This is a genomic window from Paenibacillus sp. OAE614 (assembly GCF_040546645.1).
Classification (GTDB): Bacteria; Bacillota; Bacilli; order Paenibacillales; family Paenibacillaceae; genus Paenibacillus_AQ; species Paenibacillus_AQ favisporus.
The window spans coordinates 5,372,669-5,430,339 of record NZ_JBEPOD010000001.1 but is presented as its reverse complement, the minus strand read 5'-3'; the positions used below and the strand labels follow the sequence as shown (position 1 = coordinate 5,430,339).

At 55.0% G+C, this 57,671-nt stretch carries 50 protein-coding genes and 1 pseudogene (2 of these 51 running past the window's edge); 34 read left to right on the top strand and 17 right to left on the bottom strand.

The features are described from left to right. Positions 1-596, bottom strand: partial view of an FAD-dependent oxidoreductase gene (locus ABIE48_RS25040; RefSeq protein WP_192717452.1) — the 5' end (the start) only. 820 nt of this gene lie to the left of the window's left edge; the window shows 596 of its 1,416 coding nt (coding positions 1-596); it begins with the start codon at positions 594-596; the stop codon falls past the left edge of the window. Between the two features lie 362 nt (positions 597-958). On the opposite strand from ABIE48_RS25040, the gene ABIE48_RS25035 reads away from it, so the two are divergent. From ABIE48_RS25035 to ABIE48_RS25025, 3 genes are all read left to right on the top strand, one after another. Beyond that, positions 959-2,563: an extracellular solute-binding protein gene (locus tag ABIE48_RS25035; protein WP_354520705.1), complete on the top strand. Its 1,605-nt coding sequence runs from the start codon at positions 959-961 to the stop codon at positions 2,561-2,563. Positions 2,564-2,633: 70 nt separating this feature from the next. Continuing rightward, positions 2,634-3,599, top strand: coding sequence for an ABC transporter permease (locus tag ABIE48_RS25030; RefSeq protein ID WP_192717450.1), 966 nt, complete (start codon positions 2,634-2,636; stop codon positions 3,597-3,599). Positions 3,600-3,611: 12 nt separating this feature from the next. Beyond that, positions 3,612-4,538: a carbohydrate ABC transporter permease gene (locus ABIE48_RS25025; RefSeq protein WP_192717449.1), complete on the top strand. Its 927-nt coding sequence runs from the start codon at positions 3,612-3,614 to the stop codon at positions 4,536-4,538. 133 nt (positions 4,539-4,671) lie between these two features. Here ABIE48_RS25025 and ABIE48_RS25020 read toward each other — a convergent pair whose 3' ends face one another. Further along, positions 4,672-5,592, bottom strand: coding sequence for a LysR family transcriptional regulator (locus ABIE48_RS25020; RefSeq protein ID WP_145029656.1), 921 nt, complete (start codon positions 5,590-5,592; stop codon positions 4,672-4,674). A 175-nt stretch (positions 5,593-5,767) separates the two neighbouring features. On the opposite strand from ABIE48_RS25020, the gene ABIE48_RS25015 reads away from it, so the two are divergent. Then, entirely contained in the window at positions 5,768-6,406 is a 639-nt protein-coding gene (locus ABIE48_RS25015) for an HD domain-containing protein (protein WP_145029747.1), read from the top strand. 351 nt (positions 6,407-6,757) lie between these two features. Beyond that, positions 6,758-6,958 carry a hypothetical protein gene (locus ABIE48_RS25010; protein WP_354519856.1) on the top strand — a complete coding sequence of 67 codons (201 nt, stop codon included), beginning with the start codon at positions 6,758-6,760 and terminating at the stop codon, positions 6,956-6,958. A gap of 47 nt (positions 6,959-7,005) precedes the next feature. Here ABIE48_RS25010 and ABIE48_RS25005 read toward each other — a convergent pair whose 3' ends face one another. After that, a complete protein-coding gene (locus ABIE48_RS25005) occupies positions 7,006-8,142 on the bottom strand; it encodes a S1C family serine protease (RefSeq protein ID WP_192717447.1) in 1,137 nt (378 codons plus the stop codon). Between the two features lie 12 nt (positions 8,143-8,154). After that, positions 8,155-9,333 (bottom strand): FxLYD domain-containing protein, encoded by a 1,179-nt coding sequence (locus ABIE48_RS25000; protein WP_192717446.1) that lies wholly within the window; start codon positions 9,331-9,333, stop codon positions 8,155-8,157. 464 nt (positions 9,334-9,797) lie between these two features. On the opposite strand from ABIE48_RS25000, the gene ABIE48_RS24995 reads away from it, so the two are divergent. The 5 genes from ABIE48_RS24995 to ABIE48_RS24975 all read left to right on the top strand — a co-directional run bounded on the left by ABIE48_RS24995 (position 9,798) and on the right by ABIE48_RS24975 (position 12,461). Further along, positions 9,798-10,247, top strand: a complete 450-nt coding sequence (locus ABIE48_RS24995; protein ID WP_354520703.1) for an SRPBCC domain-containing protein — start codon at positions 9,798-9,800, stop codon at positions 10,245-10,247. Positions 10,248-10,354: 107 nt separating this feature from the next. Next, entirely contained in the window at positions 10,355-11,152 is a 798-nt protein-coding gene (locus ABIE48_RS24990) for an alpha/beta fold hydrolase (RefSeq protein WP_192717445.1), read from the top strand. Between the two features lie 24 nt (positions 11,153-11,176). Further along, entirely contained in the window at positions 11,177-11,632 is a 456-nt protein-coding gene (locus ABIE48_RS24985) for a YdeI/OmpD-associated family protein (protein ID WP_145029646.1), read from the top strand. A gap of 26 nt (positions 11,633-11,658) precedes the next feature. Further along, on the top strand, positions 11,659-11,940 hold the full coding sequence (locus ABIE48_RS24980; RefSeq protein ID WP_354519853.1) for a class I SAM-dependent methyltransferase: 282 nt from the start codon (positions 11,659-11,661) through the stop codon (positions 11,938-11,940). Then, the gene (locus ABIE48_RS24975) at positions 11,868-12,461 is read left to right on the top strand and encodes a class I SAM-dependent methyltransferase (protein WP_354519851.1); all 594 of its coding nucleotides are present in this window, start codon (positions 11,868-11,870) and stop codon (positions 12,459-12,461) included. Before ABIE48_RS24980 ends, ABIE48_RS24975 begins: the two co-directional genes overlap by 73 nt. Positions 12,462-12,555: 94 nt before the next feature. On the opposite strand, the gene ABIE48_RS24970 is transcribed toward ABIE48_RS24975, so the two are convergent. After that, positions 12,556-12,975: a MerR family transcriptional regulator gene (locus tag ABIE48_RS24970; protein WP_192717444.1), complete on the bottom strand. Its 420-nt coding sequence runs from the start codon at positions 12,973-12,975 to the stop codon at positions 12,556-12,558. Between the two features lie 34 nt (positions 12,976-13,009). Further along, positions 13,010-13,408, bottom strand: a complete 399-nt coding sequence (locus ABIE48_RS24965) for a VOC family protein (RefSeq protein WP_192717443.1) — start codon at positions 13,406-13,408, stop codon at positions 13,010-13,012. 212 nt (positions 13,409-13,620) lie between these two features. On the opposite strand from ABIE48_RS24965, the gene ABIE48_RS24960 reads away from it, so the two are divergent. Together ABIE48_RS24960 and ABIE48_RS24955 are read left to right on the top strand one after the other, a co-directional pair. After that, positions 13,621-14,148 (top strand): GNAT family N-acetyltransferase, encoded by a 528-nt coding sequence (locus tag ABIE48_RS24960; protein WP_192717442.1) that lies wholly within the window; start codon positions 13,621-13,623, stop codon positions 14,146-14,148. A gap of 36 nt (positions 14,149-14,184) precedes the next feature. Next, positions 14,185-15,189: a phosphotransferase gene (locus ABIE48_RS24955; protein WP_192717441.1), complete on the top strand. Its 1,005-nt coding sequence runs from the start codon at positions 14,185-14,187 to the stop codon at positions 15,187-15,189. 116 nt (positions 15,190-15,305) lie between these two features. Here ABIE48_RS24955 and ABIE48_RS24950 read toward each other — a convergent pair whose 3' ends face one another. Next, on the bottom strand, positions 15,306-15,794 hold the full coding sequence (locus tag ABIE48_RS24950) for a DoxX family protein (RefSeq protein ID WP_192717440.1): 489 nt from the start codon (positions 15,792-15,794) through the stop codon (positions 15,306-15,308). A 64-nt stretch (positions 15,795-15,858) separates the two neighbouring features. Next, positions 15,859-16,317 (bottom strand): MarR family winged helix-turn-helix transcriptional regulator, encoded by a 459-nt coding sequence (locus ABIE48_RS24945; RefSeq protein WP_192717439.1) that lies wholly within the window; start codon positions 16,315-16,317, stop codon positions 15,859-15,861. 218 nt (positions 16,318-16,535) lie between these two features. Here ABIE48_RS24945 and ABIE48_RS24940 point away from each other — a divergent pair, with 218 nt between their 5' ends. Together ABIE48_RS24940 and ABIE48_RS24935 are read left to right on the top strand one after the other, a co-directional pair. After that, positions 16,536-17,222 (top strand): hypothetical protein, encoded by a 687-nt coding sequence (locus tag ABIE48_RS24940; protein WP_145029639.1) that lies wholly within the window; start codon positions 16,536-16,538, stop codon positions 17,220-17,222. A 27-nt stretch (positions 17,223-17,249) separates the two neighbouring features. Then, positions 17,250-17,759 (top strand): YcxB family protein, encoded by a 510-nt coding sequence (locus ABIE48_RS24935; protein ID WP_145029637.1) that lies wholly within the window; start codon positions 17,250-17,252, stop codon positions 17,757-17,759. A gap of 20 nt (positions 17,760-17,779) precedes the next feature. On the opposite strand, the gene ABIE48_RS24930 is transcribed toward ABIE48_RS24935, so the two are convergent. Beyond that, entirely contained in the window at positions 17,780-18,421 is a 642-nt protein-coding gene (locus ABIE48_RS24930) for an NADPH-dependent F420 reductase (protein ID WP_192717437.1), read from the bottom strand. A 129-nt stretch (positions 18,422-18,550) separates the two neighbouring features. Between ABIE48_RS24930 and ABIE48_RS24925 the strand changes: the two genes are divergently transcribed. Then, entirely contained in the window at positions 18,551-18,892 is a 342-nt protein-coding gene (locus ABIE48_RS24925; protein WP_192717436.1) for a winged helix-turn-helix transcriptional regulator, read from the top strand. 121 nt (positions 18,893-19,013) lie between these two features. On the opposite strand, the gene ABIE48_RS24920 is transcribed toward ABIE48_RS24925, so the two are convergent. Next, positions 19,014-19,763 (bottom strand): collagen-like protein, encoded by a 750-nt coding sequence (locus ABIE48_RS24920; protein ID WP_145029631.1) that lies wholly within the window; start codon positions 19,761-19,763, stop codon positions 19,014-19,016. Between the two features lie 343 nt (positions 19,764-20,106). Between ABIE48_RS24920 and ABIE48_RS24915 the strand changes: the two genes are divergently transcribed. From ABIE48_RS24915 to ABIE48_RS24895, 5 genes and pseudogenes are all read left to right on the top strand, one after another. After that, positions 20,107-20,334, top strand: coding sequence for a hypothetical protein (locus tag ABIE48_RS24915; RefSeq protein ID WP_354519845.1), 228 nt, complete (start codon positions 20,107-20,109; stop codon positions 20,332-20,334). A 388-nt stretch (positions 20,335-20,722) separates the two neighbouring features. Beyond that, entirely contained in the window at positions 20,723-21,067 is a 345-nt protein-coding gene (locus ABIE48_RS24910) for a DUF805 domain-containing protein (RefSeq protein WP_145950259.1), read from the top strand. A gap of 504 nt (positions 21,068-21,571) precedes the next feature. Continuing rightward, positions 21,572-22,503: pseudogene (locus ABIE48_RS24905) on the top strand (ABC transporter permease). 15 nt (positions 22,504-22,518) lie between these two features. Then, positions 22,519-23,427 carry a carbohydrate ABC transporter permease gene (locus ABIE48_RS24900; RefSeq protein ID WP_076173532.1) on the top strand — a complete coding sequence of 303 codons (909 nt, stop codon included), beginning with the start codon at positions 22,519-22,521 and terminating at the stop codon, positions 23,425-23,427. A 50-nt stretch (positions 23,428-23,477) separates the two neighbouring features. Beyond that, entirely contained in the window at positions 23,478-25,085 is a 1,608-nt protein-coding gene (locus tag ABIE48_RS24895; protein ID WP_192717434.1) for a type 2 periplasmic-binding domain-containing protein, read from the top strand. Positions 25,086-25,191: 106 nt separating this feature from the next. Here the strand turns inward: ABIE48_RS24895 and ABIE48_RS24890 are convergent, their stop codons facing one another. Next, entirely contained in the window at positions 25,192-27,492 is a 2,301-nt protein-coding gene (locus ABIE48_RS24890; protein ID WP_192717433.1) for a helix-turn-helix domain-containing protein, read from the bottom strand. 187 nt (positions 27,493-27,679) lie between these two features. On the opposite strand from ABIE48_RS24890, the gene ABIE48_RS24885 reads away from it, so the two are divergent. The 9 genes from ABIE48_RS24885 (at position 27,680) to ABIE48_RS24845 (ending at position 43,804) form a co-directional block, all read left to right on the top strand. Then, positions 27,680-29,068: an alpha-L-fucosidase gene (locus ABIE48_RS24885; protein WP_192717432.1), complete on the top strand. Its 1,389-nt coding sequence runs from the start codon at positions 27,680-27,682 to the stop codon at positions 29,066-29,068. 83 nt (positions 29,069-29,151) lie between these two features. Further along, positions 29,152-30,438: an alpha-L-fucosidase gene (locus ABIE48_RS24880; protein ID WP_192717431.1), complete on the top strand. Its 1,287-nt coding sequence runs from the start codon at positions 29,152-29,154 to the stop codon at positions 30,436-30,438. A 192-nt stretch (positions 30,439-30,630) separates the two neighbouring features. Beyond that, positions 30,631-31,950 carry a glycoside hydrolase family 125 protein gene (locus ABIE48_RS24875; RefSeq protein ID WP_145948796.1) on the top strand — a complete coding sequence of 440 codons (1,320 nt, stop codon included), beginning with the start codon at positions 30,631-30,633 and terminating at the stop codon, positions 31,948-31,950. Further along, entirely contained in the window at positions 31,947-35,084 is a 3,138-nt protein-coding gene (locus ABIE48_RS24870) for a beta-galactosidase (RefSeq protein WP_192717430.1), read from the top strand. Before ABIE48_RS24875 ends, ABIE48_RS24870 begins: the two co-directional genes overlap by 4 nt. 12 nt (positions 35,085-35,096) lie before the next feature. After that, entirely contained in the window at positions 35,097-37,853 is a 2,757-nt protein-coding gene (locus ABIE48_RS24865; protein WP_192717429.1) for an alpha-mannosidase, read from the top strand. Between the two features lie 35 nt (positions 37,854-37,888). After that, on the top strand, positions 37,889-38,920 hold the full coding sequence (locus ABIE48_RS24860) for a carbohydrate-binding family 9-like protein (protein WP_145029611.1): 1,032 nt from the start codon (positions 37,889-37,891) through the stop codon (positions 38,918-38,920). Next, complete coding sequence (locus tag ABIE48_RS24855; protein WP_192717428.1) at positions 38,917-41,541, top strand: transglutaminase domain-containing protein; 2,625 nt, start codon at positions 38,917-38,919, stop codon at positions 41,539-41,541. The genes ABIE48_RS24860 and ABIE48_RS24855 overlap by 4 nt, the downstream gene beginning before the upstream one ends. A 99-nt stretch (positions 41,542-41,640) precedes the next feature. Further along, positions 41,641-42,678, top strand: coding sequence for a glycoside hydrolase family 18 protein (locus ABIE48_RS24850; RefSeq protein ID WP_192717427.1), 1,038 nt, complete (start codon positions 41,641-41,643; stop codon positions 42,676-42,678). A 316-nt stretch (positions 42,679-42,994) separates the two neighbouring features. Beyond that, a complete protein-coding gene (locus tag ABIE48_RS24845) occupies positions 42,995-43,804 on the top strand; it encodes an AAC(3) family N-acetyltransferase (RefSeq protein WP_192717426.1) in 810 nt (269 codons plus the stop codon). 289 nt (positions 43,805-44,093) lie between these two features. Here ABIE48_RS24845 and ABIE48_RS24840 read toward each other — a convergent pair whose 3' ends face one another. Beyond that, entirely contained in the window at positions 44,094-44,723 is a 630-nt protein-coding gene (locus tag ABIE48_RS24840) for an FMN-dependent NADH-azoreductase (RefSeq protein WP_192717425.1), read from the bottom strand. Positions 44,724-44,857: 134 nt separating this feature from the next. On the opposite strand from ABIE48_RS24840, the gene ABIE48_RS24835 reads away from it, so the two are divergent. After that, positions 44,858-45,217 carry a winged helix-turn-helix transcriptional regulator gene (locus ABIE48_RS24835; RefSeq protein ID WP_076173545.1) on the top strand — a complete coding sequence of 120 codons (360 nt, stop codon included), beginning with the start codon at positions 44,858-44,860 and terminating at the stop codon, positions 45,215-45,217. Positions 45,218-45,388: 171 nt separating this feature from the next. Here the strand turns inward: ABIE48_RS24835 and ABIE48_RS24830 are convergent, their stop codons facing one another. Beyond that, positions 45,389-46,615: a formylglycine-generating enzyme family protein gene (locus ABIE48_RS24830; RefSeq protein WP_192717424.1), complete on the bottom strand. Its 1,227-nt coding sequence runs from the start codon at positions 46,613-46,615 to the stop codon at positions 45,389-45,391. 263 nt (positions 46,616-46,878) lie between these two features. Further along, positions 46,879-48,105 (bottom strand): ROK family protein, encoded by a 1,227-nt coding sequence (locus ABIE48_RS24825; RefSeq protein WP_192717423.1) that lies wholly within the window; start codon positions 48,103-48,105, stop codon positions 46,879-46,881. Positions 48,106-48,513: 408 nt separating this feature from the next. On the opposite strand from ABIE48_RS24825, the gene ABIE48_RS24820 reads away from it, so the two are divergent. Both ABIE48_RS24820 and ABIE48_RS24815 read left to right on the top strand, forming a co-directional pair. Continuing rightward, positions 48,514-50,007 (top strand): arylsulfatase, encoded by a 1,494-nt coding sequence (locus ABIE48_RS24820; protein ID WP_192717422.1) that lies wholly within the window; start codon positions 48,514-48,516, stop codon positions 50,005-50,007. A gap of 142 nt (positions 50,008-50,149) precedes the next feature. Further along, positions 50,150-53,173: a glycoside hydrolase family 2 TIM barrel-domain containing protein gene (locus ABIE48_RS24815; RefSeq protein ID WP_192717421.1), complete on the top strand. Its 3,024-nt coding sequence runs from the start codon at positions 50,150-50,152 to the stop codon at positions 53,171-53,173. Between the two features lie 63 nt (positions 53,174-53,236). Here the strand turns inward: ABIE48_RS24815 and ABIE48_RS24810 are convergent, their stop codons facing one another. Continuing rightward, a complete protein-coding gene (locus ABIE48_RS24810) occupies positions 53,237-53,575 on the bottom strand; it encodes a TFIIB-type zinc ribbon-containing protein (protein ID WP_076173548.1) in 339 nt (112 codons plus the stop codon). 182 nt (positions 53,576-53,757) lie between these two features. Here ABIE48_RS24810 and ABIE48_RS24805 point away from each other — a divergent pair, with 182 nt between their 5' ends. After that, positions 53,758-54,621 (top strand): VOC family protein, encoded by an 864-nt coding sequence (locus ABIE48_RS24805; RefSeq protein ID WP_145029590.1) that lies wholly within the window; start codon positions 53,758-53,760, stop codon positions 54,619-54,621. A 33-nt stretch (positions 54,622-54,654) separates the two neighbouring features. Here ABIE48_RS24805 and ABIE48_RS24800 read toward each other — a convergent pair whose 3' ends face one another. Continuing rightward, positions 54,655-55,239 carry a TetR/AcrR family transcriptional regulator gene (locus ABIE48_RS24800; RefSeq protein WP_145029588.1) on the bottom strand — a complete coding sequence of 195 codons (585 nt, stop codon included), beginning with the start codon at positions 55,237-55,239 and terminating at the stop codon, positions 54,655-54,657. Between the two features lie 121 nt (positions 55,240-55,360). After that, positions 55,361-56,260: a 3-hydroxyacyl-CoA dehydrogenase gene (locus tag ABIE48_RS24795; RefSeq protein ID WP_076173551.1), complete on the bottom strand. Its 900-nt coding sequence runs from the start codon at positions 56,258-56,260 to the stop codon at positions 55,361-55,363. Positions 56,261-56,573: 313 nt separating this feature from the next. Here ABIE48_RS24795 and araA point away from each other — a divergent pair, with 313 nt between their 5' ends. Further along, on the top strand, positions 56,574-57,671 hold the 5' portion of the coding sequence (gene araA / locus ABIE48_RS24790) for an L-arabinose isomerase (RefSeq protein WP_145029586.1). 393 nt of this gene lie beyond the right edge of the window; 1,098 of the gene's 1,491 nt are visible here — the first part of the coding sequence; the start codon lies at positions 56,574-56,576; the stop codon falls past the right edge of the window.

The following is a 57,671-nucleotide window of genomic DNA, read 5'->3' as shown; positions in this document are numbered from 1 at the left end:
AACCGTTCGAGATCAAAGCCGCCGACGGTAAACATCAGGGTAGGCGGTTGGGTTTCCCCGTTCGCGTACTGTCCTTTCTCAAACGAGGCGCCCGCCATATAAGCGACGTCGCCATCCCCGGTCGCATCGATGAAGACATCGGCGAAGACCTCGATTTCCCGGCCTTTTCCTTTTAAGAGAACGGATTTCAGCTCACCATCCTCCACGTTTGTTCCGATGATTTCGCAGTGCAGCAGGGGCTGTACCCCGTACTGTTTGATTTTTTCAAAAATGACGATTTTCATCAAGCTGGGGTCGATGACCGTCGTCGAATTGTGCAGCGGGCATTCCCGGTGTCCGAAGGAACCGCCAAGCAGGGTCAAGCGGTCGACGATTTCCTGCGGCAGGCCGCGGGTGACCTGGCGTCCCTGGGCATCCAGGAAGGCCAGCAAAGGCAGTCCAATCGTCATGTTTCCGCCCAGGAAGCCCTGCCGGTCCACGATCATGGTCTGCGCTCCCTCCCGTGCGGCTGCAATGGCTGCCCCGACGCCCCCGGCCCCGCCCCCAAGGACAAGCACCTGTGTTCTGATGACTTCGCGTTGCAATTGGCTTTCCATATAACCCCTACTTTCTCATTGGATCTTCGCGGATGAACACGGCCCTTTAAGCCATGCACCGCTTAAGAAGCGTGAATTGGTTTTCATTATACGAGGGGCGAAGATGCATGAACATGCAGTAATCCTTCATTGGGGATGCACTTTGTTTCAGGGATGGGAACGGAGAAGTGACAACATTCGGGATGCTTCTCCAAAACTTGACGTTCCGGCAACAAGGCCCTGACCTTGCTGAAACAAAATACATGTACAGTAAAAGAGCGTGCATGGACTCATCCGAGCGGAGGTTGCTAACATGTGGGTGAAAGCTATCCAACATGTTGTTCATGTCAAAACAAGCCTTGAGGAGGAATACGATCGTGAACATGCGTAACAAACGTGCAGGTTCCATGGCGGCTGTGTTAAGCGCCATCCTGCTGCTGGCGGGCTGTTCCGGGGGCGGCGATTCGAAGGGCGCGTCCGAGGGCTTTCATGAGACGGGGCTGCCGATTGTCGATAAGCCGATATCCCTGACCATTGCCGGTACTTACGATGAACGAACGGGAACGAATTGGAATGAGCTTGAGACGATTAAGGAAATCAACGAAGGGACCAATGTTCAGATTAAGTGGAACCTCAGCCCGGGCACCGATTGGGCGACAAAGCGCAACCTGATTATCGCCAGCGGCGATCTTCCCGACGTGCTGCTGGAGCTCAGCAGCTCGCAGGTCGTGACGGGAGGCGCAGACGGCATGTTTATTCCGCTGGAGGATCTCATCGAGAAATACGCGCCGAATTTGACGAATTTTCTAAACAAATACCCGGAAGTACGGCAGGCGATCACAGCTCCGGATGGGCATATTTATTCCCTGCCGATGGCCAACATGTCGGAGTATAAGCATGCCGACGGGAATACGCTGTGGGTGAACAAGGAATGGCTGAAGAAGGCCGGCTTGGAAATGCCGAAGACGACGGAGGAGCTCACGAAGGCACTCGAGGCATTCAAAACGATGGACATGGACGGAGACGGCAATCCGAATAACGAAATTCCGCTGACCGGCGTCTTCGGCGACTCGCAGTATGGGCTCGGCTACCTGTTCGGATCCTTCAATACGATCGACGAAACTTTTATCGTGCAGGATGACAAGGTGGTATTCGTCAGAGCGACGGAGGAGTTCAAAAATACGGTCAAGTACCTGCACTCATTGTATGAAAAAGGGCTGATCGATCCGGACAGCATGACGCAAAACTCCACCCAGCTGATCGCCAAGGTCTCCTCCGGCAAAAAAGCGTCTGTTGGAGCATTCTTCGCCTGGAGCGCCGACCAGATCACCAACGCGGACTACCGGTGGGATTACGGTTCGCCGATGATCCCGCTCGCCGGGCCGGACGGCTCGCAAATCACCCCGCGCAACAATTTGCAGATGACCCCAGGTATGTTCGTCATCACAAAGGTTAATCCGTACCCCGAGGCGACGATGAGATGGGTCGACCGGGCTTATGAGCCGGAAATGTCCATGAAGCTTCGCGAAGGACCGAACCGTCTGAAGAAGCTTGCTGACGGCACGTATGACACCATCCCGAATCCGGAAAACTATACGGCCGGCGAATGGAAGGTCAAAGAGACGCCTTATAATGACTTCGTCTACGGCTTCTCGCAGGAAATGCGCGACAAGCAGATTTTGCCGAAAGCAGAGCCCGGGCAGCTGGATCCCGATTTTGACGAGTGGTACGAAGCTCTGGTTCCTTACATGAAGCCTTGGGTGTACCCGAATATTATGTTCACGGACGCGCAGTACAAGAGCATCGAGCAGTATCAGACGGATATCAAAACGTACACGGATAAAATGGAAGCCCAATGGATCGCCAAAGGGGGCATTGACGAAGAGTGGAATACGTACCTGGAGACGCTGAACAAAATGGGGCTGAGCGATTATACGAAGGTGTACCAGGACGGTTACGATACGAATAAAGCGAACCTGGCCAAATAGAAAACTGCCCCCAACATCCGTTAGCGAGCTGGTTTCCAGCCCCGCGTAACGTAAAGGACGGTTGATAACGATGAACACCAAAATCGAAAGGACGGCGCTCGCACAGCTGGAGAAGCCCGCGAAACCGAAGGCTGCTTCGCTGTGGCAGCGGGTCATCCGCAACTGGCAGCTCTACGTTTTGCTGCTACCGCTTTTGCTGCATTTCGCGATATTTCAGTATGCGCCCATGTACGGTCTTCAGATCGCTTTTAAAAATTTTCGCGCCATTGACGGGATTTGGGGGAGCCCATGGGTGGGCTTCGAGCATTTCGAGCGCTTCTTCCGGTCCTATCAATTCTGGAATACGCTCAAAAATACGCTGCTGATCAATCTGTACGACCTGGTCTTTGCCTTCCCAATCGCGGTCGTGTTCGCGCTCATGCTGAATCAGGTCGCCCGGCTCCGCTTCAAGAAATGGGTTCAGACCATTACTTACGCCCCGCACTTTATTTCGACCGTTGTATTGGTCGGCATGCTGTACATTTTCTTGAATCCGCGGACGGGGATGATCAACCATTGGATCGACCTCTTCGGCGGGGAACGGATCAATTTTTTCGGCGAAGCAGCCTGGTTCAAACCGATGTACGTCATCTCGGAGATTTGGCAAACGACGGGCTGGAGCGCGATCATCTATTTGGCCGCCTTGACGTCCGTCGATCCGCAGCTGCATGAAGCCGCGATTATGGACGGGGCCAATAAATTTCAAAGGGTGCGGCATATCGATGTGCCTACGATCATGCCTGTCATTATGATCATGCTCATTCTCAAAATGGGGCACTTTGCCTCCCTGGGCTTCTCGAAAGTGCTGCTGATGCAGAACTCCTTGAATATCGATTCGTCGGAAGTGATTCAAACCTATGTGTACAAGACCGGCTTGGTCGGCGCGCAGTACAGCTACTCGGCGGCGATCGGCCTGTTCGACAACCTTATCAATTTCACCCTGCTGCTGACGATGAACCAGCTCGCCAAAAAAATGAAGCAGCAAAGCTTGTTCTAGGAGGGAGCGCTCATGGCTAAAACGGATGCATTCGACCATACCGCAAGGGTTGCCCGTTCCCGTGCCGACAAAGTGTTTGACCTGTGCAACTATACGATACTGTCCGTTATTCTGCTGATTGTCCTGTATCCTTTGTATTTCATCGTCATTTCCTCGTTCAGCGAACCGACAGCCGTCAATTCCGGGAACGTCAGCCTTTGGCCCAAAGGGTTTACGCTGGAAGGCTACCGCATCATCCTGCAGAACCATGACGTATGGAGAGGTTATGCGAATACGTTCCTGTACACGGTGATGGACGTCGCTTTTAGCTTAGCGATCATGATCCCGGGCGGCTACGCCTTGTCGCGCAAGGAGCTGGACGGGCGGAATGTGTTCATGGTGCTGATCGTCTTTACGATGTTTTTCAGCGGGGGCATGATCCCGACCTATATGGTGGTCAAAAATTTAGGCATGGTCGACACGATCTGGGCGCTGTTTGTGCCCACAGCCGCATCGGCGTATTACGTCATCGTGGTGCGGACGTTTTTCCAAAATACACTGCCGGAGGAAATGCTGGAATCGGCCAAGGTCGACGGCTGCTCGACCTTCCGCTTTTTCTTCAGCATGGTCATTCCGCTGTCCGCGCCCATCATTGCGGTCATGGCGCTGTTTACTGCGGTATCCCAGTGGAACTCCTTTTTCAGCGCGCTGATTTATCTGCACGACGCGGATCTGTATCCCCTGCAGTTAATCCTGCGCAGCATCCTGATTTCCAGCCAGATGTCGGCCCACGGAACCGATGCTGTCGTGGACCCGGAAACGATCGTGGAAGCCCAGCGGTACGCGGAACTCATCAAGTATGCTCTCATCATGGTCGCCAGCGTTCCGGTACTGGCACTCTATCCCTTCCTGCAGCGTTTCTTTGTGAAAGGGATGATGATCGGTTCGGTCAAAGGGTAAACATAACAACGAACTGCCGCGAAGTTGAAGTGCACCTCCAACGGTTAGCCGATGTCTAACCATTGGGGGTACCGTTCAAATGCGGCAGTTTTCGTGTTGGACGGGAAAAGATTAACGCGATCACGAGCGGGCTCTAGCTCTCCAACACCGCATGGGGGACCGGATTGCCTAACTTGTTATTTTCCACAAATTGCTGAAGAAGGGAAATAAACGCCCGGGCCGCGTGGCTTAAAAATTTATCCTTATTCATAATGATGACGATCTGCCGGTATAAGGTGGGATTGACGATAGGGATTGCGGATATCGCACCGTCACGGTTCAGATCGATCAGCGATTTGGATAAGATGCTGACGCCGGCACCCGATTTAACCAAATTGAAGATGGTACTGATGGAATTGGTTTCGACGAAGGGGGTCATCTGCTTGCCAGTCATGCGGCAGGTCGCGTCCACTAGCTGGCGGCACTTGTGGTTCTCGGGAAGCAGAATCAGCGGCAGCCGGTCCACTTCGGTAAAGCTAATCTCTTTTCGCTGGGCAAGCTCATGGCTGGAGGAGACGGTTAAATAAAACTGTTCGAAGTATAAAGGGATTTTGTCCAGCCGGTCATCGTCGACGGGCAGAATGGTCACGGCCGCATCGAGTTCATTATTCAGTACCTTCTCCGTAACGTTTCCGGATTCAACGATTTTGACCGTAACGTTCGGATATTTCTGATTGAAATCGACCAGAAGCGAGGACACCAAATGATTTAACTCTCCGGGGGGAGAGCCGATGGCGAGCGTTCCACGATCTCCGCTTTGCAGCTCGTTCATTTGGTCCTTTGCGCTTTGGAGTGCGTTGAAAATGACAGCCGTATGCGACTTCAGGATTTTCCCCGCCTCGGTCAACGCGATTTTCTTCCCGATTCGGTCAAAAAGAGGGGTGCCGATTTCGTCTTCAAGCGACTTGATTTGATGGCTCAGCGTAGGCTGGGTCACATTTAATTTATCTGCAGCCCGCGTGAAGTGAAGCTCCTCGCAAATCGCTTGGAAATATTCCAATTGCCGTATCTCCATGGTTCGTTTCCTCCCGATGTGTAGGACGGCATGATGAGCGTATGAATGCTATGAGCGTCCGAATGATGTGGTTTATCTATTATTATCATAGAAAGCATAATATTGATCTATCATATAGTGGATTTTACAATGAGGACATCAACAACACAATCCTTTTTTTGCGAGGTGTATGACAATGTCCTTATCCATCGGTCATGTAAAAATCCCGGACAGCGCATTAGCCAGACAGGCTGCCGAGCTGCTTCGGGATCATGGGGATGATTTGCTGTGGAACCATTCTCATCGGGTGTATCTGTTTGGTGCCGTTCAAGGGGAACAGGCCGGAATAACGTATGACGCCGAGCTGCTGTATATTAGTGCTTTATTCCATGATCTGGGACTAACCAAGCATTTCAGCAGTCCGGACAAGCGGTTTGAGGTTGACGGGGCCAATGCGGCAAGAAGCTTTTTGGAACAGCATCAGGTTCCGGAGGAGTCGATCCGGCGCGTCTGGGATGCCGTCGCGCTGCACACGACGATCGGCATTGCGCAGTATAAGGAGCCGGAAGTTGCGCTGATTTATTCGGGTGTCGGTTATGATGTCATGGGAGAAAATTTTGATGAGATCACGCCGGAGGTTCGTGAACAAATCGTAACGGCGTTCCCCCGGAACCAGTTTAAAAGCAAAATCCTGAACGCTTTTCTGGAAGGTTTCAAGCATAAGCCCGAAACGACATTCGGAAATATTAAATCGGATGTATGCGAGCTGCTGCTGCCAGGATACAAACGCCCAAGCTTCTGTGACTTGGTTCTTCACTCACATTGGGAGGAGTAGGCGGATACATCGCCTGTTCTGAAAATAAACCGGTGCCTTGCGGCATCGGTTTTTCATGCATTAGCCTTTTTCAGTTTAATTGAAGGTTTACGCCAACTACTCAGATTTTATCGCGTTCTATTTATATATACTTCATTAGAATGGCGGGGAGGGATTCCAATCAAGAAGGTACTCATTGGTTTATGGGTCATTACTCTTGCGATGTTATCCGGATGTCTAAACCATCCTTCCATGATTCAATATACCGGCGAAAGTAAAAACTGGTCTGCAAGCTATACAATTACCAAACTGAATCGTGAAGATCATATGGAGCGGTTCCAAATCCGGTACAAAGGGAAAGACCCGGCTAACGTGGGGAGAGTGAAATATAAATTCACCGGCACAACGATGAGTGGGAGCGGGGAACAAAAACTGTCAGGGAACAGAGACATCGTTAGCGGATCCGGAGGCAACGGCGCTATTCCGCTGGAAGACTCAACCATTCAGGTTACCGTCGAGTGGAGGGGCCACAAGGAAGAGATGGAGCTTTCGACCGGCGCTCCCCGTAAATAATAAGCCCCTATCCACAAGGGACAGGGGCTGTGCCAGGGCGGAGAAACTTAAAGCTTCTTCCCTTTGCCGTGCAATATTTTCAATTCTCCGTTCTCATATCCGACCGAATAGCTCATCCGGTAACCTTGATAGACGGTGCCGCTCTTACGCCGCTCCTCAGCCGTAATATCAACGCTGACCAATACGCCGTCGTCCTGCTCTTCAATCGTCAGGGAGCCTAGCGTTATATCACCGGTATTCAGATATCCCGCCCGGAAATCCTCGTAACTGATTCCACTCTGCCATTCGCTGCCGAGCAGGGAATACGCTGTGACGTAATCGCCGTTATTCAGGCTTTGATAGAAGTAAGCGACAATGTCCCGCTCGTCCGCGACCGTTCCGTCGCTGTCCGTACCGTACTCATCTCCGCCGTCCCCAGCCGGAAGCTCGGTCATCGGGGTCTTGGACCATTCCCTGGCCTGCTGAAGAATGCTTGAGATCGGAATGCTGAACCCGATTCCCGGTCCCTCGGACACAGCCGCCGAGTTGATACCCAGCACTTCACCCGTTTCTGCATTGACCAGCGGTCCGCCGCTGTTGCCGTGGGTAATCGGCGCAGAGATTTGGTACAGATTGCTGTAGGTGTACGGATCAATGTCGAAGCTGCGGCCGAGTCCGCTGATAATCCCCGTCGTTACCGTGTTTTCCAGACCCAAAGGGCTGCCGAGCGCGAGGATTTCGTCCCCGACCTCCGCCTTGTAGCCTTCGGCTACGGGAAGCGGGGCGAGTTTCTTAAGCTCAGGCACGCGAACGACCGCAACATCCGTATCGGTTCCGATCCCGATGACGGTTCCTTTATATTCTTCGTGATTCAGCGTCCGCACTGTTACCTGCTGTGACCCGGTTACGACATGGGCATTGGTTAACAGGTCACCTTGATCGTTGTACAGAAATCCGGAGCCGAGCCCGTCTCCGCTTTCGATCGTGACGACCCGTTTCTGGCTGTCCTCGATAATCTCTTTGCGCGTCTTTTTTTCTTTCGTCGCCGCCGCTGCAGTGGCTGCCTTGGCTGCCGTTTGCACCGCGAGCAGCGGCGCCCCGCCAAGCTCGTTCTCGGCCGTCCTGTGAATGAAATACGTCCCGCCGCCTCCCAAGCCGAGGATGATCAGGGAGGCCAGTGAGCTGATCCAAATGCCTTTACTCATATTCCGTGCCCCCTATTCCAAATACCAGGATGCGTTATCAACCGAGACTTCCGCTTGTTCGTAGACCCCATAGTAAGATGTCGAGAAGCTCCCTGATTCCCCTGGTTCCAGTCTGAACGGGGAAACGTTGGCATAAGCATCGCCTATGTAGGCACCGGAGGAGCTGCTGTAAACATGGAGGTAAACGCTGACCGAATAGATCGGGCGGGTCGCAGTGTTCGTGACCGTCCCGGAAATGGTCAGATCGCCGTAATCGTCCAGCACCGCCGTAACGCCGGATACATCAACGGCGGCGGTCCGGTTGTTCAATTCTTCCTCTGCGGCCTTCTGCTGGGCCAGCTGAATACGCTTCGCTTCAGCTTCCTCAAACTCCCGCTTCGCTTCCGAAATCTGCTTCCGGTACGATGTCAGCTTCGGATTGTCCGCAGCGTAGGACAACCCGTTGTCCACGGCTTCCAGCGCTCCGGCAAAATCCTTTTTCCGCAGCTTCTCTTCGGCTGACGAATAACTGATTCCGGCGATTTTGTTAATAATCTGCGCTTTGACGGCCGCCGCTTCCTGGCCGCTGAGGCCGCGGACCGTATCGAGCTTGTCAGCCAGCGCATCGACTGTGGACAGCTTGTCCAGCTGGCCTTTGATGCGAAGCACCGTCAGCATGACCTGGTCCGCCGCCAGCGATTTCTGAAGCGGTGCGAACAGCGGCTCCTGCCGCTTGCCGATCATATCCGCGATTTGCTTCAGCGCTTTTTCCCCTTCATCCAGCTTCTTGGCCTTAAGCTGTGCCGAAGCGCCGTCGAGTTGATTCTTGAGCTGGGCGGCCTTGGCCGCAAGCTCCCGGTCCCGGGTCAGTGCGGCAAAGCGCGGCCGGTGTTCTTCGGCCCGTTCCAGCAGCTGGACCGCCTCCGAATACCGTCCGGCCAACGCCTCTTTCTTGGCTTGCTGCTGAAGCGCCTTCACTTCCTGGTTTACGGACTGCTCATACTTGTAATAGAGTGTAAGACCCAGGGCAACCACTCCGGCAAGCAGAAAAGGGATGATCCACTGGAATACCCGGCCGCTTCCCCCCTTGGTGACGGCCGCCTGTGCCGGGTGCTGATCATCTCCCGGCTTGCCTGCCGCAGCTTGAGGCAGCCGAATGGCCTCGGTACCCGCGGCTACCTCAAGAACGGCCTGCCGTACTTCTTCTGTCAATAATCTTGCTCCGCACTTTCCGCATATTTTCTGTTCCGGAGCACACTTTGCCCCGCACTGATGACAATACACCCTGCTCCCCCCAGCGTTCTTGTATCGATCCGGCTGCGGTAATTGAAAGCCGGTTCCATCAAAATATCTAGGTCTTCAGCGAACCTTCTGGTTCCATAGACCTAGATTACTAATTTTTACTATACCATAATATGGATAGATGCGAGAAGAGGATTTTAATAACTTGGAGTCAGCCCATCTTTTAACGGCTGCCTGGTGTCCGATTGCCGGACGGGATAAAAGCAATTCGCAAGAAATAACAACCTGATAGTTGTGCTACGATGACGTTAGTAAAACATGTGGGCTAATGGATCCATTTTTGTGAAATTGGAGGTTGGATACCCATGACCAATCATTCGAGTAACAAGAGAATCGACACTGCCTCGAGGACGATCCAAGCATCGCCGTAAACGATTTATAATGCGTTCGTGGACCCTGAGGCTTTAGTAATGTGGCTTCCTCCGGAGGGGATGAAAGGCCGGATTTTCGAGTTCAACCCCGTGGCGGGTGGAACTTACCGGATGTCGCTGACTTATTTAGAGAACGACGGCACAATGCAAGGGAAGACCTCTGAGGATACAGACGTCGTCGAAGGAACGTTCCTGGAGTTCGTCCCGGACGAGCGTATTGTACAGGCTGTTGTATTCGAGTCAGATGATCCTGATTTTGCCGGAGAGATGATCATGACATGGACTTTAGCAGCCGACCCGAAAGGCACGGTGGTTACGATCGTATGCGAGAACGTGCCGGCAGGGATCCGGAAAGAAGATCACGACGTCGGTTTAAAGTCCACTTTGGAGAACCTGGCATTATACACGGAACATCAGGTTGGTGAGTTGAACCAGTTAAATTTGGATTGTTAAAAAATTCTTATAAAAAATCCATAAAAGATCGTGTATTTGTCGATTATGTTGAGCGGCGTTCGTTGTATTGTTAGAGGACAAAAAACGAAGCAAGGAGGCTTTGCCTTATGAGAACGGTCACATCGAAAGACGGCACGAGCATTGCTTACGACAAGGTTGGAAGCGGCCCGCCGCTCCTGCTGGTCGATGGTGCGCTGTGCAGCCGGGGGAATGGCCCGAGCAGTGCCTTGGCAGCTGCATTGCAGCAGGATTTTACCGTGTATACCTATGACCGTAGAGGGCGTGGCGAAAGTGGAAATCATGCTATTTATGGAGTTGATCGCGAGATTGAGGACCTTTCTGCTGTGATTGAAGAAGCAGGAGAGGATGTATTTCTATACGGCGTATCCTCGGGGGCAGCGCTTGCCCTTGAAGCGGCAAATCAGCTTTCGTCGATAAAAAAACTGGCGTTATACGAAGCGCCTTTTGTTGCGGACGGTAGCCGTGAAGCTGTGCCGGATGAGTACGCAGCACAAATGGATGAACTGATTAGAGCCAATCGCCGGGGTGCAGCAGTCAAGCTGTTTATGAGAAAAGGAGTCGGACTGCCGGCCCCGGTCGTGGCCATGATGCCGATGATGCCTGTCTGGTCCAAGCTTAAGTCGGTCGCCCATACGCTTCCTTATGACACCATACTGACGATCGGGCAGCAGAAAGGGAGTAAGGAGACGCTGAAGCGATGGTCGAGCGTCTCTGTCCCCACGCTTGTTGCCGTTGGCGGCAAGAGCCCGGAATGGATGCGCAATTCCATGAAGGAGCTTGCACAGGTTTTGCCGAATGCAACCCATCAAGTGCTTCCCGGTCAAACGCATATCGTGAAACCGGCCGCATTGGTCCCTGTATTGGTCGACTACTTGAAGGGATAAAAAATATATTGAGGAGGTTGCGATATGGTAACATTTACTGCTGACCTGCAGCTGCACGGAAAGACCGCAACAGGAATTGAGGTGCCGGAGGAAGTAGTCAGAAGCTTAGGCTCTGGAAAAAAGCCTGCGGTTCGTGTTACGATCCGGGGGTACGCGTACCGGACTACGATTGGAGTAATGGGCGGACGATTTTTGATTCCGGTCAGCACGGAGCATCGGAAGAAAGCGAAGGTTGCCGCCGGCGACAAACTCGAGGTTCAGTTGGAGCTGGATACGGAACCGCGTGAACTAGCCGTGCCGGACGATTTCTTGTCCGCATTGTCGCATAACGGGGTGGCGAAGTCTGCTTTTGAGAGCATGTCTTATAGTAATCGACGGCGCCTTGTTCTGGGCATTGAGGATGCCAAGACACCGGAAACCAGACAGCGGCGAATAGAGAAAGCTTTGAACGAGTTAAATAATTCCCAAAGTAAAAAGTGACATAAGCAGCGGTTAAGGAGGAAATCATGCACTCTCGACACGATTATAAAGAATTGCGTCAAACCTTTGAGCAGGCGGCCGATCTGTACCAGCAGGCACGGCCGGAGTACCCGGAAGCTTTGCTGGACGATCTGGTTCAGGCGGCTGATCTGCATCCGGGGGATCGTCTGCTGGAAATCGGTTGTGCGACAGGAAAGGCAACCCTACCGTTAGCCAAACGTGGATTCAACATGACATGCGTGGAGCTTGGAGCGGATCTTGCGGAAGCAGCCCGCGCAACCTCACCGGAATGGATGCCGAAATTATAACGGGGGGCTTCGAAGAGTGGCAGCCCGAGGCCGAGAAAAGGTTCGATTTGGTATTTGCCGCCACCGCGTGGAACTGGATTGATCCGAAGGTTCGGTATCCCAAGGCATGGCAGGTCCTGCGTCCCGGCGGACATTTGGCTTTTTGGAACGCCACTCACGTTTTTCCGGACGACGGGGATCCGTTCTTCCGTGAAATCCAAGACGTATACGATGAACTGGGCGAGGGCAAACCGAAAGACACCGACTGGCCAAGGCCGGGGGAACTGCAGGAGCAGCAAGAAGAGATCGGGCAAAGCGGCCTGTTTGAGGTCGTTCATGTTCGGCATTTCGACTGGGAACGCATCTATCATGCGGAAGAATACATTAACCTTCTGAAAACGTTCTCCGACCATATTCTTATGGAGGAATGGAAGCGTGAGAAGCTCTTCAGCGAAATCCGGGTTCGCCTGAACAGCCGTCCGGACTCGTCGGTCCGCCGCCATTGGGGCGCTGTTCTTCATGTCGCCCGGCGTTTAGACTGAAAGGGAATATAAAGTTATTCGCAGAACATTTCAAAATGACAAAGCTCCGATCGGAAAAACGGGTCAACTGGCCGATCGGAGCTTATTGTTTTTATTATGGTTTTTCTGAATCACAGGCTATATGGTCTAAATCTGGATTTTCAATGATCTCGTAATAATTGTTTATTTTGTAATCCATGATCCTTTGTGTTTCCAGTAACCGGTCAATCTCGCCCTGAATTTTATTTTTGTGTTCCATCAGAATGGAGAGTCTTTGAGGGATTGTGTCGTTGCCCTCTATGTAAAGCTTGCGGAAGCTCTTCATTTCCTCCAGCGTCATTCCGGTTGATTTGAGTCTCGTTAGAAAAATCATGCCTTCCAATTGATGCTTACTGTACATTCTGTGTCCGTTAGCCTTGCGGTCTGCATACGGAAGCAAGCCGATTTTCTCGTAATAGCGAATCGTATCTTCCGACAGACCTGTGAATTCCGCCGCTTGTTTAATGGTGCTTACACTGTCCGAATTGCAGCTCACTTTGGCTCACCTCCTGATCGTGTGCGGTTGCCCTTTAATGATGAATCTTTACAGCCGGCTGATACAATTCTAAATGTTCTCCGTCCGGTCCCTTAAAGAAAATGAATCTTGTCCCGTCGCCCACAGTGATCACTTTCTCATGAAGAAAGGTTACCCCAAGTTCGGCAATACGAGAAGCTTCCTCATCAATATCATTCACCGTGAATGCAATATGATTGACGGTTCCTTCGCCCGGCAGTCCCGAATCTGCTCTTTCCACCAGTTCGATGAGGAGAGCGGCCTCCCCAGGAAATCCTAAAAATCCAAGTCGTGTTTTCGCATTGGGTTGACGTATTTCTTTTAACTCCATGCCGAGGACTTTGCCGTAAAACGCAGCACTTTCATCAATACTCTTTACCACAACACCTACATGTTCCAGCTTTTGAATTCCCATGATTTATCGCGCCCCCAGAACGTAAAGTTTACTTGCTGAGGATCATGATATAACCTGGAGTATGCTCCAAGTCAATAGAAGGTTCTAGAGAATATACCCCACAATGCTAAGGTTTGAACTCCCGAAAGCAGGACAGTTTGGTTATAGCCATTCAATACCTGAAGCTTATGGTAAAATTATCAAGTATGAATGCGAGCCAATGGAGGAAGCCCATGTGGAATTACAGGAAATTAGGTTTTGAGGACGCTGAGCTCATCAACGGGATGAACCCATCGCAATTTATTAAAAATGCATGGCGGGATGTCGACGGAAAACGGCAATTGGTCGAGATCAACTACCATGACAAGGATTGGCCGAACGGCTATGACTATCATTTGAGCCATTTAAGGGACACCATACAGTCTGGTGGTGAAGCCGTAGGAGCCTTTGATGGAAACAACAACCTAATAGGTTTTGCCGCGGTCAATCGGGAAGTCTTTGGTGACAAGTACCGGTATGTATTATTGGATCAATTATTCATTACGCTGGAGCATAGAGGTAAAGGGATCGGTAAAAAACTATTCGCGATCGCGGCTCATCAGGCGAGGGAGTGGGGAGCTAAGAAATTGTATATCTGCGCAGGTTCAGCCGAAGAAACGATTGCCTTTTATGGCGCAATGGGATGCCAGGAAGCGGCGGAGGTTAACCGGAAGTTGCTGGAGAACGATCCAAGGGATGTACAGTTGGAGTTTGTTTTGTAGTTTCCGAATAACCACCCCATAAGGAGCTGTGGAAGCATGCATGAAAAGTCGAGTATTTCCGAATTTCAAAAATTGTGCTACGCGCTGAAGTTAGGCGAACTGCGATCTGCCCCTGTACCGGTTACCGGTGGGCTGCTTCACAAAATGTACGCGGTGGAAACTGCGACAGGCAAATATGCCGTGAAGGCATTAAATCCGCAGATTATGACCAGACCAACTGCAGTGAACAACTACACCATGTCTGAGCGGATTGCGAATTACGCGGCAAAATTCATTCCTGCCCTTCCCGCAAAGAAGTTTGACGGGGATTCGCTGCAGCGATTAGAGGACAGGTATTATCTTGTTTTTGATTGGACCAGTGAGAACAGCCTGAAGCATGGTGAAATAGACACGACTCATTGCGAAAAAATGGGTGACATTCTAGCAAAGCTGCATTGGATCGACTTTTCAGTTTTAGGAATCGAAACTCCACTATTCTCGAATTCGGCTCTAACGGATTGGGGCTTCTATTTGGAGAAAGGACTAGAAAACCGTGCCGAGTGGACCGGTCAGCTGCTCGAAAGCATGGAACATTTACATAAATGGAATACAGCCGCCATCGAATCGGTGAACGGGCTTTCTTCTGAATGTGGGATTACCCATGGGGATTTGGACCCGAAAAACGTGCTGTGGTCAGGTCATGAGCCCTTACTGATTGACTGGGAATCCGCCGGTTATAAAAATCCGATGCTGGACTTACTGGAAACCGCAGTTTATTGGTCCGAAAATGAGACGGGTGAGATACAGCGGGACAAAATTGCAGCCTTTTTACATGGTTATAAAACAGCTCAAGGTCGCATTCCATCCGATTGGAGGCTGATTCTGGCTGGCGGATTATTGTCCAAACTGGAATGGCTGGAATATAGTCTGAAACGGTCTTTGTGGATCGAATGCACGGATGAAGAAGAACAGAAAACCGGAACAGAGCAAGTTTCGAAAACATTGGATGCTATAAAGCACTATACAGAATCCATCCTCAGGATGGAAGAATGGCTAAAATAACAGGCTTTAGAGAAGCGCAGTCTATGTTGATGCTGACTGGACAGCGGCTCGGATCCGTTCCCATGGTCATACTGTCCAGTTTTGATGGCAGTCGATAAGCGAAATGCAATGTTGTATTATCTGGGTGCCCCGAACTTCACACCCTGCTTCCGCACGGGTCGCTGACGAAGGTAATACCTCCAGATGGCAAGACTTACGGACAGAAACAGGATCTGCATGAGGGTACGGGGAATCAATGTGTCCTCAGGATGGGTATAAAGGCCGTTCAACGCTATGTATAGATTGGCAGGGAACATCACGATCAGCAAAAGTGACAGCCCGCAAGATGCCCAAAGGACAGTAGGCCGCCACAATAAACCTAGGGCTCCGGCCAATTCCAGCACACCGGTGATCGTCACGATGAGGCCGGGATAGGGCAGGGCTGGCGGAACCATACCGATAAGCTCTGTGCGAAGATAGACGAAGTGTACCGTCCCGGTCAACATGAACATCGCTGCCAGACCGCCCCGAAGCGCAACAGGCCATGGGCGCAATCGCTGAATCCCCGCAGCACCCGCAATGAGAATAACAATCGTGACGGCGACCAGTACAATTAAGGGTTCCATAACATAACCTCCATCATCAATGTGTATAGCTACTAAACACTATATCCAAAAAAAATAGTTATGGTTATTCATGAGTCATTCTTTCTTCCAGCTTCGTTAAAAAATCCTTGATCCATCGCGCCTGCTCGTCAGGCGCATCTCCTAACACTTCCACAACCATGTTTTTGAATTGGTTCTGATAATCCAAGTGGCGGGCATAGGCAATTTCGCCTTTAGGGGTGACCTTGAGCATCAGCCTGGACTGATTACGGGCATCCTTTTCTTTGGTCACCAGCCCTTTCTGTTCGAGCTTCTTCAATACCTGGGATATGGCCCCTTTCGTTACTCCGCAGAGTTCTGCCAACGCAGTGATATGAATGCCCTCATGCTCTCTGATCTCAGCCAGCGTGTAGATCTCGGAATGATACAACGGTTCCTCAACACCATAATCCCTGATCTTTCGGTCTTGTTTCCCAAACGTTTGAAACACATCCAGCAGGAGTGTGCCAATGTTCTCTTTGGTAAGTTTCTCACTGTTCGTCATGAGTTGAAGTGTATAGCATCTAAACACTATTGTCAAAGACTTTTTATAAAGGCATTATCCCTATAGCTTCTTATGGATTAGTTACGATCTGGGTATAGAAAAGCCACTGAAGTTATGGAAATCATTTCTTATATTGGTCGAATTAATCCTATGCTACAATCCATAGGTATGCCTGTGGCATCGGTATACAACTACAACCAGAAACGGCAGATGATACATTGATCAGGAAATTTCTAAAAAAAGTTTGGCCCTATGCGTTGATTATCTTTGTTATCGTAGGGATCTACGACCATCGGTTAAACGAAGCGAAGGAGCAAACGGAGAAGGTAAACAAGCTGTATCAAGCCAAAATTGACAGCGGCTTTCTTACGCTTTTGAAAGACGGCTATTCCTTGATGCCCCTGGCACAAACCATTGAAAAGATCAGTACGGTGAGTGATCAGGAAGACCCGGCTCAGGTACAGAAGCTCATCGAGATGGCCAAGACTCAATCGGAGGACGCCACTCATTATCTCGAGACGATTATCGAGTTTAGTGATAATTATGCGATGGAATCGGTTCCCCAGGTTATGGTCAATTATACCGTGATGACTTCCAAGAAACAGGAGGATATGTACTACTTGGCCCATCAAGGTGACCTATACTGGCTGATGCGCGGGATTAGTTATCACTATTGGAAAGACAAGCCAAAGATCATTTCTAAGGACACCCGGAACACTCTGGCATCCGCCGCTAAGGGGCTCAAGGCATTGGATAGCACACTCCTATCCTTCAAAGATGATGCAAGTCACGCCATTGAATGGGGCGATTCCAGAGAGATCGGACAGATTAAAGATCTCTTCCTGCATGAAATTAAGCCTCATCTGGAACAGCTGGTAAAAATCAAAAGCGAAATCAAAGAGTAGATTAAGCTTATATTATGGAGGGTTTAAATGGTTATTTCTTTTGACATCAACAAAGAGGATTATTGGAAATTCAACAAGCATGTCATCATGAACAACTTGAAATACAAGCGGCGGTTTCTCACTAGTCTGATTCTCCTTCCGGTAGTGATGAGCATTATTTTTATGCTGATGCAGCTGCCGACATGGTACTCCTGGACTGCTGGAATTATCCTGGGACTTGGTGTACACGTTTACTCTTACAAGCGATTTAAAAGGCGGGTCTTGTCCCTGGTGGACGATAAACCCGGGCTGCTGGGAGAGCATACGATTACCTTGGCGGATGAAGGAATCATTGAGAATACGTCTGTGAACGAAAGTATACATAAATGGCCTGGAATCAGAAGCATCGAGCACAATGATGAGTATATTTTTATTTTCCTGAATCAGACGATGGCGCATATTATTCCCAAAAGGGCTTTTGAGAGCTCCGAAACCGCTGCTGTTTTCCTGAAAGAGGCGCAATCCAATTGGGAAAGAGAATCCCGACGAACTGCGTAATTAAAGAGTGGAGGAGAGGTTTATCCACGCGTTAACAAGGCAAATGCCGCACTCGGTGATTGCAACTGCATTTCGCTGATGACGCAGGCAAGCATGATGGATTCCTGAAGGCGGCTTCGGCTGATATCCCCCAGATCAATAACCGTTGACCAGCCGAGGTCTTTCAACAGAGTCCTGACTTGCTCCTTGGACTCCAAGTTGTTGCCGGACATAAACATGACCGGTGAGCCTTCGCTAAAATGCGGGTGAACCATGATTTGATCGCTGACGATATTGAGCGTTTTAACGATAGAACTGTCAGGCAGCAGCTGTTGGACGATTTCCCCTGCAGATGTTTCGTTATGGAGCAAACGCGGCCCGCCGTCAAAGGATACGGCATTGCTGACGTCGATGACGGTTTTATTTTTTAAACAGGCAGGGTCGATAGATTCCAGCACGTCTTTCAAACCATTCCAAGGAAGCGCCAGAATCATCGTCTCTCCAAACCGGGCGGCTTCGTCAAAAGTGACCATTCTGACCGAACGACCGGTCTCCTTTTTCCAAGATGCGTGTTTCGGATGATCGGGTTTCCGGCTGCTCACGACAACGCGATGGCCCGACATCGCTAAACCTTTAGCTAACGCTTTACCTACATTTCCGGATCCCAAAATCCCGATTTTCATGTTCGATTCCCCCCTCACGAGCCATTATAGAGTTGGGTCCATGCCGGGAACAATAAGGCACTTTTTTGTATCCAGGCATGCACGCGCAGCTTGGTGTATAATGTTGGAAAAAAATAGGGAGGGAGTCCAATGCCTGTGCAGCTGAATGAGTGTCCGGTCGAGGTGGTCATATCCAGTCTAAGCGGGAGATGGAAGATACCGATATACCGGTATTTGTACAAAAACGACCAGCCCGTGCGTTACAGCGCATTGCAGCGCCATTTGCCGTCCATTTCCAAGAAAGTACTGACGGAACAGCTCCGCGAGCTGGAGCGTGACGGCATCATTGAACGGAAATCGTACCCGGAGCCCCGGCCCAGAGTGGAATATTCGCTGACTTTGGCGGGACGATCCATGATTGGATTTCTGGATCAGATCAGCGAGTGGGGAGAGAAGCATATGTATCTACAAAAAGAAACTCCGCAAAGCTGACCTGGAATTCTATTTGATATCTTGTAAACAGATATGCAAACGCCAAGAAATCGCTATGCTAGTAGCAAAGCGATTTCTTGCGCATATATTACTAATAATCTTGGAGCCGCCGCTAGGTTGTTTAGGCCGACGCCAATTTTTCAATCACGATCGAAGCGCTAGTCACAGGCGTTCCGCCGCCTATGGTAGCCTGCAGTGTCAGAGCACCCATGTTATCGATGCGGTTCAAAGTCAAGGTGCCTCCCGCAGTTAACAGCGCGACGACCTGACCCTGATAAGGGTTGTTGCCTGCACTGGAGCCATAGTTGCTGCAAGGAACCAGCGTGGCAGGCAGCGGTCCGGCGGCATCCGGATCGAAGAACAGGCCGAATGCGCTGTTTCCGGGAGTCGGGAATACTTCCCAGCTGATGTTATAGAAGCCGGTTTCCAGAATATTGACGGTGGAAGGGCTGGTGAAGGAAGTGGCCGTTCCGACAATGTCAGAATTATTAAAGGTGACGGCGCCGCCTTGGCCTCCGGGAGTGGGGGCAGCGGCTATGGTTTGATCGACCGTGCTGCACAAGAACGCAAACGAGGCGATGCCTCCGGCAGGGCCAGCAGGGCCGGCAGGACCTTGTGCTCCGGCAGGCCCTTGAGGACCAGCAGGACCTTGTAGTCCGGTAGCACCTTGAAGTCCTGGAATACCCTGTGCTCCAGGAAGACCTTGTGGACCTGCAGGACCTTGCGGGCCTTGCGGACCGGCCGGAGCATTTACTTTAATTTTCGGGGGAGGACAGTTTACCTTTACAACTTTTTTAATGACGCGGTGTTTCTTATTTCTATGGTGGTGAAAAACAATTTTACCTCTGCAATGCTTTCTTGGACAATGCAATGATATACACCTCCTGTCGATTTGTCTACAGAGTATGGGTTTGCTTCACATTTGGCATGGACTAATAACTATCATTTGCTAGACTAACGGCTATATTTTGAGAAAACGGGCATATGCGGGGTATTTCTTGGGACAAGCGGTTTGTCTGCCAATCCATAGGAATAAATTGATAGATTGGTTTACATATTCGATATTTTCAGAAGGCGATGCTATTTTGACGCATTATTAAAAATGGAGAGAGATAGACAATTGAGAGCACAAACGGGCGAAATGGATACTGCATAGCTGAAAAAAGTGCCCGGACTTAGGCAGGTGTGCGATGACTATTAAGGGAAGGCAAAGGATGGGAATGATCCAACATAAAGAAGTGTATATCTTTGCGGGGTTTATCTGGTGCCTTCTGTTTGCGGTCATTAGCTTTTACTGGGCAGGCGGAGGCATGATTGGCGTAAATACATTAGGAGGGTTCATCTATAATCAAGCCATAGAAAGGGAAGCACCGTTCGTAGCCATGGTCTGGCTTACTGGATTCGTGAAATTGTGCGGGGCTTATTTTTGCTGCTGCTTCTAAGGCCATGGTCCAGCATGACGAACCGGGTTTTATATGTTCTAGGGCTACTCGCGGGGATTTTGCTATTCTTATACGGCCTGGCCAACGTTGTTTCTCTTATTTTTGCCTGCATAGGGCTGCTGTCCCTGCAGATTGACGATTTTGCGCTCAGGTGGAGGCTCTTTTTTTGGGAGCCATTTTGGATGCTGGGAGGAGCATTGTTTACCCTTGCTGCATTCAAGTTTAAAAGGGAAGTCAATTCATGAGCCTTTTATTCAGCAGTGAACTTCTCAGCAGTCGGCCGCTTTTTTTCATTTTTGAAATTTCATGGAAAAATTTGATGGTATCTGCTGTGTTTGATTTCATGCTAAACTCAATCGGATTCAATATAGAATAGGGGAAGTTTAGGATGGAATGGTATTTAAAAGCATTGAAAAATTACGCGGGATTTCAGGGGAGGGCGTCCAAAAAGGAATATTGGATGTTTATGCTGTATGAAGGAGTGATCTACCTCGTGCTTTCCGTTCTCGAGGAAATCGTGGGGCTGTCTTACATATTATCCGGGATCTATTTTGCAGCTACCTTCTTGCCGGCTTTGGCGGTTGCATGCCGCAGACTCCACGATACGGGAAGAAGCGGTTGGTGGAACTTGATCTTCCTGATACCGGTCGTGGGCATCATTATTTTTGTTGTGCAAACCTGCCAGGCAAGTCAGGAGACGGATAACCAATATGGCCCCCAGCCTGTGAAGTAATGTTTGGGAAGGCGGGCGAGACATAAGGATATCATCACAAGAGGAAGGCTGCCGGCCGATTGAGCCGGGAGTCTTTTTTGCCCGGCATTCTTCTTATAACTAAATCATGTGCAGCTTGGCGGAAAGGTTTGAATGGTCAGGTGCAGCAGACCGGAAGGATTGGGGAAAAGCTACTTGTTTGCATGGGGTTTGCATGGGCTTTGCGGCTCGGTTGGTCAATTTTGATATGCCGCCCATATCCCGCTGGATCACTCAAAAATGACACATTGTCCGCTTGTCCAAGCCGCTTGTCATCAGGCCGCAGGCACCTTGTTACCGGGGGTTAGGGGCAGCAGCTAAAATGACATATTTACGAGCACTGCTCCCTGGGCTATCGTAAAAATGTAAGCGTTAGCACACCTGACATACTGTGGTAACGATGGGTGGAGCAAAAACCATTTATCAGGAAGGGGTGATCCTATGCAGGAAACCAATACGGCGTTTGCCGGCCGCCCGGCGGCGGCCATGCCGACAAAGAGAAAAGGCAAAGGTTTATGGAAGCGCATCATTATGAACTGGGAGCTGTACCTGTTTATTGCGCCGGCCTTTTTGTACTTTCTTATTTTCTGTTACGGGCCGATGTACGGCATCCAGATCGCGTTCAAGAACTTCATTCCGACAAAAGGAATCACGGGAAGCCCGTGGGTTGGCTTCGACCACTTCGTCCGCTTCTTTCATTCCTACTACTACTCTACTTCTGGGACCTGCTCTGGAACACGCTGAGCATCAGCTTGTACTCGCTGGTCGTCGGGTTTCCGATCCCGATCATTCTGGCGCTGGCCTTCAACGAAGTCCGAAACGGCTTCTTCAAGAAGTTGTCCCAGACGGTTACGTACGCGCCGCACTTTATTTCCATGGTCGTTATGGCGGGGATGATTATCACGTTCCTCTCGCCGTCGACGGGGATCGTCACCCACATGATCGAGGGGCTGGGCCTGAAATCACCGGACTTCCTTACCGACCCGCGCTGGTTTAAGACGATGTACGTCTTCTCGGACGTGTGGCAGAGCGCCGGCTGGGGCACGATCATCTATCTCGCCGCGCTCTCGGGCGTCGATCCGGGGCTGCATGAGGCGGCGATTATCGACGGGGCTTCGCGCTTCCAGCGCTTGCGGCACATCAACATCCCGGTGCTGGTGCCGACGATGACCATCCTGCTCATCCTGAATATGGGCAGCCTGCTCGGGGTCGGCTTTGAGAAAATCCTGCTGCTGCAAAACCCGCTGAACATGAGCTCATCGGACGTCATTTCCACCTTCGTCTACCGCTCGGGTCTCGTGGATGCGCAGTACAGCTTCTCGACCGCCATCGGCCTGTTTAACTCGGTCATCAATGCGGTATTGCTCATCGTTGTCAATCAGATCGTCCGCCGTACGAGCGAGAACAGTTTGTGGTAGAGAGGAGGGGCTTCGATGTTATCCGGAGTCAGAGAAACCCGGCGGGATAAAGTCTTTCTCGCCTTCAATTACCTGTATGTGTTTCTGGCGTTTCTAATCGTGTTCTACCCGCTGGTGTACATGGTCAGCGCCTCCATCAGTGATCCGAAAGCGGTCGGGTCGGGGGAGATGTGGCTGTGGCCGAAAGGCATTACGTTTGACGGCTACAAGCGGGTGTTCGAGAACACAAGCATCTGGACGGGGTACGGCAACACGATTTTGTACACCGTGGTCGGGACCGCGATCAACCTGCTCGTGACGCTGCCGGCGGCGTATGCGCTGAGCCGCAAGGACTTTGTCGGCCGCAACTTCTTTATGGGCATGTTCATGGTCACGATGTTTTTCGGGGGCGGCCTGGTGCCGACATACCTCCTGGTGAAGCAGCTGGGCATGGTCAACACGATGTGGGCGATCGTCATTCCGTCGGCCGCGTCGATCTGGAACATCATCGTCTCGCGGACGTTCTTCCAGAGCTCGATTCCGAAGGAGCTGCAGGAAGCGGCGCAGATCGACGGGTGTACGAACATGCGGCTGTTCGTGAAGATTATCCTGCCGCTGTCGATGCCGATCATCGCGGTCATGGCCCTGTTCTATGGGGTGGGCAACTGGAACAGCTACTTCTCGGCGCTCATTTACCTGAACGACTCGGCGAAATACCCGCTGCAGCTGGTGCTGCGCCAGATTCTGGTGCTGCAGGAAATGGCGGCACAGGGCGGAGGGGCGATCGACGCCTCCACGGCAGCTGCGATGAACAACAAGGCGGAAATCGCCGCCCTGGTGAAGTATTCCGTGATTATCGTCGCCACCATTCCGGTCATCGTCATTTATCCATTTCTCCAGCGTTACTTTGTGCAAGGTGTTATGATTGGTTCCGTAAAGGGCTGATCCTGCCTGCTTAGAATCGACATCAAGTCAAAAAGGGGAGTTTGTAAAACATGAAAAAGCTTCGCAAGGCGTCATCCATTCTGCTCTGCCTCACCGTATCCGCCAGCCTGCTGGCAGCCTGCGGTTCCAACGGCGACGGGGGTTCCTCCTCAGCTGCCGGATCTGCGGCCGAAGGGGTTAAAAAAGAAGGCTTTCCGATCGTGGACAAGCCGCTCACGCTAAAAGTGATGTCCCAGGACGCGGGCGTGGCCGATTGGAACAAAATGCCCGTGCTGCAAGAGATGGAGAAATTGACGGGCATCCACCTGGAATACCAGCTTTCGCCGATCGACAGCTTTGAGACGAAAAAGAACCTCGTATTCGCGAGCGGCGACTTGCCAGACATATTTTATGCGGCGGATTTGAAACCGGCGGAGCAGGTGACATACGGCAGTCAGGGCGTCCTGATCCCGCTCGAAAAGTATATCGATGAAGGCTATGCGCCGAACATCAAGAAAATTTTCGACGAGCAACCGGATATCCGCAAGTCGTTTACGACGCCTGACGGGCATATCTACGCGCTCCCGAACATCGATCTGTCGGCGGTGTGGTACCGCAGCCCGATGTGGTATAACGGCAAGTTCCTGAAGGCGTTGAACGTAACCGAGCTGCCGAAGACAACCGACGAGCTGTACACGCTGCTGAAACGCTTCAAGGACGAAGATCCGAACGGCAACGGCAAAAAGGACGAAATTCCGCTGACCTCGGTCAAGCTGGACGACCTGCGCATGTATTTCCTCGGCTTCTGGGGCATCTATGACGAAGTGATCTACGCCGACAAGGACGGCAAAGTGCATTATACGCCGCAAGAAGAGGGTTATAAGGGCTATCTGACCTTCATGAATAAACTGTGGAAGGAAGATCTTCTGGATCACGAGACGTTCTCGCAGACGCCGGATCAGAAGAAGGCCAAGGGGCAAAACAACCAGATCGGCGTGTTCAACGACTATTTCCCTTACTTCACGCTGGGCGGCGAGCCAAGCTCGGACAACCCGCTCATGACACCGGTCGCCAGCGAAATTCCGGGAACGCCGGTTTACGGCAAGCACCCGGGTATTTCGGCCAACGGCACGTTTGCGATTACGAGCAAGGACCCGAATCCGGAAGCGACGATGCGCTGGATCGACTACCAATACGGTTATGACGGAGCTACGCTGTTCAGTCAGGGACCGGAGAATACGTTGTGGAAATACAAAGATAAAGAAACCCATGAGAAAGAATGGCTCCCGGTACCGGGCGGCGGCGACCGTGAGGAATATCGCGGCACACTGACGCCGAACTACGGCATTCTTGCGCCGGGCATGAACTCTGCGGAATTGACCAAAGGACTGAAGAGCGACTTTGACCGCTTCATTGACAAAGAAAACGCAGAGAAGCTGACGCCGATCGGCAAAACGCCGTTCCCGAACGTCTATTTGACCAATGAAGAGCAGACGGAAGCGACGGCACTGCTGTCCGACCTGAACACCTATGTCAAGCAGATGGAAGCGAAGTTCGTGACCGGCCAGGAACCGCTCTCGAACTGGGACAAATATGTAGCGCAAATCAAAAAAATGGGAGGCGACCGGATCGCCGAGCTGTACCAGGGCGCTTACGACCGCTGGAACTCGGGCAAGTAACCGGATCATCCGCACCATGCAAAAGCAAATAGCCAACATCGCCCTGCTGCGCAAGCGGCAGGGGAGTTGGCTATTGCTTTAAGACGAAGCGGGAAGAGGCGCAGCCTTATTCGTCGTCCGGATCGGAAGAAGCGGGAGGCTGGCCGGTTTCGGAGAACAGCTTCCGGTACTGCCCCGGCGTGTAGCCGGTCTCCTTCTTGAACTTCCGCGTGAAGTTCGGGGTGTCCTGGTAGCCGACCCGCAGAATGATGTCCTTGAGCGGATCGCTGGTCGTCCGCAGCTGATGAATCACCTCTTCGAGGCGCTTCTGCCAGACGTACTGGATGAAGTTCAGCCCCATCTTTTCCTTGAACGACCGGCTGACGTGGGACGGCGAGATGTCGAATTCAAAAGCGACGCTCTCCAGACTCAGCGTATGGTCGGTGTAATGCCCGTCGATGTAAGCGACGATCCGGTCGATCATCGACTGCTCTTCCTTCTGGTTATTCCGCTCGACCTGGCTGCAGATCCGGGAAGCCAGGCTGAGCAGGCCGCGTTCGACTTCCTCGAGCGAGCTGCTGTACACCATGCCCGGAGGCACGTCCTGCAGCACGCTGTGAATGCCTAGCTCGGATGCCGTCTTGAGGATCGTGTTGAGCAGGTCGAAGCAGACGCAGCGCATCAGCATCGCCGATACCTCGGCCGCCTGCAGGTCCTGCAACGACGAGGAGACAATTTGGGCGGCAACGTCGTAGCTGCCCTGCTTCAAGCTCTGGGACAGCTTCATCAGCGTGTTGTTCGGCACCCAGGCCGTATGGTCCGGTGTGTAGGACAGCTTCTCGAAATACGTGACGCTGCCTTGGCCGGTAGTCGCCCGCAGCTCGAAAGCCGAGCAGGCTTCGATGAAGGACTGGTTCAGCTGGTCCGGGCTCGGATAGCTGGTGCCGACGCCGATCATCGGAAAGACGTCGAAGGATTCGAGCAGACAGCCGCGGACCGCCTCGACGATCTGGTGCATCCGGTTGAACTCCTCGGCGCCTTCTTCCGGATCGTAGCAGATGATGAGCCCCAGCTGGTCCAGCTGCGGAAGCTCCACGCCATAGCCGAGAGCTGCCAGCTCAGGGAATTCGATCTGGGTCAGCAGCCGGATCATTTCGGTACGGTCCTGCAGGTCGCTTTTCTCCTGTCCTGCCGGCTCCGACCCGATGACCATCACAAAGTACCGTGACCGGTCAAAATGAAGGTCGAACGCCTCCCGCAGCTCCGGCGACAGGCTCTGGGCGCTGCCGTACTTGAGCAGCATCGACAGGAAGTGGTTGCGGGCGAACGGCTCCTGCAAATCGATCCGCGAGCTGTATTCCTGAAGCGCGGTGCGGATCCGGTCCAGCTCGTTGCCGGACGGCGTCTTGCCGCTCTGCGGCCGCTTGGCCGGGGAGTTGGTGGAGGCAAACTCCACGAGCATCGAGATCGGCTGGTACTGCATGCGGGCAAGGAGCAGTGCGATGGCCGCGCCGACTAGGACGACAATGATGAACAGCATGATGATAAAACTCCGCACGTGCAGAACGCTGCTGAAAAATTGCGAGCTCGGCATGGCGGTAACGTAGGTCCAGCCGTTATTATCGGATTTGACCGAGACGATGGAATGCGCCTTGCCGTTAATGGTCCGTTCGTGAATGCCAGGGGACAGATTGATCAGCGACTTGGCCTCGCTTCCGGTGAGCGCTTCGCCTTGACGGTTGTCCACCAGAATGCGGCCTTCATTGTCGAGAATATACGTCAGCCCCTGATAGCTGCCGAGAATGGAATCGATCAGGCTGGTAAGCTCGGATTCCCGGATCAAATACATGACCGTTCCGTGCGGCGTCGGACTGTTGGGTGTAATCGGAATCAGGTACGCGAGCATCGTTTCTTTTAAACCGGAAGCGTTGCTGACCGTATCGGCGGGACGCATCTCCGGATACTGGCCCTCATTGAGATCCTTGAACATCCGGCTCTTGTCCCAGCTCTGGAAGCTGAACTTTTTGGCGAATACATCAAGATTGTACAGGCCGTTGCTGGAATAGATTTTCTCATCCTTATGAAAATAGAGGAAAATTTCGCCGATGATCGAGCTGGTTGCCTTGTACTGATCCAGTGCCTGAATGGCGTCTCCGCTCGTCAGCGGGTCATGGACCCGGTATTTCGTCAGTCTCTCGTCATAGGAGACACGGGAAGCGATTTCGCTGAGCTCCTTCATGCGCCCGTCAATGATCACTTTGGTCTGGGTCAGCTGATCCAGCCGGGAGTGCTCGATCTCGGAGCGGAGGTTCGTCACAGCGTTTTCATAAATAAAGATCGTCATGAGGATCAAGGGAATCAACAAGATAAACAAATAGGACCAGATATATTTCAAAAACAGCTTGGACTTGAAGTAATTTTTCTTCAACAATTCTGCCTCCCGTTAACCGTAATGCGTCTGATCAAGTTCCATGATACCAATATTTCGGGCTTTTGGACATAGAGAGAAAAACGAACGAAGTCGAAATATGAAGAATTTTGTTGATAGGAAGGCGTGGTTTAGCGGCGGGCAGCTCAATCAATGATAAAAAATCCGAATTAATGGAGGGTGTACGATGAGCGAAATCAAGCAGGTCCAGGAAGAACAGGAGTCCGTCGTCGTGGAAGGCGTCCACAATTACAGCAGTGAAGAGCATTGGGTGAAACCCGAGGACCCGCTGCTGCTGGAGCGCCTGGAATGGTTCAAAGACCAGAAACTGGGCTTGATGATGCACTGGGGGCCTTATTCCCAGCTCGGATTGGTGGAATCCTGGGCGCTGAGCGACGTGGATGAGGAATGGTCCAGAAACGAAATCGACTGGGACATCGATGCGGAGGAGCTGAAACGCGAGTATTTTGCCTTGAACAAAACGTTCAACCCGCTCCGTTTCCAGCCGGAGCTGTGGGCTGATCTGGCCGCCGATAACGGCTTTAAATATTTGAACTTTACGACCAAGCATCATGACGGGTTCTGCATGTGGGATACGAAGACGACCGACTACCGTATCACCGGGCCGGACTGCCCGTTCCATACGCACAAATACGCGGATATCACCAAGCAGCTGTTTAACGCTTTCCGGGAAAAAGGGCTCGGCATCTCCGCCTACTTCTCCAAGGCGGACTGGCACACCCCGTATTACTGGGCTCCCGGGATGAAGCCGGGAACGACGACATCCCGCGGGCCGACCTACGATCCGAAGGAATATCCGTGGCTGTGGGAGCAGTTCGTCCAGTTCACGCATGAACAGATCATGGAGCTCATGACGAATTACGGAAAGATCGACGTGCTGTGGCTGGATGCCGGCTGGGTCAACGACTATCGGGATCAAAACATTCGCCTTGGCGAAGTGGTTGAGCGGGCGCGGAAAATTCAGCCTTGGCTGCTGTCGGCGGACCGTACGGTAGGCGGACCTTACGAAAACTTGATCACGCCGGAACAGACGCTGCCCGAACGTGCGCTGAGCGTACCTTGGGAGAGCTGCATCACGATGGGATCGGCCTTCTCCTTCCGTTATGAGGACGACTACAAGACGGTCCGCCAGCTGATCCATCTGCTGGTTGAAATTGTTGCTAAGGGCGGCAATTTGGCGCTGAATGTGGGACCGCAGCCGGACGGACGGATTTCCAAAACAGCCATCTCCCGCATCAAGGGCATGGGCGCGTGGCTGAAGGTTCACGGCGAAGCCATTTATGGCACCCGCATTTGCGAGCCGTACTCGGTCGGCCGGGCGCAGTTCACCCAAAAAGGCGACACGAGCTACGCCTTTTACCTGTACCGGGACGAACACGAAGAGGTTCCAGCAGAGCTGCATCTGCCGCTGCAGCAGCCGTTCAGCCGGATCGATCTCGTCGGCGGAGCGGACAACCTGGAATTCCGGCGCACGGATGACGGCGTTGCCATCCGTCTTCCGGAGAAGGAACGCGAAGGGCTGGCGCCGATCGCGCACGTGTTCCGTATCCGCTAAGGCAGCGGGCAGGCGCGGCATAAGAGTTTAGATCCAAACACCGTCTACAAACAACCGAATACAACGCGAAAGGTGCGACCGATATGCAACCATGGTTTGAAAACGCAAAGCTGGGGATTTTTATCCACTACGGTATTTATGCCGTCGACGGAGTGGCCGAGTCCTGGTCATTCTACAACGGACATATTCCCTATGAACAATACATGAAGCAGCTGGACGGATTTACGGCGTCGAAATTCGATGCCGAAGCGTGGGCCGACTTGATCGAAAAGTCCGGCGCCAAATATGCGGTACTGACGACGAAGCATCATGACGGGGTAGCACTCTGGGACACGAAGTACAGTGATCTGAACGTCATTCAGAAAACACCGGCCAAGCGGGACATCGTTAAGGAGTACGCGGAGGCCATCCAGAAGCGCGGGATCCATCTGGGCATGTACTATTCCTTGATCGACTGGTCACACCCGGATTATCCGAGCGTCTATGAAGGGGGCAAAGTGCCGGAGGATTTGAGCACGGCCAACCGCTTCTCGAGCCCTCAGGACGGCGTTCAGGACGAAGAGCGCTGGCAAAAGTTCCTCGAGTTTAACAACAACCAGCTGCGGGAAATTTTGACGAACTACGGCAAGGTCCATCTGCTCTGGTTCGACGGGGACTGGGAGCGCAGCGCCGAGCAGTGGAACCTGCCGGCCTTTAAGGAATATTTGCACACGCTGAATCCGGACATCATCATCAATTCCCGTCTGCAGGGCCACGGCGATTACAAAACGCCGGAGCAGGGCATTCCGATCACGAGACCGGAGGGGCCGTGGGAGTTCTGCACGACGATCAACACGTCCTGGGGATACGTACCAACAGATAACAAATACAAGTCGCTGAACCAGATCATCCGCATGTTCTGTGACTGCATTTCGATGGGCGGCAACATGCTGCTTGATATCGGACCGAAGGAAGACGGCACGATCGACAAACGGCAGGAAGATATTTTGCTCGGATTGGGCGATTGGATCCGCACTCACGAAGAGGCGGTGTTCGGCACAGAGGAAGGCATCATGACCCGTTATTATCTCGGAGGCAGCACGGTGTCCAAGGACCGCAAAACGCTGTACTTGTTTGTCTATGACGATCCGAAGGAAAACGTCTGCCTCAAAGGGCTGTGCAACCCGATCAAGAAGATCACGGTGCTCCACTCGGGCAAAGAGCTCTCGCATGAAATTCACGGCGGGGTGCCGTGGTTCAACATTCCGGGAACGACATGGATTCACATGACCCCGGAGGACACCCATGAGCAGGTAACGGTGCTGAAGCTGGAGTTCGACGAAGAGCTGGAAATGTACGGCGGATCCGGCGCCGTCGTGACCCATAACTGAAGGATGGACCGGACGCTATAAGCGGACTAAGCGGACGATCACGGGGAGGAACGCCTTGCACTTTTCACGGCGGGGCCTCCCCCTCTTTCGGGTAAACGGACAGGATTCGGGGGCCAAAGGTAATAATGGCTTGCCGCATCGTCTTAGGATCAGCCCGGAGCTTATGACCACGTATACAAAAGGAGATCAAGAATGGAACAATTCAGATTGCCTCAAATCAACATGCCGCGGATGGAACTTCCGGCTTCCATTCAGAACGTGCTGGCCGAAGCGGAAGAGAAGCTGGCGCACCGGCCCAAGCTGCTGCAGCTGTTCAAGAACTGTTTTCCGAACACGCTGGAAACGACCACAAAGCTGATGGATGACGGAACCACCTTTGTCATTACCGGGGATATTCCCGCGTCCTGGCTCCGCGATTCCGTGGAGCAGGTTATGCATTACGTGCCTTTCGCCAAAGAGGATGCCGCGCTGCAGCGGGTTATCGGCGGGCTGGTCAAGCGGCACATTCAGTACATACATATCGATCCGTACGCGAACGCGTTTAACGAGTCGGCGAACGACTGGCACTGGAACAAGGCCGACGTGACCGATATGGGCCCTTGGGTGTGGGAGCGCAAGTTCGAGATCGACTCCCTGTGCTTCTCCATGCGGCTCGCCTATGCGTACTGGAAGGAAACCGGGCTGACGGACATTTTCGACGCAGGATTCAAATCGGCGATGCGGATCATTTACGAGCTGTTCCGGACCGAGCAGCGTCATATGGAACAGTCGCCGTACCGTTTTATGCGCAATAACGGCATCCGGCAGGATACGCTGGCAAACGGAGGGCTCGGCATGCCGGTCAACTATACGGGCATGGTCTGGTCCGGCTTCCGCTCCAGCGACGACGCGTGCGACTTTCATTACAACATTCCGGGCAATATGTTCGCCGTGGTTGCGCTGCGCCACATGCAGGAGTTCGCCGAATGGGTGTTCCGCGATACGGGCTTCCTGCAGGAGCTGAAGGCGCTTGAGGAAGATATCCATCACGGCATCCAGCTCTACGGCATCTACCGCCATCCGGAATTCGGACCGATTTACGCGTACGAGACCGACGGGTTCGGCAACTACTGTCTGATGGACGACGCGGGTACTCCGGGTCTGCTGTCTATTCCTTATCTGGGCTATGTCACAGCCGATGATCCGATCTATCAAAACACAAGACGCTTTGCGCTCTCCAAAGCCAATCCGTTCTACTTCGAAGGCCGGGCGGCAAAGGGCATCGGCAGCCCGCATACGCCGGAAGGCTATGTGTGGCATATGGCTTTGTCCATGCAGGGACTGACAGCGGTCACGAAGGAAGAAAAGCTGGAGATGATCGCGACGCTGGAGGCGACGGACGCGGGAACGGGCTATATGCATGAGGGATTCCTTGCCGACGATCCAGCCGTATATACGAGATCGTGGTTTGCCTGGTCGAACAGCCTCTTCTCGCAGCTGGTCTATCAAGCGATGAAAGAAGGGATTCTATGAGCCGGCCGGTCATCATTTTCTGCGATTCCTCGTTTCCTGGAGCATCGCTTCCTCCAGCCGCACAGCATGAAGAGCTGCGGCGGATCGGTAAAGTGGCCGATGCCAAAGGTCTTGCCGAAGCGCTGCGGACTGCTGAGGAAGGATGCTTCGTAAACCTGCACGCGCCGTATTTTCCAAAAGATGCATGGGCGGACATTGCGGCGTTTCTAAGACGCGGCGGCGGGCTCGTCAGCGCCGGCGGGGCTCCGTTCCGGCGGCCGGTCCGGCTTGAGGATGGGGCATGGAAGGCGGAGGCGGAGCAGACCGCTTACCACCGGGAGCTGTACATTCATGAAATGCTGCATGTGGACGCCGGACCGGTCGCGAGTCTGCGGGCTTCGGAGCAGATCCCGCTTCTGGCCGGACAGGAGCAGCTGTTTGGCATCAGCGACACGCTGAACCTGGTGCCGCACACGACCCGGAACGCCGATCTGCCGCACCAGATGGGCTCCGCTGGCACGATGAGCACGCAGGTGCATGCGCTGCTGACCGGCGTATCCGCCGACGGCCGCGAGGTAGCCGCTCCGGTGGTGCTGTGGGAGAACTCGCGCGGTGATTATGCCGGTTCACGCTGGCTGTTCGTGAACGTGCCGCTCACCTCCGCGTTCTGGAGTCAGGGCGGGGTAGAGGCGCTGCGCACCTGGACCGAGTTTGCCTCGCGTCCGGTCACCGAGCTGTCGCTGAAAACCAACTACGCCTCCTACGAGCCGGGCGATCACGCGGTCTTGACGCTGCAAACGCAGCGGATCTTTCCGAAGCGGGCCGCGGTTCGCGATGCTGAGTGTTGGACGTTCGCCCTTACGGTAGAGGAGGACGAAGGGGACCAGAAGTGGGAGCACCAGTTCACGACGGGCGTTACGGGCGAGCTGGACTTCGTCCGGATATCCGTGCCGCTTGCGCTTCGCGCCGGGCTGTACCGGGTGGAATGCACCGCTACGTCGGAAGACGGCGAAGTACGCGTGCTGCGTCAAGGCTTCTGGGGGCATGACGCACAGCTGCTTCAGGAAGGAAGCCTCTTGACCCGCGGGCGAGACTATTTCGTCAAGGACGGCCGGCCGCTGCCGATCGTCGGCATGACGTATATGGCGTCCGATGTGGCCCGGAAGTTCCTGTTCCTGCCGAACAGCGACGTGTGGGACCGGGACATGGCCCAAATGGCGGCGGCTGGCATCAACTGGATCCGTACCGGGGTGTGGACCGCCTACCGCAACATCATGCAGGTCGACGGCCATGCCTCGGAGGAGGTGCTGCGGGCGATCGACGCCTTTATCCTGACGGCGAAGAAGCATGGACTTCACGTCACCTTCACCTTCTTCTCCTTCACGCCGGAGACGTGGGAAGGGGTCAATCCTTATCTGGATCCGCAGAGCGTGGAGGCCCAGAAGCGGTATATCCGCTCCATCGTCTCCCGCCACCGTCACACGACGAACGTGGACTGGGACCTGATCAACGAACCATCGATGTTTGACCCGGCGCGTATTTTCTCGGCTGGACCGCGATCCTCGCATGACCGCTATGAACGGGCGGCCTTTGCGGAGTGGCTGGAGCGGCGCCACGGCCAAATCGAGCAGCTGCAGGAGCGGTGGAATATGACGCCGGAGCAGCTGCCGGACTTTGCGGCCGCTGCAATTCCGGAGCCGCAGGAGATCAACTTTGATGTGCAGGATATGCATTCAGGCAAGAAGGGGACGCGCTGGCTGGATTACTGCTTGTTCTCGATGGACATGCATAACCGTTGGGCCCAGCAGCTGTATGACACGATCAAGGAGCTGTGTCCGGATCAGCTGGTCACTGTCGGCCAGGACGAGGCGCTCGGCTCGCAGCGGCCGTCGCCGTTCTTTTACCGCGAGGCAGCAGACTATACGACGGTGCATTCGTGGTGGCAGAACGACGATCTGGTCTGGGACGGAATCTTTGCCAAGACGGCAGACAAGCCGAATGTCGTTCAGGAGACGGGGATCATGTACGTCGAGACGGCCGAAGGGCTGGCCAAGCGGAGCGAGCGGGAGCTGCGCAGCATGCTGGAGCGAAAGTACGCCTATTCGTTCTCGACGGGCGGCGCGGGAGCGATCCACTGGATCTGGAACACGAACTTCTATATGGATAATGCGAACGAATCGCATATCGGTGCCCTGCGGGCCGACGGCACGGAGAAGCCGGAGACGGACGTCTCGTACGAGTTCGGCCGGTTTATGGCCGGAATCCGCGACCTGTTCCGCGACCGCGAACTGGAGGATATCGCGGCGGTGTTCCCGTACTCGAACGACTTCTCGAACCGGAAGTTTGCGAATGAGGCGACGCGCCTGATGACGCGCGTGCTGTCCTATCAGCTGAAGCTGCCGCTGCGGGCCGTGTCCGAATACGACCTGGAGCCGCTGGCGGAGCATCCGGCCAAGCTGATTCTGCTGCCAAGCCCGCACAATATCGAGGACGCGGCTTGGGCGAGGCTGCTTGAGATCGTCCGGAGCACGGGAGCAGTGCTGCTCGTGACCGGGCCGCTCTCGATCGACGCGTACTGGCGGCAGACGGAGCGGGCGGCGGATCTGCTAGGCGCCACGGAGATCCGCAACGTACGGCGCGAGGAGACGCTGAGCCTTCAGGGCAAACGGCTGCCGGTTTCCTTCGGGAAGCGGCGCATCGCTGAGGTGAACAAAGAGGTGCTGGCGTCGGGCGACAGCCAGGCCGGATCGGGAACGCCTGCCGCCGACGCGGTGACCGACATCCCGCTGGGCGCGGGCAGATTGATCTGGAGCCCGCTGCCGGTTGAGCTGAACGAACGGATTGACACCACGGCCGAGCTGTACCGCTATGCGGCGGAGGCGGCCGGATGCGCCAGCGGCCTGACCTGGCTGCAGGGCGGGGACAACCCGGGGATTTACGGGCGCAGACTGCGGTTTTTCGAAGGCTTTTTATACATTTTCGTATCGGAATATGCGTGGAATGCCCAGATTGAAGTGCGGGACGACGATACCGGAGCCGTCTATGCGTTCGAACTGGAGCAGGAGCGGTCGGTGCTGTTTGCGGCCGATGCGGAAGGACGAATACAGGCGGTGTACCGCCCGCACGAGGTTCAGATTCAAGTCAAGAAAAGCTAGGAGGAAGAACACATGCCAAACCGCAAAACGGCTCATATCGTATCCCACACCCATTGGGACCGGGAATGGTATCTGCCCTTTGAGAAGCATCATGTCCGTCTGATAAAACTGATGGATGCGCTGCTGGACAAGCTGGATGAGGACCCGGAATACCGCAGCTTTTTCCTGGACGGCCAGACGATCATCCTGGAGGATTACCTGCAGGTCCGGCCGCAGCAGCAGGCGCGGCTTGAGAAGCATATCTCGGACGGCCGCATCCTGATCGGGCCCTGGTACATCCTGCAGGACGCGTTTCTGACGAGCAGCGAGGCCAATGTGCGCAACATGCTGATCGGGCACAAGGACGCCAAGCGCTACGGCCAGCCGGCCAAAATAGGCTACTTTCCCGACACCTTCGGGCTTGCTGGACAAACACCCCAGCTGATGCGGCAGTCCGGCATCCATAACGCCTTCTTCGGACGGGGCGTGAAGCCTACTGGTTTTAACAACACGGTCGCCGACGGCGATTACGAATCCTCCTTCTCCGAGCTGGAGTGGGAGGGGCCGGACGGCTCCAAGGTGCTCGGCATCCTGTTCGCCAACTGGTATTCGAACGGGAATGAGGTGCCTGCGGATCCGGGCGAGGCGAAAGAATACTGGCAGCGCAAGCTGGCGGACGCCGCCAAGTACGCTTCCACCGGGGAGCTGCTGTTCATGAACGGCTGTGACCACCAGCCGATCCAGCTCGATCTGCCGAAGGCGATCCGCACGGCGCGCGAACTGTTCCCGGATACGGACTTCGTCCATTCCAATTTTATCGATTACTTGGCGGCCCTCGAATCCTCGCTGGACCGTGAATTGTCCTCGGTCCGGGGCGAGCTGCGCAGCCAGCGGACGGACGGCTGGGGGACGCTCGTCAATACCGCTTCCTCCCGTGTCTACCTGAAGCAGTTGAATCAGCGGGGCCAGGCGATGCTCGAGAAGGTGGCCGAGCCGCTTGCAGCTTATGCCAGCCTGCTCGGTGCGGTGTATCCGCATGATCTCCTGCAGTACGCCTGGAAGACGCTGATGCAGAACCATCCGCATGACAGCATCTGCGGCTGCAGTGTGGACGAAGTGCACCGCGAGATGGTCACCCGCTTCGAGAAAAGCCGGCACGTCGCCGAAGCGGTTGCGGACGACAGCCTGCAGTCTATTGCAGAACATATCGACACTACCGGCTTTGCGGCGTTCGGGCCGGATGCTGTTCCGTTCACCGTCTTTAATACGACCGGCGGCACGCGGAACGGCACGGTCAGCGTCGAAGTCGACGTGCTCCGCCATTATTTCCGGGAAGGCATTCCGTTCGGCGAAATGAAATCGCGGGTGAAGCAGCTCGAGCTGGCGGACCGAATCGTGGTGGACAGCGAGGGGCGGGAGGTGGACTGCACGATCACCGACCTGGGGCTGCAGTTCGGATACGATTTGCCAGACGACAAGTTCCGGCAGCCTTATTTTGCCCGAAAGGTCCGGGTGGAGCTGGAGGCGCAGGACGTTCCCGCGAACGGTTTCAGCACCTACGCGGTTGTCCGCTCGGCTTCCCATGCCGCTGCATCGGCGGAACGGTCCACGCTTGTCACCGGGGACCGAACCATGGAAAACGAATACGTGTCGGTTAGCATTGAAAACGACGGGGCGGTGACGCTGACGGACAAAGCGAGTGGCCAGATTTACTCTAATTTGTGCGTTTACGAGGACAGCGGGGACATCGGCAATGAATACATGTACCGCCAGCCGGACGGGGAACCCCCGCTGACGACCCGGAATACAGCAGCCGAGATTACGATTCTGGCCGACAAGCCTTACGAGGCGTCCTTCCGGGTCGTTCATGCCTGGGACATCCCGAAGGGAGCGGAGGAGAAGCTTGCGCAGGAGCAGCAGGAGCTGGTATGGTTCACCGGCCGATCTTCCGGCCGCTCCAAGGAGACCGTCCGGATCGTCATCGAGACGACCTTGACGCTGGAGAAAGGATCACGCGGTTTGAAGGTATCCTCCCGCTTCCATAACCAAGCCAAGGATCACCGGCTGCGGATGCTGTTCCCGACCGGCCTTGCCAGCAACGTTCACCAAGCGGATTCCATGTTCGAGGTCGTGACCCGCGGCAACGAGCCGTCCGCCGAATGGACCAACCCGAGCTACTGCCACCACCAGCAGGCTTTTGCCAGCATCCAGGATGGGCGGACGGGACTCACGGTCGCGAACCTGGGCTTGAACGAATACGAAGTGCTGCAGGATGGACAGAACACGATTGCGGTGACGCTGCTGCGTTCCGTCGGCGAGCTGGGCGACTGGGGCGTATTCCCGACGCCGGAGGCGCAGTGCCTGGGCGAAGCCTATGCCGAGCTGATGATCATCCCGCACGGTCTTGCGAAACCTGAGGCTGCGTATAACGAAGCCTATCAGTTCCAGGTACCGTGGACGGGCGTACAGGTCGGCCTGCATGCGGGCAGCCTCCCGCCGGTTTATCAATGGTTCGGCTGGCACGGAGAAGGAATAGCACAGTCCGCGGTGAAAAGAAGTGAGGAGACAGGAGACCTCATCTTCCGCTGGTACAATTTGACCTCGAGCGGCAGCGAGCTTGCCGTAAGGCCGACATTTGCGTATCGCCAGGCATATCGAAGCAATATTCTGGAAGAGCGGCAGGATGCGGTGGAAGCGGTGCAGCCCGGAGAGGCGCTCCGCGTAGCGGCCGGGCCGGCCGAGATTGTGACGCTGGCCTTGGAGATTGCGGATACCGGCAATATAGGTTAACGATCGATGCAGAACGAATAACGGAGGGAATCGCGATGAATCTAAGCGGAGTGCCGGAGCCTAGGATTGAATATGCTCCCAAACATTATATTTGCCGGCGGGCGCAAGGGCCGCTCGTCCTGGACGGACGCCTGGACAAGCCATTCTGGTCCGAAGCGCAGTGGACGGAGGATTTCGTCGATATCGAGGGCGATCTGCGCCCCAAGCCGGCCAAGCAGACCCGGGTCAAAATGCTGTGGGACGACGAATATTTCTACTTCGGCGCAGAGCTGATCGAGGATCAGATCTGGGCCACGCTGACCGAGCGGGATTCGGTCATTTTCTACGACAACGATTTTGAAATCTTTATCGATCCCGACGGGGATACGCATCAATATTACGAGTTTGAAATCAATGCGCTGAATACGGTCTGGGACCTGCTGCTGGTTCAGCCTTACCGCGACGGCGGGCCTCCGGTCAACGGCTGGGATATCGCCGGCCTGAAGACCGCGGTGCATATTGACGGCGAGCTGAACCGCCCGGATGCAGACAACCGCAAATGGAGCGTGGAAGTGGCGATCCCGTGGGCGAGCCTGAAGGAATGTGCGCCCGAGGGGCGCCGCCCGGCTACCGGCGAGTTCTGGCGCGTCAACTTCTCGCGGGTAGAGTGGCGGACGGAGGTGCAGGACAGCGAATACCGCAAGGTGTTGAACCCTGAGACCGGCAAGCCATATCCCGAGGACAACTGGGTATGGTCGCCGATGGGCATCATCAATATGCATTATCCGGAGCTCTGGGGGTACGTCGTATTCTCTGACGGAGAAGTGCCCCAGGATTTTGAGCTGCCGGAGGACGAGCGGATCAAGTGGGAGCTTCGCAAGCTCTATTACCGCGAGCGCAACCACTATGAGGCCCATGGGCGGTTTACGGCCGATTGGGAGCAGCTGAAGGGTGAAGATACCTGGACGATTCAACCGGAGATCGAAGTAACCCGCAGCCTGTTTCAGCTGACGGCGCCGTCCGCGGACGGACGAGCGGTGTACTGCATCCGTGAAGACGGAAAGCTGTGGAAGGAGGAAGCGAAATGACGACGCATACGACCGCATTCTCGCTGGATCAGGAGATACTGCAGCGGATCGAGGAGAAATTTCAGGAGAAGATGGTGCTGGCCGAATCACGGAAACAGGAGCTGTTCGGCGTGTTCGAGGAAGCTTTGACCGCCGAGGAAACATGGGCTTTGAAATATTTGTACGCGTACATGCCGGTCAACGACCTGGCGGATTACGACGGTGCGCTGTTTCTGAGCCACGTGCGCAACACGCTGGCAATCCGCAAGCAGGTGCCTTGGGGAGAGCGGGTGCCGGATCACCTCTTCCTGCACTTCGTCCTTCCATACCGGGTGAATACTGAAAATATCGAGGATTCGCGCGGCATATTGTATAACGAACTGGCTGAGCGGACGGCGGGACTGTCCATGGCGGACGCGATCCTGGAAACGAACTACTGGTGCCACGAAAAGGCGACCTACGTCGGCAGCGATCTGCGGACGATTTCGCCCCTGACGATGATCCGCACGGCCCGTGGCCGCTGCGGGGAAGAGTCGACGCTCGCCGTGGCCGCACTGCGCAGCATCGGCATTCCTGCGCGCCAGGTCTATACCCCGCGCTGGGCGCACTGCGACGACAACCACGCCTGGGTGGAAGCTTGGGCCGACGGGCAGTGGTACTACATCGGCGCCTGCGAGCCGGAAGCCCGCCTGAACCAAGGCTGGTTCACTCCGCCGGCACGACGTGCGATGCTGATCAACACGAGAATCTACGCCGATTATCCGGGGCCTGAGGATATTACGCTGGCCGACGAATGGTTTACGGAGATCAACCTGCTGGAAAATTACGCGCCGACGCAGACCATCCGCGTGACGGTAAAAGATGAAGCCGGCACTCCCGTAGAAGGGGCCGAGGTGCGCTTCGAGCTGTACAACATGGCGGAGCTGTACCCGATCGCCACGCTTCCGACGGACGAGCGGGGCGAAGCCTCCTTCAAGACGGGCTTCGGCGACCTGGTCATCCGCGCCGTTAAGGACGGACGCTGGGGCGAGACCAAGATTTCGGTCCGGGACAGCGAGCGCTTTGAGCTGACTCTGGACTGCTCCGTTCAGCCGGAAGGAACGGCAGACTTTGACATGGTGCCGCCGCCCGAACGGGAAGGGGAAGCTGTGGATGCCGTCACGGAAGAGAAGCAGCAGCGCCACAATGCCCGGATCGAGGAAGGTACGCGCATCCGGACCGCATTCGAGGAAACTTTCCTCGGCGGGGACGATGCTGCCCGATTGGCGAAGGCGGCGGGGCTTCCGGCCGAGCGTGTCGAGGCGGTGCTGGGCAAGGCCCGGGGCAACGGCCGTGAAATCGCAGCTTTCCTGGAAGAGCGTTCCGGCGAATTCGGAGAATGGCCGCTGCGGCTCCTGGAATCGCTGAACGACAAGGACCTGGCCGATACGTTCCGGCCGGCGCTGGACGACCATCTGACCGGAGCGCTGGAGCGCCGCGGCGATTGGGATGAGGACCTCTTCATCCGGTACATTCTGTGCCCGCGCGTGCTGTACGAAATGATCGTGCCGTACCGGAAGTTCTTCCAGGTGGCCTTTACGCCGGAGGAGACGGCCGCGTATCAGGCCGATCCGGTGCAGCTGGGCCGCCGCCTGGAGCAGGGCTTTGAATTATGGCAGGACCTGCCGAACCTGCTCGGCAAAGGCAATCCGGTTGGTACCTACCGGCTGGGCAAGGGCGACCCGGTGTCGCTCGGCATCTTGTTCGTGGCCGCCAGCCGCAGCCTTGGCATCCCGGCCCGCCTGCACCCGAGCGAGCAGAAGCCGCAGTATTGGCAGGACGGCGGATGGAAAGACGCGCCGTTCACCCTGTATGCCTCCGCCGAGGAGACCGGAAGTGCAGGCTGGGGCATGCTGCGCCTGCTGCGGGATGAGGCGGCCGGTCCGGATGCGCCTGCCGCATCCTACAGCGAGAACTTTACGTTCGCCCGGCTTGAAAACGGCGTATACAAAACGCTGGTTTACCCGTTCGGCCAAACCGACGTGTACGACGCGCCATTTGAAGTGGAGCCGGGTGCCTACCGCCTGACAACGGGCATCCGCCTGAAGGACGGAACCGTGCGGGTGCGCCTCAGCTACTTTACGGTGAGCGAAGGGGACACGACGGAGGTTCCGCTGACGTTCCGCGAAGCTGCCGAGGAGGTGCCGGTGCTGGGCACGCTGGATGGCAGCGGGGAAGTTATGCGCTTCGACGGGACGGCCGCCGCATTGGGCAGCTTGATTGGTTCCCAGGGTGCCATCACGGCCTGGATCGAGCCCGAGCGCGAGCCGACCAAGCACCTGCTGCGCGAGCTCGGGGAGCTGGCGGAGTCATTTGACAAGCTTGCGCTGCCGATTGTCCTGATCATTGGAGATCGGGAGTGGACGGCGTCCTTCGATCCGGCCGCTTATCCGAATCTGCCGGCGCAGACGGCGTTTGTTCGGGATTCCAGCTATGCTTCCCTGCCTGACCTGATTTCGTCTTCGGCCGCAAGCGAAGCGGGCTACCCGCATCTGTTCGTGCTGGACGGCCAGAATCAGATCCGGTACACGGCATCCGGCTATAAGATCGGCACGGGGAAAGAGGCGCTGCAGATTTTATCGGCGGTAACAAAGCAGGGGTAAGCCGGCAGAGCAAGCCGATCCAACAGAACGACCTAACATAACAACTCAACCGGGATCGAGATTCTGGTACAACCCAATAAGAAACGGAGTGTCTTAAGTATGTCGAAAAAATATATTGTGGCTGGGTACGCCGTGGATGCCGTGCTGCCGGAGATGACGCCGGAGGACCTGTCACGGCTGACCCATCTGAACGTGGCGTTCGGCCATGTCCGGGATGACGAAATTACGACGGAGCATTTGAAGAACGGCGAGGCCATCCGGTCCATCAAGCGGGAGCATCCCGAGCTGACGCTGCTGCTGTCGGTCGGCGGCTGGAGCGCGGGCGGCTTCTCCGAAGCGGCCGCAACCGAAGAAGGAAGAGCACGGATGGCGGCATCTGCCGTGCGGGTGCTGAATGAGTACCCGTTTGACGGGATCGACCTGGACTGGGAGTATCCGTGCTACGGCGAGGCGGGTATCGCCGCCAGTCCGGATGACAAGCACAACTTTACGCTGCTGCTGGCGGCGATTCGGGAAGCGCTCAACGCCAAAGGAGCCGCAGATGGCCGTCACTATCTGCTGACGATCGCGGCGGGGGCGGACCAATATTACGTGGACGGCACGGAGATGGATCAGGTGCAGAAGTACCTCGATTTCGTGCAGCTGATGACTTATGACATGCGGGGCGGCTTCCAGGTGCTGACGGGCCATCATACGAACCTGTACACCGGAACGGGCGATTTGTTCCGCATCAGCACGGACGCTTCCGTGAACATCTTTGTCCGGGCAGGCGTGCCGCGGGAAAAAATCGTGATCGGAGCGGCGTTCTACTCCCGCATCTGGAACGAGGTGCCGGACCGCAACCGCGGACTGTACCAAATGGCGGGCACGACGGGCGGGTACGGCCCATCTTTCACGGAGCTGGCTGCCGATTACATCGATAAAAACGGCTATACGCGCTACTGGGATGAGGAAGCCCGCGCGCCGTTCCTGTTTAACGGGTCGAGCCTGATCTCCTACGATGACGAGGAATCCATCCGGCATAAATGCGAGTATGTGAAGGAGCAGGGACTGGCCGGCATCATGTTCTGGGAATACGGCTGCGACCGGACGCACCGCCTGCTGGGTGCGATGCACGAAGGGCTGGGTTCCAAGTAAAGGGAATGGCTTAGCTGAAACGAGCCGGCCTAACCGGAACTAACCTAATGAAAGAACCTCAATTTGAACGTAGATGCTACAAAACCACCGGTGTGTCTAACGCATCGAATTTCATGCATCCTTTCCTTGATCCAGGGGAAGGGTGCATTTTTCTTTATCCATTTCCGGTTTCGTACAGGCATGCTTTCCATAGGGCTCGTTTCGTACCCGTTTACTTCATGGCACGGCCGCTTGCATGGCTTGGTCCCGATGTTCAACTCATACTTGATCGAAGCCGCCCCAATTTGCCACAATGGAACAATGGAGGTGGATTGACATGGGAGAAAGAAAAATCATTGACGCTTCGGCCAAGCTGAGCACGGTGGAGTCGATCCGGGCGGATCTCGGCCGTCTTGGCGTCCGGGAGGGTGACACCCTGCTGGTGCATTCCTCGCTATCAAAAATCGGCTGGGTGTGCGGCGATGCGGAAGCCGTCATTTTGGCGCTGCAGCAGGCGCTCGGCAGTGCCGGGACGCTGGTGATGCCGGCCCACAGCGGCCAGAATTCCGATCCGGCAGAATGGGCCAATCCGCCCGTACCATCCGCATGGCTGGAGGAAATTTACGCGCATATGCCGGCGTTTGACCCGGATTACACGGCTACCCGGGCGATGGGGAGAATCGCGGAGCAGTTCCGCTCGCTGCCGGGAACCCTCCGCTCGTACCATCCGCAGGTGTCGTTTGCAGCCAGGGGGCCGCATGCGGCAGAAATTACAGGTGTACACGCGCTGACGCCGCAGTTCGGCCAGGATTCGCCGCTGGGGGCCCTGTACCGGCTGGATGCCAAGGTGCTGCTGCTTGGGGTCGGATACGATTCATGCACGACCTTTCATATGGCGGAGACGCAGATCGAGGATATGCCGCGGAAAAGAATGGGGGCAGCCATTCTGGAGGACAGCGTGAGAACGTGGAAATGGTTCGAAGACTATGCCTACGATTCCGACGACTTTGAGCGGCTCGGGCAGGATTTTGAAGAGCAGGGACATGCTGCTGTCGGTAAGGTAGGCATGGCGGAATGCCGGCTGCTGCCCGTCAGGGCGGCCGTGGATTATGCGGCTTCATGGTTAAAAAAGCACCGCTTCGCATAAGAAGCGGTGCCTTCTGCCTGTTAAGAAACTTCAACGGGCTTTTTTTAGAGATAAGAAAGTATAAGTTTCGGAGCTTCTGCTTCCTGATCTCGCAAGAAAAACTTCCTCTAGACGCGGTCTGTCTTCTTTGAAAGTACGTCGATAGACGTTTTTCTTATCATTCAGGAAATGTTGCAGCTTGATTTCCTAGGGAGATTGGAGCTTCCCCTTATCCAAAAGTGAAGATGGGTTTCACTTCCGGGGAATTCATTTTTGCGGATTTCAGTTGGAGAACGATGGCGCCCCTCAATTAGAAACGTTTGGCAGCTTCCTTAGCCTGTGCAATCGCTTTTTCTTTTATAAAAGGAGCCCGCTCTGATACCGCCGTTCCTTCAACAAAAATAGCCTCAGATTCAATCCCATAGAACTGCAAAATCGTTTTCATATAGCTGTATCCCATTTCTATTGGAGCTAAAGGACCCTCCGAATAAACGGAACCGCTGGCTTGAATGTGCAAGGCTTTCTTGCCGGGCAGCAGACCTATAGGACCCTTTTCCGTATACTTGAACGTTTTGCCCGGAATGGAGGTCGCATCCGTGTATGCTTTCAAAACCGGGGGGACCGTAAAATTCCACATCGGAGACACAAAAACGTACTTATCGGCTGCCATAAATTGATTGAGAATTTCCTCAAGACGGGCCACTTTTGATTTTTCAGCTTCGGATAGCTGATCCAAAGTCGAACCCGACCGAAGCTTTCCCCACCCCCTTAAAACATCAGCATCAATTTGCGGAATATTTTCTTTATACAGATCCAAATGAACAACTTCGTCGGTTGGATTTGCTTCACGGTACGCTCCAATAAATTGTTTGCCCACCGCAAGGCTATAAGATTCCTCCGGATTAAGGGGATGTGCAGTGATGTACAGTACAGTTGCCATGCTTCAAACTTCCCTTCTGTAATGATATTAAGAACACTTACAATGCTGATCATATAACACTAACTCACTTATGGTAAGTAGGCACAATAATGTGGTATAGTAACAAAAAAGGTACCGTAAACGGAGGTGGGTCTATGCAAAAGAACCCTGCCCAATGTCAATTCGTCGTTGCGCTGGATTCGATCGTCGGCAAATGGAAGCCGATTATCCTTTATCATTTGCTTCAAGGCAAGCCTTTGCGGTTCAATGAGCTCAGAAGATTGCTGCCCGATATCACGCAAAGGATGCTTACGCTCCACCTGCGCGAATTGGAGGAAGAGGAGATCGTCAAACGAGTCGTTTATCCGCAGGTCCCGCCTAAAGTGGAATACTCCATCACGGAATACGGAAAGAGCCTGTCGCCGATTTTGGAATCCCTGCATCAATGGGGAGTAGCCCATGTTAAGCGAAAACAGCTCAAAATGAATAATCAAGAACAAACAGAAACGGACTAGCATAATAAGCGCTAGTCCGTTTCATTCTGTTCCGAAACACATCATACAACGAGCGGTGATTGCGAAGCGTGTCTGGGATTGCGGCCTGGCGTCAGCTCGAAGGAAGCCAAATAAGCTAACGCCAAAAAGGCACCGCTTCGCATGAGGAGCAGTGCCTTTTTGGGCTTGTCGTTACAGATCCGCTACCACGCGGAAACCGATGTTGCCTGTAGAGCTGTCCGGCGTGTTGCCGCTGCGTGCAGCGACGCGGTACCGGTTGCAGTAGGATTGATGGCATAAGTACGATCCGCCCTTCATGAGGCGGGCGTTTCCCTGGGCGGGCCCTTCCGGACGGTCCGAAGAGCCGCGCTGTGCCGGGTCGGACGTAAACCAGTCCCCGCACCATTCCCATACGTTGCCCGACATGTTATACAGCCCGTATCCGTTCGGAAGATAGGCGTCAACGGGGGCGGTGCCGAGGTAGCCGTCGCTGGCGTGGTTTTTGGTAGGGAATACGCCCTGCCAAATGTTGCAGAGGTGTTCGCCGCCGGGGCGCAGCACGTCGCCCCAAGGGTAACGCTTGCGCTCCAGGCCGCCGCGGGCTGCGGCTTCCCACTCTACTTCGGTGGGCAGCCGAACGCCGGCCCAGGCGCAGTAAGCGGCAGCGTCATTCCAGGAGACGTGGACTACGGGATGGTCCATCCGGTCACCGATGCCGCTGCCGGGGCCTTCCGGCTCCCGCCAGGTGGCTCCTTCGACGCCGAGCCACCATGGCGTCCGCTCCGGAGAGCCGACGATCTTCACCTGCTGGGGATCCGGGATCAGGAGCTGGAAAACGTACGACCAGCCGAATTTCTCGGCGTCGGTGACGTAGCCGGTCGCCTGGATGAAAGCGGCGAACTCGGTGTTCGTGACGGCATAAGGCGATACGCGGAACGCCGGGATGTGCACCGGCCGTGCAGGCCCCTCGGCGTCCGAGGCGAAGCCTTCCCCGTCATCGGTGCCTAGGATATAGGTACCCTCGGGGATGATCGGCCATTGGGAAGGATCGGGCCGAGCCGAATGTTCCGCCAGACTCGGCTCCTGCTGGGCGGCTGAGCTGTGGAAACGCTCAGCTGCATAGCTGGTATGAGCCGGCGAAGCTTCCTTGGGATCAGCCGATGCTGCCGCCGGTGTGTCCGATTCCGTGCCGGTCTCTGCCCTGACGGAACCTTGAAGCTGCGGAAGGCTGCTTGCGGCCCCTGTTTCCCCTTCGTGAAAATTCTTTGCTTCAGGCGCGTTTAAGTGTCCGGCAGCAGGCGTTCCGCAGGCAGGAGCCTGCAAAGCGGCTTCACGCCCGGCAGAACAGCAGCAGGAGGAGGTTTCGGCCTTTCCGGCATTTCCCGACGTTGGAACGGTGGAGGAGGTCTCTTGGGTCATTTTCGGTCCTTGCTCCTTTCCTGGTAGGAGGATGTTCTTTCTTTCATGTTTTGTGTCCGTTCGGATTTAATCCGTGTCCGCCCGCATGCTGGCAACGGCTCAAGCCCGGCTGGCTTCATAGCTGAGCAGGCATCCGTGTGCCCTCGGGGAGGGCGGCGGCGGCAGCGGGCTCTGAGGGTATCAACAGGCTTTGAGGGCAAAGCGGCCCCCAAAAAAAAGCTATGAGCACGCGACGGGCCCTGAAGGCTTCACGGCCGCACAGTTCAGCAGGTCAGTTGCTCCAGCATCAGGAGCGCCGCCCCGACGGCGATCGCTTCTTCGCCATAGCTGCCTTTGCTGAAAATGACCTGGTATTTCGGGTAATGGTACGTTTTGCGGATGGCGGTCTGGGTCGCCGTATAGAAGAAAAGGTTCGAATCCGTCATCAGCGGTCCGCCGAGAACGACCTTCTCGGGATACAAAATGTTCAGCAGATTGGCCAGGCCGATGCCGAAGTACGTTGCCGCCTGGGTCACGACTTCCGTGACCATCGGATCCATCTGCTTCAGCGCCTGCATTATGTGGCTGAAGCGGGCCGGCTCGCCCGGCTCCAGCATCTGCTGCAGCCGGCTGCTCCGGCCGATCCGCAGCCGGGAATTTACCTCGCGCTCGATCGCATGGACCGACGCGTAGGAATCGAGGCAGCCGTGGTTGCCTTTGGCGGTTCGGTAAGGGATGCCATCTGCCTGGATGATCATCTGCCCGAACGAGCCTTCCATATCGGCTGCCCCATAGATCAGCTTGCTGTCCGACATCATGGACAGCCGCAGGCCCGTGCCGCCATGCACGTACAGCATGTGGCGGAAATCCTTGCCGCGGTTCGCCCATGCTTCGGCGACGATGGCGGCATTGGCGCCGTTGTCGAGCAGCACCGGAACATGCAGCGCCTCCTCGATCAGGCGCACGATTTCGACATGCTGCCAGCCCGGCGCGGCAAACCACTCCGGCTCCTCGATGATGCCGGCCTCGCGGTCGAGCGGGCCGACGGCGCCGATACCCATGCCGATGACTTGATCCAGCGGAATGCCGTGCGCTGCAATCCATTCCCGGGCCCGGCCGACAACCTCGCCGATGAGCCGCTCCGGCGTCATGTCGCCCGTCATGTCCCATTCGGCTGTTTCCAGCGTCTGCCCGGCTAAATCGAGCAAAATGAGGCGGGAGACGACGCGGGAGACGTCCAGGCCAAACGCATAGCCGTACTCGCCCCGTACCTGGTACAGAATCGGACGCCGTCCCCCGGTCGATGCGCCGAGGCCGCTCTCGCTAATGACGCCGATGGAGACAAGCTCGTCGAGGACGCGGGTCAGCGTACTGATCGTCAGCCCGCTTGACGCCAGCAGGTCGCTCTTGGAAATCTCCTGCTTGCGCCGGATATCATAGAACAGTTCCTTGGCTTTCGGTGAGGGAATGCGTTCTTTTACATTCCATCTCTCTTCCTTAAAATCTTGCATATCGTCGTTATCCTCACTATTCTGAACCGTTAAGGCCAGCGGCTGTTGCCCCACAATATGATCCGGCGGCAAACGCCGGAAGGGCTCTGCTGGCAATGGTTTTTCTACAATTATACGTACAGGCTGCTTCATGATTATCATACACACGGCCCCAGCAAGTGGCAACCGGACTGCATCCTCATCTGTGTGGTTTTATCCCTCCCATTATATCGATCTTAATTTCTTTTTGAAATAAAGTAATCAGAGTAATCCGTTTTCATCGTTTTCCCATCGGGGTAATCTGCACGAAAAAACGAATAATTTCATTTACTTTTCATCACGTGAAGGGTTTAATAAGGGGGAACAGGCATTTTCAAGGATTCTCTCAGGGTTATCGATCATATCCGCTGGATTCAAGGAGGAGAGCCGATGAATAGGAACGAAGAGCAAGGCAGGCCTAACGTGCTGCTGATTACCGTGGACCAGATGCGATTCGACTGCCTCAGCATCGCCGGCCACCCCGTCGTGGAAACGCCGAATCTGGACGAGCTTGCCCGGACCGGCGTGAGGTTCAGCCGCGCCTATTCGGCAACCCCGACCTGCGTACCGGCGCGGGCGGCCATCTTTACGGGCCAGTCTCAGCGGACGCACGGACGCGTTGGATATCAGGACCGGGTACCGTGGAATTATCCGGTCACGCTGCCCGGGGAGCTGGCCAAAGCGGGATACCATACGCAGTGCATCGGTAAAATGCATGTGTATCCCGCCCGAAACCTGATGGGCTTTCACAACGTGGTGCTGCATGACGGCTACCTGCATCACAACCGCAATTTTCACGGCATCCCGATGAAGGAGCATTACGATCAGGTGGACGATTACCTGCAGTGGCTCCGGGAAAGGGTGCCCGGCGCCGATCTGATCGACACGGGCCTGGACTGCAACGCATCGACCGTCGCACGTCCGTGGCATCTGGACGAAATGAAGCATCCGACGAACTGGGTCGTGACCCAGTCGATCGACTTTCTGCGCCGCAGAGACCCGGGCAAGCCGTTCTTTCTATGGATGTCCTTCGTCCGTCCGCATCCGCCGTTCGATCCGCCGCAGGCGTATCTGGACCTGTACGAAGATGCGGATATTCCGGATCCGCCGGTCGGAGACTGGGCGCAGGGGGATGACCCCGCCCTGGAAGGTTTGGCGCCGACAACGGGCAAGGGGCTCGTCCCCAAACGGAGGCTGGGCCGGGCGATGGCCGCCTATTATGCGCTGATCACCCATCTGGACCACCAAATCGGCCGGTTCCTGCAGGCTCTGAACGAGTACGGAGAGCTCCATAACACGGTGATCATGTTTACCTCGGATCATGGGGAGCTGCTTGGCGACCATCACTTGTTCCGGAAGGCGCTGCCCTATGAAGGAAGTGCCCACGTGCCGTTGATCGTGAACGACCCTGGCGGCCGGCTCCATCTCAAGCGGGGCACCGTGGCCGATGAGGTCGTGGAGCTGCGTGACATCATGCCGTCGCTGCTTGATGCAGCCGGGGTTCAGATCCCGGAAGGCGTGGAAGGGGACAGCATTTGGAGGCTGGCAGCGGCCAGGAACGAAGCGGATACAGCATCGCCGGTATGGCGGAGCCATCTGCATGGGGAGCATGCCTACGGTCATCAGTCTACCCAATGGGTCACGGACGGGACCGAGAAATTCATCTGGTATCCGCAAACCGGCGAAGAGCAGTTTTTTAACCTGGCGGAAGACCCCATGGAGCTGCACAACGCCATTTCCGACGAAGCCTGCCGCGAACGGATCGATCATTGGCGTTCCATTCTCCTCCGTGAGCTGGAAGGGCGGGAGGAAGGCTTTACGGATGGGGAGCGGCTTATCGCCGGCCGGAAGCAGGCGGCCGTACTGTCCCATATCCGGGTTTGAATGCGGAGCAGCGATTCATTGAACTAACGATATTGCATTATCGAAATATAACGGTAGGATGGCTGCCTGGCTACAGGCATACGAATACAGCTTGAACTGTTTTTTTGCGATACGTTAACCGTAAATTAAGGAGATGATCCGAATGATAAAGCTTGACCGGGTTTGGGAAGACACAAGCGTCCTTCATATTCACCGCGAGGAGCCGAGATCCTATTACATTCCTTATGGCGACGCCGCTTCAGCGCGTTCCGGCAAGCGCTCGAGATCCCCTTTGTTCCAAACCTTGAATGGGGCCTGGAAATTCAGGTACCACGAAAGTGTCCAGGACGTGACGGATCCGTTTTATGAAGACGCTTTCGATGCCTCATCATGGGATGAACTTGTCGTCCCGTCATGCTGGCAGACCGAAGGCTACGACCAGCTCCATTATACGAATGTCAATTATCCGATCCCGGTAGATCCGCCATATGTCCCGGATGCGAATCCGGCGGGGCTCTACGTCAGAGAGTTTACGGTGCGCGAAGACTGGACGGGCAAGCAGGTCTATACCATGTTCGAAGGGGTCAATTCCTGCTTCTACCTGTGGATCAACGGGCAGTTCGCCGGATACAGCCAAGGCAGCCGGATTCCGGCCGAGTTTAACGTTTCCGGACTGATCCGGCCGGGTACGAACCGCATCGCCGTCATGGTCCTGAAATGGTGCGACGGCACTTATTTGGAAGACCAGGACCTATGGCGTTTCTCCGGGATTTTCCGGGATGTATACCTTCTAGCCCGGGATGAGGCCCATGTCCGCGACGTATTTATCAAACAGGACATTTCGCCGGATCACTCCTCAGCGAAGCTGCTGTGTGAGCTGGAGACGACAGGCCCCCTGGATGCGCTGGTGCTGCTGCAGGACGCGGAAGGGACGACCGTCGCCAAAGGGGCGGTGCGGGCAGACGGGCGGAGTGTCATCCCGCTGGACATCGAAAATCCGGTGCTGTGGAACGCGGAACAGCCATATCTGTATGAGCTGTTTGTGCAGGACGGAAGGGAAGTGCTCCGTTTTCCGGTTGGATTCCGCCGGATTGACATCGTTGACAGCGTATTCAGGATCAACGGCCAAGCTGTCAAGCTGAAGGGCGTGAACCGTCACGACTCCCACCCTGATTTGGGACAGACGGTGCCGCTGAACCACATGATCCGGGACTTGAAGCTGATGAAGCGGCATAACGTCAATACGGTCCGGACTTCTCACTATCCGAACGATCCGCGGTTTTTGGAGCTGTGCGACCGGATGGGCTTCTACGTGGTCGACGAGGCCGATCTGGAGTGCCACGGGCTGGCCGTATCCGGCGATTTCCATCAGCTGACCCGCGATCCTGATTGGGAAAAGGCGTTTGTTGACCGGGCCATCCGGCTGGTGGAGCGCGACAAAAACCATCCTTGCGTCATCATCTGGTCCATGGGCAACGAATCGGGATACGGCCGCAATCATATCGCCATGGCCAAATGGACCCGTAAGCGCGACGACAGCAGGCTGGTCCATTATGAAGGCGCCTCCCGGCGTTACCATGGCGACGCCGATACCGAGGCGCTCGACATCGAAAGCGAGATGTATCCGACGCTGGAATACGTCGAGAGCTACGGACAAAATCCGGATCACGCGAAGCCGCTGTTCCTGTGCGAATACAGCCATGCCATGGGCAACGGGCCCGGCGATCTGAAGGAGTATTGGGATTTGTTCTACGCGTACCCGAATTTGATGGGCGGGTGCGTGTGGGAATGGAACGATCATGGTATCCGCACCCAGGCGTCGGACGGGCGCGAATATTTCGGATACGGCGGGGACTTCGGAGACCATCCGAACGACGGCAACTTCTGTATCGACGGCCTCGTGTCGCCGGATCGGGTTCCGCATGCCGGACTGCTGGAGCTCAAGCAGGTCATTGCGCCAGTGCGTATGGAAGCCGAGGATTTGTCTCGCGGCACGCTGATCATTACGAATATTTATGATTTTTCGGACCTTTCGCATCTGACCTTCGACTGGACGCTGGAGCGCTGCGGAGAAATCGTGGAGCAGGGAAGCCTCGGGACGATCCAGGCGGGCCCGCAGGAGAGCGTGACGGTCATCATTCCGTTCCAAAAGGCTTTTCCCGACGGCCGCTGCTTCCTGACGCTCACCGCCTCGCTCTGTGAATCCACGGAATGGGCCGATCGTGGGGAGGAAATCGCGTTCGCCCAGTTTGAGATGGCGGCGGAGGATTCTGCAGTCCAGCCGGAGCAAGGGTGGCTGACGGCTCTTCGCGCACGTCCCGTGCACGTCGCGGAGGACGGGGCGCAGCTGATCGTGACGGGGATGGATTTCCGCCACGTGTTCGACCGGAACCTGGGAACCTTCGTCCGCATCTCGAAGCAGGGGGTGGATATGCTCGCAGCGCCGCTATCCTTTAGCATCTGGCGGGCACCGACGGATAATGACCGCAACGTCCAGCGTCAATGGAAAGATGCGGGATATCACCGGTCAGGCACGAAAGTATACCAAGTCCGGGTCAGCGAGCCGCAAGACGATGCGATCGAGATGACCGTGGATTTTTCGCTCGGCGGCTACATGAAGCATCCTGTCCTTCATGGACAGGCCGTATGGCGGGTGGACGGTTCCGGAGAGATCGCGCTGGCCACGAGTGTCAAGCTTCGGGAGGGGCTGCCGTTTCTGCCCCGCTTCGGGCTGAAGGCCGTCATGCCGGCCGGCACCGAGGAGGTTGAGTATTTCGGTCTGGGTCCGCATGCGAGCTATGTCGACAAGCGCCAAAGCGTACGGGTCGGCAAATACCTTCTTCGCGTCGACGACATGTTCGAGCCGTACATTATGCCGCAGGAGAACGGCTCCCGCTACGGGACGGAGTGGGCGACGGTGACAAGCGAACGGGGCATGGGGCTTGCTTTCCACGGAAATGCGCCGTTTTCGTTTAACGCCTCCCATTACTCACCGGAAGACCTGGAGGAAGCCGCCCACCTGCACCAGCTGGTCAAGCGGAAGGAGACGATCGTTCATCTTGACTACAAAATGAGCGGTGTCGGTTCCAATTCCTGCGGTCCAGAGCTGCTGGAGAAGTACCGGCTCGATGAGCGGGAATTCGAGTTTTCCATCCGGCTTCGTCCCGTTTTCAAAGAAGACGAATAAGAGGCAGAACATAACGAAACCCCCGGCTCCGCATGGAGCCAGGGGTTTTTGCATGGACGGGCGTTAATCGAACAAGTCCCCGAACACGTCAAGCACGCTTTTTTTCTTTTTCTTATGATGCGGGTAAGAGGAATGGCCATGCTTGTCATATTTGTCATAGGACTGCTGCTGAGGTGGATAGGGCTGGCCGGAAGGGTAGCTGTCCCTTGGCCGTTGGTTTCGGTCAGCATCCCCGTAATACCATTCGTTATAGTCTCCGCGGACTTCACGCACGTCGGACATCAGCTTGTCCAGCTCTCCGCGATCCAGCCACACGCCTTTGCATGTCGGGCAAATGTCGATCAGAATCCCGTCTTTCTCCACTTCCTTCATGCGGGAGTCTTCACATATCGGACACTTCATCTCGATTCCTCCTTGTCATGCCATATTTCTAATGTATACGGATAAAGAGCTGGATGGTTTCTTCTAAAATGTTCAACCGGTCTTCCGATCCTCGCTGCAAAGCTTCTGCTTGACAAGAACTCATTATAAAAATATACTTACTTACAAAAAGTAATTAAATAAAAAGTTAGGGGAGTGCCGACATGCATCCTGAAATGAAGCTTGGACCGGTTAAAATCAAGATCAGCCGGATGGACCGTTCCATCGCCTTTTATACAGAAATTATCGGACTGGAAGTGTTGAAAAGAGAGGGGAGTACGGCGGAGCTGGGACCCAAGGAATCCGCAAGCCCGATTCTGATCCTCGAGGAGCTGGAAGACGCCGTCATCGTGCCGGAGCGTTCGCATGCGGGACTGTACCATTTTGCGATCCTGCTGCCGAGCCGGGAACATCTCGGAACGGTCGTCCGCCATTTCATCCAGACCGACACGCCGTTTGGCCAAGGGGACCACGCGGTCAGCGAAGCGATCTATTTGAGCGATCCTGATCAGAACGGGATCGAGGTCTATGCAGACCGTCCAAGAGATACGTGGCGCAAGGAGCCGAACGGGAATTACGTTATGGTCACCGAAGCGGTGGACATTCGCGGCCTGCTGGAGCAGTCGGCCGGGCTGGAATGGCAGGGGCTGCCTGCGGGAACGGTGATCGGGCATGTTCACTTCCATGTCGGAAGCCTGCCCGAAGCGAAGCGTTTCTACTGCGATATACTGGGGTTTGACGTGGTTGGCGATTATGCGCGGATGCACGCACTGTTCATCTCGGCCGGAGGTTACCATCATCATGTCGGCCTGAATATTTGGGCCGGCGCCGGGGCGCCGCCGGTACCGGCCAATGGCACCGGCATCGATTATATGACGATCGTACTGCCGGGGATGCGTGAGGTGGAGGAGCTCGTCCAGCGGGTCCGTCAAGCGGGAATGGCTGCGGAAGAGCAGGAAGAAGGCGCCTTTCTCGTCAGGGATCCCTGGAATATAGGGGTGCGGCTGACTTCGGCCGGTCGCGGCTGAGCACATTTTAAATAACCGCTTTTTAATAAAAAGTCATGGCCTGCCGATCAAACCGTATTTCATAAACCGGGTCATTTCGCTCCGGAACTCGGAAAGGTTCTGCAGCAGTGCGCCCTGATTCATTTGGTCATGCTGGAGAATGGAGCAAATGCCGACCGTCAGACCCAGCTCCAGGGTGAAAATTTCTTGGATCCCGTTCATGCTCCCTTCCTCGATCCGCCGCTTGATCTCCTTGATTTCGGCACTTTGCCGGTACAGGGATTGGTCAAAGTATTGGGAAAGCTCCGGGTAACGCGAGGATTCGGCAAAAAGAATGCTGTACTGCTCATGGTTGCGCTCGATCATCGTGATCCGTTTATTCACGTAACGGTCGATCAGCTCTTCGTTTGTGCTCTGGCTCAAATCTGTGTGCGCCGTAGTTTCTTCATCGGGCTCGGCTGTAACAACGCACGCTTTGAGCAGTTCCATTTTACTGTTGAAATATTTATACATGGCCGCTTCGGAAATGCCGCAGGCTTTGGCGATTTCACTCGTCTTCGTGGCGTCATAGCCGGATGTAGAGAAAAGCGTTCTTGCCTGCTGGATGATCCGCTGCTTGGTCTGTTCGCCTTTGTTCATATCGATCTCCTTCAGTTTCGTGAAAAGGGTGTCCGTGTATTTAAAATTATAATAGAAGTGACAAAGAAGACCAGCATGCAAGCTGGTCTTTTTGTATGCCTTTTTAGATGATTATATCAGGTTAACTTTTTAAAAATCCAGGCTCCGCAAAGCTCGGATTCGGATATTTGTAGAAGCCCTCGCCGGCGGCGCGGCCAATCTTGCCTTTATCGAGGTATTCGGATTTCAGGAGATTCGCGATCTTTTCGAATTCCGGGTCGCCGGTCGCCTTGGCTTTGGCCAGGCCGATATTGTAGGCGGTGTTGATGCCCACCACGTCCAGAATGGCGAACGGCCCCATCGGAGCGCCGGTTGCCACCATCCATGTTTTGTCGATCGTTTCCGGGTCGGCCACTTCTTTGACCAGCAGCAGCTGAGCGGCTTCCAGCAGCGGGACCAGCAGGGAATTCAGGATGTAGCCGGGCTGCTCCTTATGCAGCGGCAGGGCCACCATGCCGATGGCCTTGGCAAATTCGATGACGTCGTTGAACACGGTTGTGTCCGTGCCGGGATGCTTCATGATTTCGCCGGTGTTGTTTTTCCAGATTTCATTGGCAAAATGGAGCGCCAAAAACTTCTCCGGCCGCCCGGTTGCTTCGGCGAACTGGCTAGGCAGCAGGGTGGAAGAATTCGTGGCAAATACGGTCCGTTCCGGGGCGACCTTGCCCAGCTCCTGGTAAAAATCGGTTTTGATCTGCACTACTTCGGGAATCGCTTCGATCACCAGATCGGCCTGTGCAACCGCTTGGGCCAGGTCGCTGTTGAAGGAGAGCCGGCTAAAAGCCGCGGCGAGCTCTTCCTCCGAGGCGCCAAGATCGTGCCGATAATGGGGCATCAGATCGTGGATCCGGCTTTTGGCCCGGTCCAGTGCCTCATCGTTAATGTCGTATACGGTGACTTCAAAGCCCTTGAAGGCGGTCTGAAAAGCAATTTGGCTGCCCAGCACGCCGCTGCCGGCAACCGTAATATGTTTGAAATTCATGATGCATTGCTCCTTTTCTTAGATGTGGTTATGCGGCCGACAAGAGATATCCCAGCAGCAAATGATATTAAAAAGTAAGTACTCACTAACTTATTTTCAAACCGATTATGCTCCTTTTTTCCTACCAAGTCAACAGCACAAATCAGTCAAAATTGTTCTTGCCTTTTTCACATGGCGGGGATACAATGTACCCATACAACTTGTACGTACATGTTCTGATAAATCGTGTATTACTATATATAAGTATGTACAAGTAAAAATATCAGTTTACGCACAGCAAGTGGACGAAACCGAAACATGGGAGGCTATAATCATGAAATTGAAACCGCATTCATTTTGGTTTGTAACCGGCAGCCAGCACTTATACGGACCCGAAACGCTGGAACAGGTAGCCGATCATTCCCGGATCATCGCGGAGCAGCTCGGACAGGATACCGCTGCGATTCCGTATCCGGTCATTTTTAAACCGATCGTGAAGACGTCCGACGAGATTTACCAGCTGATCGTTGAGGCGAACAGCGACGAATCCTGTGCCGGCATTATTACGTGGATGCATACGTTCTCTCCGGCGAAAATGTGGATCCGCGGCCTGACGCAGCTCCAGAAGCCGCTGCTTCACCTGCATACACAGTTTAACCGCGACATCCCTTGGGAAACGATCGACATGGATTTTATGAACCTCAACCAGGCTGCACACGGCGACCGCGAGTACGGTCATATCGGAGCCAGACTGGGCATCGCCCGCAAGGTGGTCGTCGGCCATTGGGAAGACGGAGACGTGCGCCGCAGTATCGGCGGGTGGATGCGTACGGCGGCAGCCTTCGCGGAGAGCCGCAGCCTGAAGGTAGCGCGCTTTGGCGACAATATGCGCGAAGTAGCCGTTACGGAAGGCGATAAGGTTGAAGCGCAAATTCAATTCGGCTGGTCGGTCAACGGCTACGGCGTCGGTGATTTGGTCCAGGTGCTGAACGAAGTGCAGGACAGCGAAGTAGAGACGCTCCTGAAAGAGTATGCAGAACAGTACAGCATTACACAGGCGGGCTTGTCCGCCGGTCCGGTGCGCGACGCCATCGCTTATCAAGCGCGGATCGAAATCGCTATGCGCCGCTTCCTGGAGGAAGGCGGATTCGGGGCCTTCACGACGACGTTCGAAGACCTTCACGGACTCCGGCAGCTTCCGGGTCTTGCCGTGCAGCGGCTGATGGAATCCGGATACGGCTTCGGCGGCGAAGGCGACTGGAAGACGGCTGCACTGACCCGCGTACTTAAGGTTCTTGCAAATAACAAGAGCACCTCGTTCATGGAGGATTACACGTACCATTTCGAGCCGGGCAACCATATGATTCTCGGAGCGCACATGCTCGAGGTATGTCCGACGATCGCGGCCACGAAGCCGACGATTGAAGTGCAT

Bases quoted from the DNA above. Each gene is read 5' to 3' on its own strand.
- ABIE48_RS24930 (WP_192717437.1), bottom strand. From the start codon at position 18,421: ATGAAAATCGGGATTTTGGGATCCGGAAATGTAGGTAAAGCGTTAGCT.
- ABIE48_RS25025 (WP_192717449.1), top strand. From the start codon at position 3,612: ATGGCTAAAACGGATGCATTCGACCATACCGCAAGGGTTGCCCGTTCC.
- ABIE48_RS24895 (WP_192717434.1), top strand. From the start codon at position 23,478: ATGAAAAAGCTTCGCAAGGCGTCATCCATTCTGCTCTGCCTCACCGTA.
- ABIE48_RS24925 (WP_192717436.1), top strand. From the start codon at position 18,551: ATGCCTGTGCAGCTGAATGAGTGTCCGGTCGAGGTGGTCATATCCAGT.
- ABIE48_RS24945 (WP_192717439.1), bottom strand. From the start codon at position 16,317: ATGACGAACAGTGAGAAACTTACCAAAGAGAACATTGGCACACTCCTG.
- ABIE48_RS24955 (WP_192717441.1), top strand. From the start codon at position 14,185: ATGCATGAAAAGTCGAGTATTTCCGAATTTCAAAAATTGTGCTACGCG.
- ABIE48_RS24875 (WP_145948796.1), top strand. From the start codon at position 30,631: ATGGAACAATTCAGATTGCCTCAAATCAACATGCCGCGGATGGAACTT.
- ABIE48_RS24855 (WP_192717428.1), top strand. From the start codon at position 38,917: ATGACGACGCATACGACCGCATTCTCGCTGGATCAGGAGATACTGCAG.
- ABIE48_RS25035 (WP_354520705.1), top strand. From the start codon at position 959: ATGCGTAACAAACGTGCAGGTTCCATGGCGGCTGTGTTAAGCGCCATC.
- ABIE48_RS24850 (WP_192717427.1), top strand. From the start codon at position 41,641: ATGTCGAAAAAATATATTGTGGCTGGGTACGCCGTGGATGCCGTGCTG.
- ABIE48_RS24795 (WP_076173551.1), bottom strand. From the start codon at position 56,260: ATGAATTTCAAACATATTACGGTTGCCGGCAGCGGCGTGCTGGGCAGC.
- ABIE48_RS24820 (WP_192717422.1), top strand. From the start codon at position 48,514: ATGAATAGGAACGAAGAGCAAGGCAGGCCTAACGTGCTGCTGATTACC.
- ABIE48_RS24810 (WP_076173548.1), bottom strand. From the start codon at position 53,575: ATGAAGTGTCCGATATGTGAAGACTCCCGCATGAAGGAAGTGGAGAAA.
- ABIE48_RS25020 (WP_145029656.1), bottom strand. From the start codon at position 5,592: ATGGAGATACGGCAATTGGAATATTTCCAAGCGATTTGCGAGGAGCTT.
- ABIE48_RS24960 (WP_192717442.1), top strand. From the start codon at position 13,621: ATGTGGAATTACAGGAAATTAGGTTTTGAGGACGCTGAGCTCATCAAC.
- ABIE48_RS24950 (WP_192717440.1), bottom strand. From the start codon at position 15,794: ATGGAACCCTTAATTGTACTGGTCGCCGTCACGATTGTTATTCTCATT.
- ABIE48_RS24840 (WP_192717425.1), bottom strand. From the start codon at position 44,723: ATGGCAACTGTACTGTACATCACTGCACATCCCCTTAATCCGGAGGAA.
- ABIE48_RS24860 (WP_145029611.1), top strand. From the start codon at position 37,889: ATGAATCTAAGCGGAGTGCCGGAGCCTAGGATTGAATATGCTCCCAAA.
- ABIE48_RS24825 (WP_192717423.1), bottom strand. From the start codon at position 48,105: ATGCAAGATTTTAAGGAAGAGAGATGGAATGTAAAAGAACGCATTCCC.
- ABIE48_RS24990 (WP_192717445.1), top strand. From the start codon at position 10,355: ATGAGAACGGTCACATCGAAAGACGGCACGAGCATTGCTTACGACAAG.
- ABIE48_RS24865 (WP_192717429.1), top strand. From the start codon at position 35,097: ATGCCAAACCGCAAAACGGCTCATATCGTATCCCACACCCATTGGGAC.
- ABIE48_RS25015 (WP_145029747.1), top strand. From the start codon at position 5,768: ATGTCCTTATCCATCGGTCATGTAAAAATCCCGGACAGCGCATTAGCC.
- ABIE48_RS24815 (WP_192717421.1), top strand. From the start codon at position 50,150: ATGATAAAGCTTGACCGGGTTTGGGAAGACACAAGCGTCCTTCATATT.
- ABIE48_RS24885 (WP_192717432.1), top strand. From the start codon at position 27,680: ATGAGCGAAATCAAGCAGGTCCAGGAAGAACAGGAGTCCGTCGTCGTG.
- ABIE48_RS24980 (WP_354519853.1), top strand. From the start codon at position 11,659: ATGCACTCTCGACACGATTATAAAGAATTGCGTCAAACCTTTGAGCAG.
- ABIE48_RS24880 (WP_192717431.1), top strand. From the start codon at position 29,152: ATGCAACCATGGTTTGAAAACGCAAAGCTGGGGATTTTTATCCACTAC.
- ABIE48_RS24975 (WP_354519851.1), top strand. From the start codon at position 11,868: ATGCGTGGAGCTTGGAGCGGATCTTGCGGAAGCAGCCCGCGCAACCTC.
- ABIE48_RS24915 (WP_354519845.1), top strand. From the start codon at position 20,107: ATGGGAATGATCCAACATAAAGAAGTGTATATCTTTGCGGGGTTTATC.
- ABIE48_RS24935 (WP_145029637.1), top strand. From the start codon at position 17,250: ATGGTTATTTCTTTTGACATCAACAAAGAGGATTATTGGAAATTCAAC.
- ABIE48_RS24965 (WP_192717443.1), bottom strand. From the start codon at position 13,408: ATGGGAATTCAAAAGCTGGAACATGTAGGTGTTGTGGTAAAGAGTATT.
- ABIE48_RS24835 (WP_076173545.1), top strand. From the start codon at position 44,858: ATGCAAAAGAACCCTGCCCAATGTCAATTCGTCGTTGCGCTGGATTCG.
- ABIE48_RS24985 (WP_145029646.1), top strand. From the start codon at position 11,177: ATGGTAACATTTACTGCTGACCTGCAGCTGCACGGAAAGACCGCAACA.
- ABIE48_RS24800 (WP_145029588.1), bottom strand. From the start codon at position 55,239: ATGAACAAAGGCGAACAGACCAAGCAGCGGATCATCCAGCAGGCAAGA.
- ABIE48_RS24845 (WP_192717426.1), top strand. From the start codon at position 42,995: ATGGGAGAAAGAAAAATCATTGACGCTTCGGCCAAGCTGAGCACGGTG.
- ABIE48_RS24830 (WP_192717424.1), bottom strand. From the start codon at position 46,615: ATGACCCAAGAGACCTCCTCCACCGTTCCAACGTCGGGAAATGCCGGA.
- ABIE48_RS24910 (WP_145950259.1), top strand. From the start codon at position 20,723: ATGGAATGGTATTTAAAAGCATTGAAAAATTACGCGGGATTTCAGGGG.
- ABIE48_RS24805 (WP_145029590.1), top strand. From the start codon at position 53,758: ATGCATCCTGAAATGAAGCTTGGACCGGTTAAAATCAAGATCAGCCGG.
- ABIE48_RS24870 (WP_192717430.1), top strand. From the start codon at position 31,947: ATGAGCCGGCCGGTCATCATTTTCTGCGATTCCTCGTTTCCTGGAGCA.
- ABIE48_RS25030 (WP_192717450.1), top strand. From the start codon at position 2,634: ATGAACACCAAAATCGAAAGGACGGCGCTCGCACAGCTGGAGAAGCCC.
- ABIE48_RS25005 (WP_192717447.1), bottom strand. From the start codon at position 8,142: ATGAGTAAAGGCATTTGGATCAGCTCACTGGCCTCCCTGATCATCCTC.
- ABIE48_RS24900 (WP_076173532.1), top strand. From the start codon at position 22,519: ATGTTATCCGGAGTCAGAGAAACCCGGCGGGATAAAGTCTTTCTCGCC.